General features: G+C 67.2%; 49 protein-coding genes (1 of these 49 only partly in view). 25 read left to right on the plus strand and 24 right to left on the minus strand.

The window, feature by feature from the left end; translation table 11 throughout:
- Positions 1-132: 132 nt before the first annotated feature.
- Complete coding sequence (locus ACREEF_RS03255; RefSeq protein ID WP_431564176.1) at positions 133-1,542, minus strand: short-chain fatty acyl-CoA regulator family protein; 1,410 nt, start codon at positions 1,540-1,542, stop codon at positions 133-135.
- 131 nt (positions 1,543-1,673) lie between these two features.
- Between ACREEF_RS03255 and ACREEF_RS03260 the strand changes: the two genes are divergently transcribed.
- From ACREEF_RS03260 to mce, 6 genes are read left to right on the plus strand one after another with little or no spacing between them, the layout of a single operon-like run.
- Positions 1,674-3,209 carry an acyl-CoA carboxylase subunit beta gene (locus tag ACREEF_RS03260; RefSeq protein WP_431564177.1) on the plus strand — a complete coding sequence of 512 codons (1,536 nt, stop codon included), beginning with the start codon at positions 1,674-1,676 and terminating at the stop codon, positions 3,207-3,209.
- 44 nt (positions 3,210-3,253) lie between these two features.
- Entirely contained in the window at positions 3,254-3,991 is a 738-nt protein-coding gene (locus ACREEF_RS03265) for a hypothetical protein (protein WP_431564178.1), read from the plus strand.
- A 38-nt stretch (positions 3,992-4,029) separates the two neighbouring features.
- Positions 4,030-6,018 (plus strand): biotin carboxylase N-terminal domain-containing protein, encoded by a 1,989-nt coding sequence (locus tag ACREEF_RS03270; RefSeq protein ID WP_431564179.1) that lies wholly within the window; start codon positions 4,030-4,032, stop codon positions 6,016-6,018.
- Positions 6,019-7,401 (plus strand): methylmalonyl-CoA mutase family protein, encoded by a 1,383-nt coding sequence (locus ACREEF_RS03275; RefSeq protein WP_431564180.1) that lies wholly within the window; start codon positions 6,019-6,021, stop codon positions 7,399-7,401.
- Positions 7,398-9,557, plus strand: a complete 2,160-nt coding sequence (scpA, locus tag ACREEF_RS03280; protein ID WP_431564181.1) for a methylmalonyl-CoA mutase — start codon at positions 7,398-7,400, stop codon at positions 9,555-9,557. Before ACREEF_RS03275 ends, scpA begins: the two co-directional genes overlap by 4 nt.
- Positions 9,557-9,979: a methylmalonyl-CoA epimerase gene (mce, locus tag ACREEF_RS03285; RefSeq protein WP_431564182.1), complete on the plus strand. Its 423-nt coding sequence runs from the start codon at positions 9,557-9,559 to the stop codon at positions 9,977-9,979. The genes scpA and mce overlap by 1 nt, the downstream gene beginning before the upstream one ends.
- Before the next feature lie 37 nt (positions 9,980-10,016).
- On the opposite strand, the gene ACREEF_RS03290 is transcribed toward mce, so the two are convergent.
- Both ACREEF_RS03290 and ACREEF_RS03295 read right to left on the minus strand, forming a co-directional pair.
- Positions 10,017-12,578 carry a TonB-dependent receptor gene (locus tag ACREEF_RS03290; protein ID WP_431564183.1) on the minus strand — a complete coding sequence of 854 codons (2,562 nt, stop codon included), beginning with the start codon at positions 12,576-12,578 and terminating at the stop codon, positions 10,017-10,019.
- 227 nt (positions 12,579-12,805) lie between these two features.
- On the minus strand, positions 12,806-14,863 hold the full coding sequence (locus ACREEF_RS03295; protein WP_431564184.1) for a TonB-dependent receptor: 2,058 nt from the start codon (positions 14,861-14,863) through the stop codon (positions 12,806-12,808).
- Positions 14,864-14,993: 130 nt separating this feature from the next.
- On the opposite strand from ACREEF_RS03295, the gene ACREEF_RS03300 reads away from it, so the two are divergent.
- The 4 genes from ACREEF_RS03300 to tdh are packed head-to-tail and all read left to right on the plus strand — an operon-like array spanning position 14,994 to position 18,484.
- A complete protein-coding gene (locus tag ACREEF_RS03300) occupies positions 14,994-15,848 on the plus strand; it encodes a DUF4232 domain-containing protein (RefSeq protein WP_431564185.1) in 855 nt (284 codons plus the stop codon).
- A gap of 45 nt (positions 15,849-15,893) precedes the next feature.
- Positions 15,894-17,096 (plus strand): glycine C-acetyltransferase, encoded by a 1,203-nt coding sequence (locus ACREEF_RS03305; protein WP_431564186.1) that lies wholly within the window; start codon positions 15,894-15,896, stop codon positions 17,094-17,096.
- Between the two features lie 14 nt (positions 17,097-17,110).
- Positions 17,111-17,410, plus strand: coding sequence for a barstar family protein (locus ACREEF_RS03310; protein WP_431564187.1), 300 nt, complete (start codon positions 17,111-17,113; stop codon positions 17,408-17,410).
- 27 nt (positions 17,411-17,437) lie between these two features.
- Positions 17,438-18,484, plus strand: coding sequence for an L-threonine 3-dehydrogenase (gene tdh, locus ACREEF_RS03315; RefSeq protein WP_431564188.1), 1,047 nt, complete (start codon positions 17,438-17,440; stop codon positions 18,482-18,484).
- Positions 18,485-18,543: 59 nt separating this feature from the next.
- On the opposite strand, the gene ACREEF_RS03320 is transcribed toward tdh, so the two are convergent.
- Complete coding sequence (locus tag ACREEF_RS03320) at positions 18,544-18,942, minus strand: hypothetical protein (protein WP_431564189.1); 399 nt, start codon at positions 18,940-18,942, stop codon at positions 18,544-18,546.
- A 198-nt stretch (positions 18,943-19,140) separates the two neighbouring features.
- On the opposite strand from ACREEF_RS03320, the gene rlmJ reads away from it, so the two are divergent.
- Entirely contained in the window at positions 19,141-19,962 is an 822-nt protein-coding gene (gene rlmJ, locus ACREEF_RS03325; protein ID WP_431564190.1) for a 23S rRNA (adenine(2030)-N(6))-methyltransferase RlmJ, read from the plus strand.
- On the opposite strand, the gene ACREEF_RS03330 is transcribed toward rlmJ, so the two are convergent.
- On the minus strand, positions 19,959-20,276 hold the full coding sequence (locus tag ACREEF_RS03330) for an antibiotic biosynthesis monooxygenase family protein (protein WP_431564191.1): 318 nt from the start codon (positions 20,274-20,276) through the stop codon (positions 19,959-19,961). The genes rlmJ and ACREEF_RS03330 overlap by 4 nt on opposite strands.
- Before the next feature lie 83 nt (positions 20,277-20,359).
- On the opposite strand from ACREEF_RS03330, the gene ACREEF_RS03335 reads away from it, so the two are divergent.
- Complete coding sequence (locus tag ACREEF_RS03335; RefSeq protein WP_431564192.1) at positions 20,360-21,091, plus strand: type 1 glutamine amidotransferase; 732 nt, start codon at positions 20,360-20,362, stop codon at positions 21,089-21,091.
- Positions 21,092-21,175: 84 nt separating this feature from the next.
- Entirely contained in the window at positions 21,176-23,674 is a 2,499-nt protein-coding gene (locus ACREEF_RS03340) for an ATP-binding protein (protein WP_431564193.1), read from the plus strand.
- Between the two features lie 15 nt (positions 23,675-23,689).
- Here ACREEF_RS03340 and hemF read toward each other — a convergent pair whose 3' ends face one another.
- Entirely contained in the window at positions 23,690-24,544 is an 855-nt protein-coding gene (hemF, locus tag ACREEF_RS03345) for an oxygen-dependent coproporphyrinogen oxidase (protein WP_431564232.1), read from the minus strand.
- Positions 24,545-24,825: 281 nt separating this feature from the next.
- On the opposite strand from hemF, the gene ACREEF_RS03350 reads away from it, so the two are divergent.
- On the plus strand, positions 24,826-26,001 hold the full coding sequence (locus tag ACREEF_RS03350; protein WP_431564194.1) for a dipeptidase: 1,176 nt from the start codon (positions 24,826-24,828) through the stop codon (positions 25,999-26,001).
- A 4-nt stretch (positions 26,002-26,005) separates the two neighbouring features.
- Here ACREEF_RS03350 and ACREEF_RS03355 read toward each other — a convergent pair whose 3' ends face one another.
- Both ACREEF_RS03355 and ACREEF_RS03360 read right to left on the minus strand, forming a co-directional pair.
- A complete protein-coding gene (locus ACREEF_RS03355; protein ID WP_431564195.1) occupies positions 26,006-26,641 on the minus strand; it encodes a DUF2726 domain-containing protein in 636 nt (211 codons plus the stop codon).
- Between the two features lie 84 nt (positions 26,642-26,725).
- Positions 26,726-27,184 (minus strand): tRNA (cytidine(34)-2'-O)-methyltransferase, encoded by a 459-nt coding sequence (locus ACREEF_RS03360; protein WP_431564196.1) that lies wholly within the window; start codon positions 27,182-27,184, stop codon positions 26,726-26,728.
- Between the two features lie 195 nt (positions 27,185-27,379).
- On the opposite strand from ACREEF_RS03360, the gene petA reads away from it, so the two are divergent.
- The 6 genes from petA to ACREEF_RS03390 all read left to right on the plus strand — a co-directional run bounded on the left by petA (position 27,380) and on the right by ACREEF_RS03390 (position 34,275).
- Entirely contained in the window at positions 27,380-27,940 is a 561-nt protein-coding gene (gene petA / locus ACREEF_RS03365) for a ubiquinol-cytochrome c reductase iron-sulfur subunit (RefSeq protein WP_431564197.1), read from the plus strand.
- A 17-nt stretch (positions 27,941-27,957) separates the two neighbouring features.
- On the plus strand, positions 27,958-29,256 hold the full coding sequence (locus ACREEF_RS03370) for a cytochrome b (RefSeq protein ID WP_431564198.1): 1,299 nt from the start codon (positions 27,958-27,960) through the stop codon (positions 29,254-29,256).
- A 5-nt stretch (positions 29,257-29,261) separates the two neighbouring features.
- The gene (locus tag ACREEF_RS03375) at positions 29,262-30,137 is read left to right on the plus strand and encodes a cytochrome c1 (protein ID WP_431564199.1); all 876 of its coding nucleotides are present in this window, start codon (positions 29,262-29,264) and stop codon (positions 30,135-30,137) included.
- Between the two features lie 116 nt (positions 30,138-30,253).
- Positions 30,254-30,829 carry a DUF1579 domain-containing protein gene (locus ACREEF_RS03380; RefSeq protein ID WP_431564200.1) on the plus strand — a complete coding sequence of 192 codons (576 nt, stop codon included), beginning with the start codon at positions 30,254-30,256 and terminating at the stop codon, positions 30,827-30,829.
- An 82-nt stretch (positions 30,830-30,911) separates the two neighbouring features.
- Positions 30,912-32,552 (plus strand): M28 family metallopeptidase, encoded by a 1,641-nt coding sequence (locus ACREEF_RS03385; protein WP_431564201.1) that lies wholly within the window; start codon positions 30,912-30,914, stop codon positions 32,550-32,552.
- Between the two features lie 112 nt (positions 32,553-32,664).
- Complete coding sequence (locus ACREEF_RS03390) at positions 32,665-34,275, plus strand: M28 family peptidase (protein ID WP_431564202.1); 1,611 nt, start codon at positions 32,665-32,667, stop codon at positions 34,273-34,275.
- A gap of 87 nt (positions 34,276-34,362) precedes the next feature.
- Here the strand turns inward: ACREEF_RS03390 and ACREEF_RS03395 are convergent, their stop codons facing one another.
- The 9 genes from ACREEF_RS03395 to ACREEF_RS03435 form a co-directional block, all read right to left on the minus strand.
- Complete coding sequence (locus tag ACREEF_RS03395; protein ID WP_431564203.1) at positions 34,363-35,346, minus strand: DUF6607 family protein; 984 nt, start codon at positions 35,344-35,346, stop codon at positions 34,363-34,365.
- 45 nt (positions 35,347-35,391) lie between these two features.
- A complete protein-coding gene (locus tag ACREEF_RS03400) occupies positions 35,392-37,608 on the minus strand; it encodes a TonB-dependent hemoglobin/transferrin/lactoferrin family receptor (RefSeq protein ID WP_431564204.1) in 2,217 nt (738 codons plus the stop codon).
- 93 nt (positions 37,609-37,701) lie between these two features.
- Positions 37,702-37,974, minus strand: coding sequence for a hypothetical protein (locus ACREEF_RS03405; RefSeq protein ID WP_431564205.1), 273 nt, complete (start codon positions 37,972-37,974; stop codon positions 37,702-37,704).
- Positions 37,975-38,087: 113 nt separating this feature from the next.
- Positions 38,088-39,602: a hypothetical protein gene (locus ACREEF_RS03410; protein WP_431564206.1), complete on the minus strand. Its 1,515-nt coding sequence runs from the start codon at positions 39,600-39,602 to the stop codon at positions 38,088-38,090.
- Positions 39,603-39,656: 54 nt separating this feature from the next.
- The gene (ychF, locus tag ACREEF_RS03415; protein WP_431564207.1) at positions 39,657-40,754 is read right to left on the minus strand and encodes a redox-regulated ATPase YchF; all 1,098 of its coding nucleotides are present in this window, start codon (positions 40,752-40,754) and stop codon (positions 39,657-39,659) included.
- Positions 40,755-41,036: 282 nt separating this feature from the next.
- Positions 41,037-41,507, minus strand: a complete 471-nt coding sequence (locus ACREEF_RS03420) for a copper chaperone PCu(A)C (RefSeq protein ID WP_431564208.1) — start codon at positions 41,505-41,507, stop codon at positions 41,037-41,039.
- Positions 41,508-41,522: 15 nt separating this feature from the next.
- Positions 41,523-42,863 carry a PepSY-associated TM helix domain-containing protein gene (locus ACREEF_RS03425; protein ID WP_431564209.1) on the minus strand — a complete coding sequence of 447 codons (1,341 nt, stop codon included), beginning with the start codon at positions 42,861-42,863 and terminating at the stop codon, positions 41,523-41,525.
- A 35-nt stretch (positions 42,864-42,898) separates the two neighbouring features.
- Positions 42,899-44,959 carry a TonB-dependent receptor family protein gene (locus tag ACREEF_RS03430; protein WP_431564210.1) on the minus strand — a complete coding sequence of 687 codons (2,061 nt, stop codon included), beginning with the start codon at positions 44,957-44,959 and terminating at the stop codon, positions 42,899-42,901.
- 80 nt (positions 44,960-45,039) lie between these two features.
- Entirely contained in the window at positions 45,040-45,426 is a 387-nt protein-coding gene (locus ACREEF_RS03435) for a hypothetical protein (protein ID WP_431564211.1), read from the minus strand.
- Positions 45,427-45,541: 115 nt separating this feature from the next.
- On the opposite strand from ACREEF_RS03435, the gene ACREEF_RS03440 reads away from it, so the two are divergent.
- Positions 45,542-46,954: a DUF4139 domain-containing protein gene (locus ACREEF_RS03440; RefSeq protein ID WP_431564212.1), complete on the plus strand. Its 1,413-nt coding sequence runs from the start codon at positions 45,542-45,544 to the stop codon at positions 46,952-46,954.
- 4 nt (positions 46,955-46,958) lie between these two features.
- Positions 46,959-48,563: a DUF4139 domain-containing protein gene (locus tag ACREEF_RS03445; protein ID WP_431564213.1), complete on the plus strand. Its 1,605-nt coding sequence runs from the start codon at positions 46,959-46,961 to the stop codon at positions 48,561-48,563.
- Positions 48,564-48,707: 144 nt separating this feature from the next.
- Here ACREEF_RS03445 and pth read toward each other — a convergent pair whose 3' ends face one another.
- The 4 genes from pth to ACREEF_RS03465 all read right to left on the minus strand — a co-directional run bounded on the left by pth (position 48,708) and on the right by ACREEF_RS03465 (position 52,261).
- Complete coding sequence (gene pth, locus ACREEF_RS03450; RefSeq protein WP_431564214.1) at positions 48,708-49,313, minus strand: aminoacyl-tRNA hydrolase; 606 nt, start codon at positions 49,311-49,313, stop codon at positions 48,708-48,710.
- Between the two features lie 129 nt (positions 49,314-49,442).
- Positions 49,443-50,051, minus strand: coding sequence for a 50S ribosomal protein L25/general stress protein Ctc (locus tag ACREEF_RS03455; RefSeq protein ID WP_431564215.1), 609 nt, complete (start codon positions 50,049-50,051; stop codon positions 49,443-49,445).
- A gap of 145 nt (positions 50,052-50,196) precedes the next feature.
- Positions 50,197-51,231 (minus strand): hypothetical protein, encoded by a 1,035-nt coding sequence (locus ACREEF_RS03460; RefSeq protein WP_431564216.1) that lies wholly within the window; start codon positions 51,229-51,231, stop codon positions 50,197-50,199.
- Between the two features lie 94 nt (positions 51,232-51,325).
- Positions 51,326-52,261 (minus strand): ribose-phosphate pyrophosphokinase, encoded by a 936-nt coding sequence (locus tag ACREEF_RS03465; RefSeq protein WP_431564217.1) that lies wholly within the window; start codon positions 52,259-52,261, stop codon positions 51,326-51,328.
- Positions 52,262-52,501: 240 nt separating this feature from the next.
- Between ACREEF_RS03465 and ACREEF_RS03470 the strand changes: the two genes are divergently transcribed.
- From ACREEF_RS03470 to ACREEF_RS03480, 3 genes are all read left to right on the plus strand, one after another.
- Positions 52,502-53,317, plus strand: a complete 816-nt coding sequence (locus ACREEF_RS03470) for an outer membrane protein assembly factor BamD (RefSeq protein WP_431564233.1) — start codon at positions 52,502-52,504, stop codon at positions 53,315-53,317.
- An 83-nt stretch (positions 53,318-53,400) separates the two neighbouring features.
- Positions 53,401-55,098 (plus strand): DNA repair protein RecN, encoded by a 1,698-nt coding sequence (gene recN, locus ACREEF_RS03475; RefSeq protein ID WP_431564218.1) that lies wholly within the window; start codon positions 53,401-53,403, stop codon positions 55,096-55,098.
- 7 nt (positions 55,099-55,105) lie between these two features.
- Entirely contained in the window at positions 55,106-55,411 is a 306-nt protein-coding gene (locus tag ACREEF_RS03480; protein ID WP_431564219.1) for a GIY-YIG nuclease family protein, read from the plus strand.
- A gap of 170 nt (positions 55,412-55,581) precedes the next feature.
- Here ACREEF_RS03480 and ACREEF_RS03485 read toward each other — a convergent pair whose 3' ends face one another.
- From ACREEF_RS03485 to ACREEF_RS03495, 3 genes are all read right to left on the minus strand, one after another.
- A complete protein-coding gene (locus ACREEF_RS03485; RefSeq protein WP_431564220.1) occupies positions 55,582-56,502 on the minus strand; it encodes a cobalamin biosynthesis protein CbiG in 921 nt (306 codons plus the stop codon).
- An 85-nt stretch (positions 56,503-56,587) separates the two neighbouring features.
- Positions 56,588-57,103, minus strand: coding sequence for a hypothetical protein (locus ACREEF_RS03490; protein ID WP_431564221.1), 516 nt, complete (start codon positions 57,101-57,103; stop codon positions 56,588-56,590).
- 3 nt (positions 57,104-57,106) lie between these two features.
- A protein-coding gene (locus ACREEF_RS03495) for an exodeoxyribonuclease III (protein ID WP_431564222.1) crosses the window boundary here: on the minus strand, positions 57,107-57,444 show its final stretch. The gene runs 448 nt beyond the window's last position; only the last 338 of its 786 coding nucleotides appear in the window; its start codon lies beyond the right edge, outside the window — the gene reads right to left on this strand; the stop codon is at positions 57,107-57,109.

Consider the following 57,444-nt stretch of genomic DNA (forward strand, 5'->3'; position numbering starts at 1 on the left):
GATCTGCTCTTCCGAGAATCTCGCTCGTTTCATTCCGTCCGTCCTTTCAAGGGCCGGACTCTAGCTCCGCGTGGAGGAAATTCTCAGGGGCACGTCACCGCCGGTCCGCCCGGCGGGGCTTTCTTTTGGGGATCAGCTCAGGGTGTAGGGGATGACGCCGCGCACATTGTCCGGCACCCGCAGGGTCCGGTCGATGGGCGGGAAGGCGCGCTGGGCGCAGTCGGTGCGCTCGCAGATCCGGCAGCTGACGCCCATGCGGGTCGGCGGGCCGTTCAGGTCCAGCCCGGCGGCGTAGACCAGCTGATCGGCATGTTCGATCTCGCAGCCGAGGCCCAGCGCATAGCGGCGGTCGGGTTCGAGGTAGGACCCGCCTGGCTTGGACACGCTCTTGGCGATGCAGATGTAGCGCGAGCCGTCGGGCATCTCCGACAGATTGACTAGGATGCGGTCCGGGGCGCCGAAGGCCTCGTGCACGTTCCACAGGGGGCAGGCGCCGCCGAAGCGGGCGAACTGGAAGCGCGTGGCGCTGTGCCGCTTGGTGATGTTCCCCGCCATGTCCACCCGCGCGAAATAGAAGGGCACGCCGCGCCAGCCGGGCCGTTGCAACGTCGAGAGTCGGTGGCAGACTTGCTCGAAGCTGACGTGGAAGCGGTTGCGTAAGCGGTCCACGTCGTGACGCAGCTCGCGTGCGGCCTCGAGGAAGCGACGATAGGGCAACAGCAGGGCCCCCGCCGCATAGTTGGCCAGCCCGACCCGGCAGACATCGCGCGCAGCGGGAATGTCGAAGGCGGCGCGGTCCAGCTCGTGCTCGATCAGGTCGTGGAAGCGCAGCAAGACCAGCTGATGCGCCATCAGGAAGGACCGCGTCGCGCCGGGCAGGCTGGCGTCGACATAGAGGATGCGCGCCGCCGGATCGAAGCGCCGCATGGCGCCGCGCCCTTCGCCGGTGGCCAGACGGACCCCGCACAGGTCGTTCAGCGCCGCCTCCAGATCGCGCTCGGGGTGGCCGCCCGCGCCCAGACCCAGCTGCTCCGCTAGCGCCTCCGCCGCCTGATCCAGCGCGTCGATGTAGTTGTCACGATAGTGGAAGAAGTCGCGCACGGCTTCATAGGGCAGGGCGGGGGAGCCTTGCGCCCGCTCGTCCCGGCCCAGGGTCTCGTTCAGGGTCTTCAGTCGCTCGTCCAGGCGGCGATAGTCCTGATGCAGGGCCAGGAACTGACGCGCCAGCCGGGGGGTGTTGGTCACCGCCTGCTTCAGCTCGACGGGCGAGGGGGCCTCGGCGTGACCGGCGACGTCGGTGACGGCCTCGCGCAGGTCGGCGATCAGTCGGGCGTCGCCGTCCAGATCGAACAGGCTGGCGTCCACGTCGAAGGCCCGCGTCAGGGCGATCAGAACCCGCGCCGTCGCCGGGCGTTGATTGGTCTCGATCTGCGACAGGTAGCTGGGCGACAGGGTCAGCCGCCCGGCGCAGGCTTCCAGCGTCCAGCCGCGCGCCTCGCGCAGCTTGCGCACCTTGGCCCCGAGATAGAGTTTTTCCGCCATCGCAACTTTGCAAAACAGTCCATCGACCTTGGCAGGCTTACGCACTTACGCCCCTTTTGCAAAGTTGCGATTGCCTTTTTGCAATGGAGCGTCTTGTTGATCCTCAAAGATTGCAGGGAGTCGCCCAAACCATGAGCCAGGCCATCCTCGAGGAGCTCGAGCGCCGTCGCGCCGCCGCCAAACTGGGCGGGGGCGTCAAGCGCATCGAGAGCCAGCACGCCAAGGGCAAGCTGACCGCGCGCGAACGCATCGAAGTCCTGCTGGACGAAGGCAGCTTCGAAGAGACCGACATGTTCGTGGAGCACCGCAGCCACGACTTCGGCATGGACCAGCAGCGCATCCCCGGCGACGGCGTCGTCACCGGGCGCGGCACCATCGGCGGTCGTCTGGTTTATGTCTTCTCCAAGGACTTCACCGTCTTCGGCGGCTCGCTGTCGGGCGCCCACGCGGCCAAGATCGTCAAGATCCAGAAGATGGCCCTGACGGCCGGCGCCCCGATCATTGGCCTGTTCGACGCCGGCGGCGCCCGTATTCAGGAAGGCGTGGAATCGCTGGCCGGTTACGCCGACATCTTCCTGCAGAACACCCTGGCCTCGGGCGTCATCCCGCAGATCTCGGTCATCATGGGCCCGTGCGCGGGCGGCGACGTCTATTCGCCCGCCATCACCGACTTCATCTTCATGGTGAAGGACACGTCCTACATGTACGTGACCGGCCCGGACGTGGTGAAGACCGTCACCAACGAGGTGGTTAGCCACGAGGACCTGGGCGGCGCCCGCGTCCATGCCGGCAAGTCGGGGGTCGCCGACGGCGCCTTCGAGAATGATCTGGAGGCCCTGTCCGAGGTCCGCCGCCTGATCGGTTTCCTGCCCCTGTCGAACCGCGAGAAGCCGCCGGTGCGCGACAGCTATGACGAGGCGGATCGCGACGAGGCGTCGCTGGACACCCTGGTCCCGACCAATCCGAACCAGCCCTACGACATGAAGGAACTGATCCTGAAGACGGTCGACGAGGCCGATTTCTTCGAGATCGGCGCCGACTTCGCCAAGAACATCATTTGCGGCTTCGGCCGTCTGGACGGCCAGTCGGTCGGCATCGTCGCCAACCAGCCGCAGGTGCTGGCGGGGGTTCTGGATATCGACAGCAGCCGCAAGGCCGCGCGCTTCGTCCGCTTCTGCGACGCCTTCCACATCCCGCTGGTGACGCTGGTGGACGTGCCGGGCTTCATGCCGGGGACCAAGCAGGAGTACGGCGCCCTGATCAAGCACGGCGCCAAGCTGCTGTTCGCCTATGCCGAGGCCACCGTGCCCAAGCTGACGCTGATCACGCGCAAGGCCTATGGCGGCGCCTATGACGTCATGAGCTCCAAGCACCTGCGCGGCGACGTCAACTACGCCTGGCCCACCGCCGAGATCGCGGTCATGGGCGCCAAGGGCGCGGTCGAGATCATCTTCCGCAAGGAGGCCGGCGACCCCGAGGCCCTGGCGGCGCGTGAGGCCGAATACAAGGAACGCTTCGCCAACCCCTTCGTGGCGGCGGGCCTCGGCTACATCGACGACGTCATCATGCCCCACGGCACGCGTCGTCGCCTGATCAAGGCGCTCAGGACGCTAAAGAACAAGGTCCAGGACAATCCCTGGAAGAAGCACGACAACATTCCGCTGTAGAGGGGGAGATCGTGAAAGTTGTTTCAATTCAGCAGTATATATACTTGGGTACCAACATTTGGTATCTGCAAAGTCTTTCTCCGCGCCAGGGTGTTGGCACTCCCGGCGGGGTAAGAAAAAACGTCAACTCGCTCCTAGAATCTCTTGAGAAATTTGGCCTCCCAGTTAGCCGGCGCGCCGCCAGAGATTTAGAGAAATACTGTAATGAAAATCTCGTGGAAGAGAATGAGGATGTTTCTTCGCTTATAGGACAAGAAAGAGCGGACGAGATAAAGAAACTGGCTAGCAGATTGCGTCCAACAATAAATGCGGAATCGCTGGGGCTTTTTGCCTATTTGACTACCGAAAAGAGATTCTCGACGGAGAATCTTATGACCGACCCTTGGAAGCTTTTTGCGGAGGGCATCAAGGGAAGGATCGACGATGTTCCGGTTAGGGATATTGAAGACGCCGCAAAATGTATTGTATTTGAAAGAGCGACGGCTGCGGCTTTTCACTTGCTTCGTGCGACAGAAGCGGTGCTAAAGCAGTTTTATTGCCACCATATTCGTCGAAATAGAGGTCAACTGATGTGGGGCCCGATGATTTCCGGGCTGCGGGCAAAGCGAAATCCACCAGATTCAGCCCTCCTCGATCATCTGGATAGTATCAGGCGCAATTTTAGAAACCCGACGCAGCATCCAGAAAAAATATACGATATGGTTGAGGCTCAAGACTTATTCGGGGTTTGCATAGATGTTCTGAATCGAATGTCTTCTGATCTTCCAGACCGTTCTCAATAGATAAAACGTCCTTAAATGACGATTGAAGGCTTAGCCTGATGTTCTCCAAAATCCTGATCGCCAACCGGGGCGAGATCGCGGTTCGCATCATCAAGACCTGCCGCAAGATGGGCATCAAGACGGTGCTCGTTTACTCGGACGCCGACGCCGGCTCGCTGGCCTGCGAGATGGCCGACGAGACCATCCACATCGGGCCGTCGCCCGCCGCCCAGTCCTATCTGATCCAGGACAAGATCGTGGACGCGGTGCGCCAGTCGGGCGCCGAGGCGGTCCACCCCGGCTTTGGCTTCCTGTCGGAGAACCCGGTCTTCGCGCGTCGTCTGGAGGCTGAGGGCATCACCTTCATCGGCCCCAACCCGCACGCCATCGAGGCCATGGGCGACAAGATCACGTCCAAGAAGTTCGCGGCCGAAGCGGGCGTCTCGACGGTGCCGGGCCACATGGGCCTGATCGAGTCGACCGAAGAGGCGGTGAAGATCGCCAACGAGATCGGCTATCCGGTCATGATCAAGGCCAGCGCCGGCGGCGGCGGCAAGGGCATCCGCGTCGCCCATTCCGACGCCGACATGGCCGAGGGCTTCGCCGCCGTGAAGGCCGAGGCCCTGACCGCCTTCGGCGACGACCGGGTCTTCCTCGAGAAGTTCATCGTCAATCCGCGCCACATCGAGATTCAGGTGCTGGGCGACAAGCACGGCAACATCGTCTCGCTGTTCGACCGCGAATGCTCGATCCAGCGCCGCAACCAGAAGGTCATCGAAGAGGCGCCGTCGCCGCTGCTGGACGACGCCACGCGCAAGGCCATGGGCGATCAGGCCGTGGCTCTGGCGCGGGCCGTCAACTACGACTCGGCCGGCACGGTCGAGTTCGTGGCAGGGCAAGACCGCAGCTTCTACTTCCTGGAAATGAACACCCGCCTGCAGGTCGAGCACCCGGTGACGGAGCTGATCACCGGCGTCGATCTGGTCGAACAGATGATCCGTTCGGCAGCTGGCGAGACCATGGGCTTCAAGCAGGAAGACCTGTCGATCAACGGCTGGGCCATCGAGAGCCGCATCTACGCCGAGGACCCCTATCGCGGCTTCCTGCCGTCGATCGGCCGTCTGGTGCGCTATGAGCAGCCCGAGGAAGGCGATCACTCCAGTGCTGGGGGCGACTACACGATCCGCAACGATTCCGGCGTCCGCGAGGGCGACGAGATCAGCATGTTCTACGACCCCATGATCGCCAAGCTGTGCGCCTGGGGCGAGACGCGCGACGCCGCCGTCGAGGGCATGGCCCGCGCGCTGGAGGACACCCACCTGTCGGGCGTCGGCCACAACGTGCCCTTCCTGTCGGCGGTGATGGATCAGGACCGCTTCAAGTCCGGCGAGCTGTCGACCAGCTACATCAAGGACGAGTTCCCCGAGGGCTTCCACGGCCTGGCCCCCAGCGAGGCGCAGAAGGACATCTTCATCACCGTGGCCGCGGCGATGAACGAGGTCCTGGCCGAGCAGGCGGGCGATCCGTCGGAACGCACCGACTGGACCGTGCTGATCGACCGCGAGGCCCACGACGTTTCGCTGTCCTATGACGAGGCCGAGGATCTGGTTATCTCGCTGGACGAGCGCGACCTGACCCTGTCGGAAATCGACTGGCGTCCGGGCATGGCCCAGTTCAAGGCCGTGCTGGACGACGAGCCCTTCACCGCCGAGGTGAAGCGCGCGCCGGACGGCTTTGACATCCGTCACCGGGCGGCCAAGGCCCGCGTTCGCGTCCTGACGCCCCGCGCCGCCGAGATGTATCAGCGCCTGCCTGAAAAGGTCGCCGCCGACACCTCGAAACTGGTGCTGTCGCCCATGCCGGGTCTGGTCGTCGACATCCCCGTGACTGTCGGCCAGGAGGTCAAGTCGGGCGAAACCGTCGCCATCATTGAAGCCATGAAGATGCAGAACATCCTCAAGGCCGAGCGTGACGGCGTGGTGAAGGCGGTCGGCGCCAAGGCCGGTGATCCGGTCGCCGCCGACGACGTGCTGGTGGAGTTTGCGTAAATGACGACCTTTCCCACGCCGAGCCCGCTGGAGTGGCGGGAACAGGCCGAGAAGGCGCTGAAGGGGCGGGCGATCGAAAGCCTGCTGCACCTCGACGCCGACGGCCTGATCATCCGGCCGCTCTATGCCGACGCAACCGGGGTGCAGGCGCTTCGCGCGCCGCGCACCACGGACGCCGAGGGGCGGGCGTGGGACCTGCGCACCCTGGTCGAGGGCGATGAGGCGGCGGCGATCAACGCCGCCGTCCTGACCGACCTTGAAAACGGCGCCGCCTCGGTGGTGCTGAAGGGCGCGTTCACGACCGACGAGGCGTTGCTGGCCGCCGCGCTCGACGGCGTGGCTCTGGAACTGGCGCCAGTGGCGCTGGACGCGGGCTTTGACGGGGTGAAAGCCGCCGAGGCCCTGTCGGCTGTGGCCAAGGGTTCGCCCCGCGCCCAGCTGCAATTCCATCTCGACCCGATTTCGGCCTATGCCGAGGCGGCTGAAGGCGACATCGACGCCGCCGTGACCGAGGCCGCCGAGGAGGCCGCGCGTCTGGCTCCGACCTATCCCGAGGCCAAACTCTTCCTCGCCTCGGGCCGCGTGGTGCACGAGGCGGGCGGCTCGGCGGGGCAGGAACTGGCCTTCGCCGCCGCCAGCGCCACAGCCTACGTCAAGGCCGCCGTTCTGGCGGGCCTGAGCACCGAACAGGCCTTGAAGGGCGTGGTGCTGGGCGTCTCGGTCGACGCCGAATATTTCGACGCCCTGGCCAAGGTGCGGGCCATGCGCCTGATCTGGGCCAGCGTCAGCAAGGCCTTTGGGCATGAGACCCCGGCCGTCATCGAGGCCCGTTCGTCGCGGCGGATGCTGTCGGCGCGCGATCCCTGGCCGAACCTGCTGCGTCTGACCGCCGCCGGTTTCGCCGGGGCCGTGGGCGGCGCCGACGTGGTGGTGCTGGACGGCTTCACCCGCGCCGAGGGCCGTCCTGACGCCTTCGCCCGCCGTCAGGCCCGCAACACCCAGCTGGTGCTGATGGAAGAAGCCAATCTGGGCCGGGTCGATGATCCCGCCGCCGGGTCCTGGTTCCTGGACAGCCGCACCCGCGATCTGGCCGAGGCCGGCTGGAAGGAGTTCCAGTCGATCGAAGCCGAAGGCGGCGTGGTCGACGCCCTGAAGCACCACCTGATCCAGCCGCGCGTCGAACGCGCGCGCGGTCAGCTGGAGGCGGCGCTGAAGGACGGCGCCCGCCACATGGTCGGCGTCACCAAATACGTCGATCCCGATCCGCGCCCGGCCCCGGTCGAGGCCGCCGATCCCGTCGATGCGCCCGTGCGCCACGGCGCCCTGACCCCGGTGCGCTTCGCCGCGCCCTTTGAAATCGCGTCCGAGGAGGCGAGCCAATGAGCTTCCCCGACTTCTCCAAGATCGACCTGGACCTGACCGCGACCGGCGCGGGTCCGACGCGCGATCCCTGGCTGACGCCCGAGGGCCTGACGGTCGAGACTTCCTATGGTCCCGATGCGCTGGAAGGCCTCGACGCCATCCACGGCCTGCCGGGTTTCGCCCCCTATATGCGCGGGCCGTACCCGACCATGTACGCTGGCAATCCGTGGACGATCCGCCAGTACGCGGGCTTCTCGACCGCCGAGGAATCCAACGCCTTCTATCGCCGCAACCTGGCGGCGGGTCAGAAGGGCCTGTCGATCGCCTTCGACCTGGCCACCCACCGCGGCTATGACAGCGATCACCCGCGGGTGAAGGGCGACGTCGGCATGGCCGGCGTGGCCATCGACAGCATTCTGGATATGCGGACCCTGTTCGACGGCATCCCGCTGGATCAGATGTCGGTGTCCATGACCATGAACGGCGCCGTCCTGCCGATCCTGGCCCTCTATGTCGTGGCGGCTGAAGAACAGGGCGTGCCGCACGCGGCCCTGACCGGAACCATTCAGAACGACATTCTGAAGGAGTTCATGGTCCGCAACACCTACATCTATCCGCCCGAACCCTCGATGCGGATCATCTCGGACATCTTTGCGTGGACCGCGCAGGAAACGCCGAAGTTCAACTCCATCTCCATCTCCGGCTATCACATGCAGGAGGCTGGGGCCTCGGCCGAGATCGAGCTGGCCTACACGCTGTCGGACGGTCTGGAGTACATCAAGGCCGGCGTCGATGCCGGCATGGACGTGGACCGGTTCGCGCCGCGCCTGTCCTTCTTCTGGGCCATCGGCATGAACTACTTCATGGAGGTGGCCAAGATGCGGGCCGGCCGCCTGCTGTGGGCGGAAAAGGTCGCCGAGAAGTTCTCGCCCAAGGACCAGCGCTCCCTGTCGCTGCGGACCCACTGCCAGACCTCGGGCTGGTCGCTGGCGGCGCAGGACGTGTTCAACAACGTCTCGCGCACCATGGTCGAGGCCATGGCGGCGGCGGGCGGTCAGACCCAGAGCCTGCACACCAACGCGCTCGACGAAGCCCTGGCCCTGCCGACCGACTTCTCGGCCCGGATCGCGCGCAACACCCAGATTCTGCTGCAGATGGAGACGGGGCTGACCCGCACCATCGACCCCTGGGGCGGCAGCTTCTACGTCGAGCGCCTGACCCACGATCTGGCCAATCGCGCCCGCGCCCTGATGGCCGAGGTCGAGGCGGCGGGCGGCATGGCCAAGGCCATCGAGGCCGGCATTCCCAAGCTGCGCATCGAAGAGGCGGCGGCCAAGACCCAGGCCCGCATCGACACCGGCAAGCAGACCGTGGTCGGCGTGAACCGCTATCTGAACGCTGCGCCCGACGACATTCCGATGCTGAAGGTCGACAACGCCGCTGTTCTGGCCGCCCAGATCGAGAAGCTGAAGAAGCTGCGCGCCGAGCGCGATCAGGCCGCGACCGACGCCGCTCTGGAAGCTCTGACGGCCGGGGCGCGCGGAAACGCCAACCTGCTGGAGCTGGCGGTTCAGGCCGCTCGCGCCAAGGCCACGGTGGGCGAGATTTCCGATGCGCTGGAGGCCGCCTTCGGCCGCCACATCGCCACGGTGAAGACCGTCTCGGGCGTCTATGGCAAGGAGGCGGGCAATGATCCCAAGGTCGCCCGCGCTCGCGATATGGTCGCGACCTTTGTCGAGAATGACGGCGGTCCGCCGCGCATCCTGATCGCCAAGCTGGGTCAGGACGGTCACGATCGGGGCCAGAAGGTGGTCGCCACCGGCTACGGCGACCTGGGCCTCGACGTCACGGCCGGCGCCCTGTTTCAGACGCCCGCCGAGGCGGCCAAGGACGCGGTCGAGAAGAACGTCCACGCGGTCGGCGCCTCGTCGCTGGCGGCCGGACACCTGACGCTGGTCCCGGAACTGCGCGCCGAACTGGCCAAGCTGGGCCGCGAGGACATCATGATCGTGGTCGGCGGCGTCATTCCGCCCTCGGACGTGCAACCCCTGCTGGATATGGGCGCGGCCGCGGTCTATCCGCCCGGCTCGGTGATCGCCGACACGGCGGCGGACCTGATTGAAAAGCTGAACCTGCGTCTGGGCTATGCCCAGCCCGCGCCCGCGGAGACCAAGTGATGATCGGCGCTCTGAACCACGTCGGCGTCGCCACGCCCTCGATCGCGGACTCAATCAAGCTGTATCGCGACATCCTTGGCGCGACCAAGATCGGCGAACCGTTCGACCTGCCAGCCCAAGGCGTGAAGGTCTGCTTCATCGACACGCCCACGGCCCAGATCGAACTGATCGAGCCCTATGACGAGACCAGCCCCATCACCGGCTTCCTGGCCAAGAACCCCAAGGGCGGCCAGCACCACGTCTGCTTCGAGGTCGCCGACATCCACGACGCCATCGCCCAGATGCGCGCCAAGGGCGTGACCATCCTGGGAACCGGCGAGCCGCGCATCGGCGCCCACGGCACCCCGGTCGTCTTCCTGCACCCCAAGGAGATGGGAGGCGTCCTGATCGAACTGATGGAAACGCCGAAAGAGGCGCACTGACAGTCAAAAGGCCCGGTCGATGACCGGGCCTTTTTTATCAGAACAGAATCTTGCGGAAGCTGACCCGGAAGGTCCGGCCCAGCGGGTCCAGATAGTCGGGCTGATAGGCGAGGGGCGTCTCGCCCGTTCCGTCCCGCACGTCCAGCTTCTGATCGAAGATGTTGTCGATGCCGAAGCTGACGCGGGCGCCCTTCAGCCACGGATACCTGGCCACCCAGGTCTGACGCGACGACAGGTCGGCGAACAGGTTCAGGTTGACCGTCGTCAGGTCCGAGAAGGTCAGGTCGTCGTCCGGCGTGGAGCCCCCGTTGATCCGCGTGGACTCCTTCCAGTTGGCGTTCAGGAAGCCGCCCATGCCGCTCTTGAACAGGCCCATCTGGAACTGGACCTCGTTGCGCGACTGGCCGCCGCGCGACCCGATGGCGGCGCCGTCCAGCAGGTCCAGAACCGGCAGGCCGTCGCGGATCGTGATCTCATCCTGGATGCGATAGGTGTGATACAGCGAGACGTTGAAGCGGCCCTGGCCGGGTTGCATGGTCGGGCCGCGCCCGCCGCCCATCTGCATCCGCATACCGCCGCCCGGAGGAGGACCGGCGCCGCCGCCCGGCGGCGGGCCGCCTTCCATTCGCATCACGACCGGACCGCCGCCAGGGGCAGGGGAGGCGCCGGCTGGACGGGCGCCGCCCGGACCGCCGCCGCCTGGACCGCGTTGGCCCATCCGTGCCGCAGCCGCCGGATCAGGCTTGCCGAACGGGGTCGAGAAGTTGAGGCCCCAGCGGATTTCCTGTTGCTCGGCCTTCTGGAAATTCAGCGGACGGGCGTCGATCGAGATCAGGTTGTCGTCCAGGTCGCGTTCGAAGCGCTCGGGCAGGGCGGCTTCCAGTTCCGGCGTGATGGTCGGGAAGGCGGCGATGGAGCCCTCGATCTCGGTGCGGCTGTAGTTGGCCGTCAGCCGCAGGTCCTTGTCCTTCAGCGGCGTCAGGTTGAAGCCCAGCTTCAGGATGCGCTTGGTCTCTTCGGACAGGCCGGAGTTGCCGCCCTCGATGCGGGTGATGTTGACCGACTGCCCGGTGGCGAAGTCATAGACCGGCACGTTTGGGGTCGAGATGGTCGGGTCGTTCAGCTGCGACATCGACGGGGCGTTCTGCTCGTCCGACCAGCTGGCGGTGAAGCTGACCGGGCTCCACGGCGACCAGTTCAGGCCAACGGTGTAGGCGCTCAGGCCGCCGAAGTCGGACAGGTCCTGATAGGCCAGGTTCAGGTTGGCCGACAGGTCGCCCAGCACGCCCAGGACCTCGCGGTCGCGGCTGGCGATGGGCAGGTTGAAATTGCCTGAGGCGCTGGTCCGGTCGCGCGACAGCGAACGTTCGGAGAAGACGCTGGTCTGCAGCTGCCCATCATATCGCAGGCTCTCGGAATCCAGCGTCTGGGTGTTGAAGCCGACCTTGAAGGTCGAGGTCAGGGCGCCCGCCGGCCCTTCCCAGGCGGTTCCGTTGATGACGCCCTCAAGGTTGCCGCTGCTGGACACGGATCGGGCGGTGTCGAAGGGCAGGCGCGGCAGTAGGTTCGCATCGCCGAACGGATCGATCGCGCCCGCCGTCACCCCGGCCTGCAGCGCGTCCTCGTCTAGCCCGCGTCCGGTGCGGGTCTTGGTCTCGGTGCGGTCGTAGCCACCGGTCAGCGTCCAGCGCCAGTCGCCCAGATAGCCGTCCACCAGGGCCCCGACCTTGCCCGCCAGGGTGTCGGTGGTGCGCGACAGGGCGTCGGGCGCGTTCAGATGGAGGCCTTCAGCGACGGTGGACGGCGGCACGACCAGCTGGACGCCCGGCAGGCCCTGATAGGCCAGCCGCGACGTGTCCTCCAGGCTGGCGCTCAGCGTCAGGGCGGTGGTGTCGTCGAGATCGCGCACCAGAGACCCGGCGACCGACGCCTGTTCCTGCTTGGGCAGGAGGGTCCGGTAGGCGGTCGGGTCGCCGTCGTTACGGCGGATGTCACGCTCGGTCTCGTAGAGGGGGGTGTCGTTCTGGTACTCGAGATCCAGGGTCGCGCGCTGCTTGCCCGCGATGCGCAGGATGTTGCTTTCCAGATCGCTGACCGTGCGGCCGCCCTCGCCCGGGCGGCGGGCGCTGGCCTGCATGGTCAGCGAGCGGAAGTTGGCCTTCAGCACGAAGTTCACGACCCGCTGGTCGGCGCTGTAGCCGTAGGAGAGGGCGGTTTCTTCCGGCAGAATCTCGGTGCGTTCGATGGCTTCGGGCGGGATGCCGCGGATTTCCTGGAAGCCCGAGATGCGTCGTCCGTTGACCAGATAGACCGGCGCGCCGCCGCGGGAGCTGCGCGTCACCGGCTCCAGCAGGGTCATCAGCTCCTGAATGCTGCTGGCGCCGTAGGCCTTGATCTGTTCCTCGTCGAGAACCAGCTCGGGTTCGAAATCGCCTATGGCCGCGCCGCGCTTGGCGGTGCTGGCGGTGATTTCGCCCAGGTCGTAGGGCTCTTCCTCGTCCACCGGCCGCGGGCGAGTCTGCGGGACCGGCGCGGGATCGGTCGCCGCGACCGTGGGATCGAGCGAGGCGAGGGCGAGCATCATCACAACAGGGGACATGCGGAGTCCTGGGCAAACAAAGGCGCGGGGGCAGTGACGCCGCCCCCTGTTGGCGTCTGTCAGCTCGCTTAGAGACCGATGTGCGCCGAACGATGGCGGTTCAGGGTCTTCAAGATTAAAGCTCTGTAATGACGCGCAAAGTCACGCGGAACTGACAGCCCCCTTCAAACGTGAAAGGGGACGAAGTCCGTCGGACCTCGCCCCCTCTTTTTCGACAGGCGTGATTTCTAGAAGCGGGCGCGGACCCCCACCACCAGGTTGCGGCCCCGCTGCGGCGCGACTTCGGCCAGGAAGGAGGCGTGGTTGAACGCCAGTTCGTCCAGCAGGTTGGTCCCGCGCAGGAAGACCTGCGACTTCACGCCCGCCAGTTCAACGTCATAGGCCACGGTGGCGTTGACCATGTTGTAGCCCGGCGTCTCGCTTTCGAAGGCGGCGATATCGTTCTGCTTGAAGGTGCGGCTGTACTCGACGTCGCCCGACCACGGCCCGGCGAAGGCCTCGGCGCGGACGCCGACGCGGGCGGCCGGGATACGGGGCAGGTTTCCACCGTCACCCTTCAGCTCGCCGCGCACATAGTCGCCGAACACCGTGGCCGACAGCCAGGGGGTCAGCTGCTGGCGCACCTCGCCTTCGATGCCGGTGAAGGTCGCGTCGGCCTGGCTGTAGCGGATCAGGCGGAAGTCCTCGAACTGATCCAGCGTTCGGGCGAAGATGTAGTCGTCATAGATGTAGTGATAGGCGCTGACCGAGGCGGTGGTGGCGCCTGCCGTCTTGCGCAGGGTCAGTTCCAGGGCGTCGGCCGTTTCGACGTCGAGGCCCGCGTCGCCCATCTCGAACGTGTTGGTCGCCAGGTGGACGCCGTCGGCATAGAGCTCCTGCGCCGAGGGGGCGCGTTGCGAACGCGACAGCGACACCGCGCCGGTCCAGCCGGGCATGAAGTGCCAGACCGCCGAACCCGAGATCGAGAAGGGCTTGTGCTCGGCGTCGGGCAGGCCGACGGCCGAGGCCTCCTGCCATTCCTGACGCAGGGCGCCCTCGAGGTGCCAGTCGCCCAGTTCGTATTCCTCCATCACGAACAGGCCGGTGTTCTTGGTCGTGCTGGGGGCCAGGAAGCTCTCTTCGCCGATAGCGGCGAAGTCGCTCTTGCTCAGTTGCAGGCCGATCACCCCCTTGAAGCCGGCGATCTCGCGATGCTGGGCCTCGATGCGGCCGTCATAACCCTCGTTGGTGAAGGTGGTCGTGACGACGCCCTCGTCGCGTTCGTCGTGGCGATAGTCGGTATAGCCGGCGCGCAGACGGACGTTCTCGATGCCGGGCAGGGGATCGCTCAGTTCGCCGCGGACATCGACGCGACGGCTCTTCAGCCGCACCTCGGGGACGCCGTGTTCGCCTTCATGGTCGTGATCGTGGTCGTCCCCGCCGTCATGCGCGCCGCAATGCAGCGTGTCGCCGTGGGGGTGGCAGCCCTCGAATTCGTGCTCATGTCCGGCCAGTCCATAGCGGCTGGTCTGTTCGGTATAGGCCGCGCCCAGATAGCCGCGCGCGCCGATGTAGGAGGCGCCCAGGGTCGCTGTCGAGGTCTCGTTGTAGGAGCCGTCCAGGCGCGGTTCGTCCCGGTCGGGCACCTTGTAGTCGTCGGTCTTGCGGGCAGCGGCTTCGACGCGGACGGCGAAGTTTCCGGCGCCGACGGTCATGCCGACCACGCCCGCTTCCTCGTTGTCGACCGAGCCGAGTCGGAACTCGGCCACGCCCTCGCCGCCGTTCGCCGGAACGCGGGTGGGGATCTTCTTGTCCAGCAGGTTGACCGCCCCGCCGATGGCGCCGCCGCCGTAGAGCAGGGCCGAGGGGCCGCGCAGGATCTCGATGCCTTCCAGCAGCAGGGGCTCGCCGGAAATGGCGTGGTCGGGCGAGACTTCGGAGGCGTCCATAAGGCCGGCGCCTTCGCTCAGCACCTTGACGCGCGGGGCGGCCTGACCGCGCACCACCGGACGGCTGGCGCCGCCGCCAAAGGTGTCGGAGTTGACGCCGGGAATGCCGCTGAGGGTGTCGCCCAGGGTCGACTGGCGGCGATGAACCAGGTCGTCGCCGCTCAGCAGGGCGACGTGCGAGCCCACGTCGTCGCCGGCGCGGCCCAGCGGCAGGGCGCGCACTACGACCTCCGCGATCTCGGTCGGTTCGTCCTGCTGCGCCGTCTGGATGACGTCGTCAGCCGCGAAGGCAGAGGTCGAGAGGGCGGCGGCCCCGGCGGCGGTCAGCAGGAAGGTTTGAAGTCGCAAGGCACGCATCCCCGTTACAATGTCGCGGACTTGATATGTTATAGTGTATCACTACGCAACCGCCTCGCTGCATTTCCTTGCAAGCGGAGCCTTTGGCGCAGAGCGGCGTTCGGACGGGACGCTGTCAGAGAGGCCGCCCGTGAGCCGGTTCGCCGTTGCGTTGATGTCTTGTCTCGGGGTGACCGTGGCCGCCTGTTCGCAAGAGCCGACGCCCACGCCTTCGGCCCCGGTCGAGGCGCCGGGCAGTCCGCCCGCCGCCGTCGGCTACGCCTGTGAGAGCGGCAAGGTCGTCACCGTGACCTACCCGGATACGGAGACGGCGCGGGTTTCCTACGACGGGCGTGACTACTTCCTGACCAGTTCGGTCTCGGCCAGCGGCGCCCGCTACGCCGGGCAGGGGCTGGAATGGTGGACCGCCAGCCGCAACGGGCAAGAGAGCGGAACCCTCAGCCGACTGGGCGCGAACCCCCAGGCCGCCGCGACGGTGATCGAGCGCTGCAGCCGTCCTGTCCCGGTCCTGGCCCCGGCGCCGGTCGCCCCTTGTGTCGGCGCCGACCTGAAGCTGTCGGTCGAGGGCGGGGATGCGGGCATGGGTAATCGCGTCACCACCCTGGGTCTTCAGAACGTCGGGACAGGCGTCTGCACCCTGACCGGCTATCCGACCGTGACCCTGGCCAACGCACATGGCGGCGCCCTGACGGCAGTTAAGGCGGTGCAGGAGCCGGGCAATTACTTCACGCAAGGAACGGCCCCGACGTCGGTCCTGTTGAAACCACAAGCCAAGGCTTATTTCGATGTGGCCTGGAACGTCGTGCCGCATGAATCCGAGGGCGAGAAGGCCTGCCCCGAGGTCAAGGCCCTGCGTCTGGCCCCGCCCGGTGACACGGCTCTGGTCAGCCTGCCGCTGGCCCTGACCCCGTGCGGGCGGCAAATTCGTGTCGGCCCGTTTCGTCCGGTCGTCGACGCTTCGGCCGGACCTGCCCCTGCGGCCTGAAATCAGGGGTTCAAACCTGCCTGAATTCAGCGTAGCGGAGAAATCATGACCCAGAGCACCAATACGGCCTTCTACGACCGCATCTCCGCCGAACTGGCTGACATCGACGCCCAGGGCCTGACCAAGCCCGAGCGCGTCATCGCCTCGCGTCAGGGGCCGGTGATCTCAGTGAACGGCCGCGACGTCCTGAACTTCTGCGCCAACAACTACCTCGGCCTGGCCGGCGACGAGCGCGTCACCCAGGCGGGCATCAAGGCGATGGAGAAGTGGGGCGCGGGCACGGCCTCGGTCCGCTTCATCTGCGGCACTCTGGAGATCCACAAGGAGCTGGAACGCGCCATCGCCGACTATCTCGGCTTTGAAGACACGATCCTGTTCGCCGCCGCCTTCGACGCCAACGGCGGCATCTTCGAGCCCCTGTTCACCGAGGCCGACGCCATCGTCTCGGACAGCCTGAACCACGCCTCGATCATCGACGGCGTGCGCCTGTGCAAGGCCAAGCGCTATCGTTTCGCCACCTCGGACATGGCTGATCTGGAGGCCCAGCTGAAGCAGGCCCGGGCCGACGGCGCGCGCGAGATCATCATCGCCACCGACGGCGCCTTCTCGATGGACGGCTATGTCGCCAAGCTGAAGGACATCCGCGCCCTGGCCGACCAGTACGGCGCCCTGATCATGGTCGACGACTGCCACGCCACCGGCTTCATGGGCGACAAGGGGCGCGGCTCCTACGCCCATTGCGGCGTCGAGGTGGACTTCGTCACCGGCACCTTTGGCAAGGCCCTGGGCGGCGCCATGGGCGGCTTCATCTGCGCCAAGGCTAATGTCGTGGCCCTGCTGAAGCAGCGCGCGCGGCCCTACCTCTTCTCCAACGCCCTGGCGCCCGCCGTCTGCGGCTCGTCGCTGGAAGCCATCCGCATCGCCGCCGGCGAAGAGGGCGACGCCCTGCGCGCCCAGCTGTTCGCCAACGCCGCGCGCTTCCGCTCGGCCATGACGGCGGCGGGCTTTACGCTTCAGCCGGGCGAGCACCCGATCATCCCGGTCATGCTGGGCGACGCCAAGCTGGCGCAGGACATGGCGGCGCGGATGCTGGAGCTGGGCGTCTATGTCATCGGCTTCTCGTTCCCGGTGGTGCCGCGCGGCCAGGCCCGCATCCGCACGCAGATGTCGGCGGCGCACACCTTTGAACAGATCGACGCCGCCGTGGCGGCGTTCACCCAGGCGGGCAAGGAACTGGGCGTCATCTGACGCGGGATCTGGAAATGGAAGCGCATATCGACGGGCGGACAATCAAAACCACCGACGATTTCTATGAGGCTTTTGCCAGGATCGAAGGGGTGCCGAATTGGTTCGGTCGAAACCTCGACGCCCTGTGGGACACGGTGACAGGTCTGCTGGAAAAGCCGGTCACCCTAGACTGGCGGAATTTCCAAGCTTCCAGAGATGCAATGGGGCCTGACTTCGAGACGCTCATTGAGCTTCTCCTTCAGGCTCAGGCAGAGACGGCCTCAGCCCCCGACCGTGTAAGATTTGAACTGAAGCTCGACGGCCAGCCCGGCTAGGGCTGCGCGAGTGGGAGAAATGAACTGATGACCCAATCCATGAAGGCCCTGGCCAAGACCAAGCCGGGCGTGGGCCTCGAGATGATCGACGCCCCCATCCCCGTCGCTGGCGACGAGGACGTGCTGATCAAGGTGCACCGCACCGCCGTCTGCGGCACCGACATCCACATCTGGAACTGGGACGAGTGGTCCCAGAAGAACGTCCCGGTGCCGATGATCACCGGGCATGAGTTCGCCGGCGAGATCGTCGCCATCGGCAAGGACGTGGATCGCCGTCTCAAGGTCGGCCAGCGCGTCTCGGCCGAGGGTCACGTCATCGACCTGAACTCCGAAGCGGCCCGCGCCGGTCACTTCCACCTGGACCCCGACACGCGCGGCATCGGCGTGAACCGTCAGGGCGCCTTCGCCGAGTTCGTCGTGGCCCCGGCCTTCAACGTCATCGAGCTGCCCGACGACGTCCCCTATGAGATCGGCTCGATCCTGGACCCGTTCGGCAACGCCGTGCACACGGCGCAGCAGTTCGACCTGCTGGGCGAGGACGTGCTGGTCACCGGCGCCGGCCCCATCGGCATGATGGCCGCCGCCGTGGCGCGCCACGCGGGCGCCCGCACTGTGGTCCTGACCGATATCAACGACTTCCGCCTGGAACTTGCGCAAAAGGTTGCGCCGGGCGTACGCACGGTCAACACCACCAAGGAAGACCTGCGCGACGTCATGCACGAGCTGGGCCTGAAGGTCGGCTTCGACGTGGCGCTGGAGATGTCGGGTTCGCCCATCGCCTTCAAGCAGTGCGTCGACACCCTGATCATGGGCGGCGGCATGGCCATGCTGGGCATTCCGTCCAAGCCCATGGAAACCGATTGGGGCACGATCATCCTGAAGGCCCTGACCATCAAGGGCGTCTATGGGCGTGAGATGTTCACCACCTGGCGCAAGATGCTGGGCCTGCTGAAGGCCGGTCTAGACCTGACGCCGCTGATCACTCACCAGATGCCCTATCAGGACTTCGAGGCGGGCTTCGAGGCCATGAAGTCCGGCCAGTCCGGCAAGGTCGTCCTGAACTGGGCCGACTGATCGTGTTCTGAGGCGTGAAGCCGAGGCCCCCTGACCGCAAGGCAGGGGGCCTTATGGTATCAGGCCTGGGCCGAGCGCGGGCCGGTGGCGCGGAAGACGATGATCGCGAACAACACCATGCCCAGCAGGATCACCAGGCCCGACAGGGCCACCACGGGCTGGGCCAGGGCCAGGGCCGGTTGATACTGGATCAGCACGATGGGAAGGCTGGGGACCATCATCACCACGCCCGTCACGGCGACCCAGAAATGCGCCCAGGCCAGCCTGCCCCGTCCGGCCTGCGGCACGATGCGATAGAACAGGCCGTAGATCGACATCGACACCCAGCCCAGCAGGTTCAGGTGGGCGTGGGCGCTCTCGGTCGAATGATCATGGGTCGCGCCCATGACGTTGCCCCAGATCATGCCGATCAGGGCGGCCACGACGGCAAGGCGCAAGAAGAGGTTCGACAGGGTCATGCGATCGCTCCAGTTTCGGGCGCTGCTTGCTCCATGGATAACACTGGTCGATCATTTTATCCAATCTGTCGTGCCGCAAGGGTCCGCATCAGCGGGCAGGGCGGCATGATCTCTGGTCTCGAACATCGCGAACATGCGGCGGCCGAGGGTTCCGCTATTCGACTTGACCGCGCGGGCTGGGCGGGGGACGGAGCGGGCATGAACTATCGTCACAGCTTTCACGCCGGAAATTTCGCCGACCTGGTCAAGCACACCCTGGTGCTCTGGCTGCTGAAGGAGCGGCAGGCCAAAGGGCCGGTCACAGTCATCGACACCCATGCGGGTGCGGGCGTCTATGACCTGTCGGGCGACGGCGCGCGGTCGCGAGAGGCCGAGGCGGGCGTGGCGCGGCTGATGACCGCCGAGGACCGTCCGCCGCTGATCGAGGCCCTGGCGGCTGAGGTCGCGGCGCTGAACCCTGACGGCGGCGCGCGCTTCTATCCCGGCTCGCCGCTGTTGATCGCACGGGCGCTGCGTGACGGCGACCGCTACCTGGGGTTCGAGTTCAACCCGCCGGTCCAGGAAATGCTGGCCGAGGCCCTGGCCGACCAGCCGGCCGCTGAGGGGCATCAGGGCGACGGCTATGTCGAGGCGCTGAAGGCGGCGCGGACGATCAAGGGGCCGCTGGTCCTGATCGATCCGCCGTTCGAACGGCCCGACGACTATGTGCGCTCGGCCGAGACCGCCGCGGCCATCCTGCGCCATGACCACACGGCGACAGTGGCGATCTGGACCCCGCTGAAGGACATGGAGACCTTCGACGGCTTCATCCGCCGACTGGAAGAGGCCAGGGTCGGCCGGGTGCTGGTGGCCGAGGCGCGCCTGCGGCCGCTGAACAATCCGATGAAGATGAACGGCTGCACGATGACGGTGGTCAATCCGCCGCCGGGCGCCGAGGCCGCGGCGGCGGAGATCTGCGGCTGGGTGGCGACGACGCTGGGCGAAGCGGGCACCAAGGCCGAGGTCTGGACCGCAGGTTAGGCCTCGACCACCTCGCCCGGCTCATAGAGGTGAGGCTCGAAGGTGGCGATGGCCAGGATCGGTTCCATGGCCGCCACCACGTCGGGATGGCGGGTCATGGCCTTCCATTCCGGGGCGCTGGACCAGACGGCGTGATTGGCGACGACCCGCCCGTTCAGGCCGCGATGCAGGGTCGCCGAGACGAAGCCGGGCAGGAGCCGCTGCACCTGCGCCAATGTCGCCAGATGCTCGATCAGATCGTTCTGACGGCGCGCGTCGCACTTGAAGATATTGATCAGGATGATCGGGGAATCGGCGTGCGCGTCGGCGGTCATGAAGGGCGGCCTCGTTGCAATCGCCTGACTTCTACCCCAATCCAGAGACAGACGCTTCCTTCTCCCCGCTGGAAAACGCCGAAATGACCCGTATCGCCATTCTGGAAACCGGCCACCCGCCCGAGCATCTGCGGGACGCCTTCGACGACTATCCCGCGCGCTTTCGCGCCCTGCTGGGCGAGAACGTGCCGACGGTGCGGTTCGACGTGCAGTCGGGGCATCTGCCGGAAGATCCGTCGATCTTTACCGGGGCCATCGTCACGGGGTCGGCGGCGGGGGTCTATGACGACCTGCCGTGGATTTCGCCCCTGGTGGACTGGCTGCGGGCGGCGCGGGGCCAGACGCGGCTGTTGGGCATCTGCTTCGGCCATCAGGTTCTGGCCCACGCGTTCGGCGGCAGGGTCGAGAAGTCGCACAAGGGCTGGGGCGTCGGCCTGCACCGCTACGACGTGATGTCGCATGAGCCGTGGATGCATCCGCGCGCGCCCTCCATCGCCATTCCGGTGTCGCATCAGGATCAGGTGGTCGAGGCGCCGAGCGACGCGCGGGTGATCGCCTCCAGCCCCTTCACCCCCTACGCCGGTCTGGCCTGGGGCGAGGAGGCGGTCAGCTTCCAGTGCCACCCCGAGTTCCAGCCCGCCTACGCCGCCGCCCTGATCGAGGGGCGGCGCGGGCATCGCATCCCGCATGACCTGGCGGACGAGGCCCTGCTGAGCCTGGAAGGCGCCAATGACCGCGCCGTGCTGACGGCCTGGATCAGGGCCTATCTGCTGCTGACCCCGCCGCCGGTCGAGGCCGACGGCAGCGGCATCTGAGCGGCGGACTTCACCTCGTTCGTTGAACGCTAAACCTTGCTCAACTTCTGTCGTGCCAATCTGAAACGTCAGTTTGGAAACACCATGTCTTCACCGAGTGCCGCGTGGGTCGCGATCGTCGTCCTGTTGTCGTTCGCCGCCTTTCCGGCGAAGAGCGCCGCGCCGACTCGGTCCGAGATTGATCTCGCCGAGGCCGTTGAGGAGCGCGCCGCCCGGACGAATTTCGCCGCCCTGGAGCGTTTCGGCGAGGCGGCGTTGAAGCGCCCCGGTCGCGAAGGCCTGAACCGCCTCTATCATGTCGCCTGGACCCTGATGAATCAGGGCGAGTTCGAGAAGGCGGGGATGTGGAACCGGCGTCTGGCCGATCGGGCGCGGGCCCAGGGCGATGTTCGATATGTCCAGATCGCCCGGCTGAACGACCTGACCGCCCGCTACGACCAGGGCGACCTGAGCGCCGCGGACGAGATGAATCGTGTCGCCGAAACCACGACCGACTGGTTCGTAAAGGCCCATGCGACCCGACTGGCCGCCCTGGCCCTGATGGATCAGGACCGCGTCGGCGACGGATTGCGGCTGCTCAGCACGGCCGAGGCCGAGGTGCCTGAAGAGGATCCTTTCGCCGCCACCGCCCACGCCGGTCTGTGGGAAGTCACCGGCATGGGGTTGATGAAGCTCAACGACGTCGTGGGCGCGGCGACGGCGTTTCGCCGCTTCGAGATCGACTATTCCGACCCGGCCTATCCGCGCCCGGACTTCGACAGCCTGTACAACCTCACCAAGATGGCGGTGCAGGTGGGCGACCAGGCGACGGCCGAACGCTACTACGCCGCGCACCATCGTCTGACCCGAAAGGCCGGGCTGGAAAGCCTGGCGGTCTATGACGCCGGCCTGTGCGCCCTTGTCGCCGACGCCCGCCGCGCGTCGCGCGATGTTCTGGCCTGTCTGGCGCCCTATGGCGAGGATCTGGCGGACGCCGCCTTCCTGGCGCTGGATGTCCTGCCGCTGCGCGCCGTCGCGCGGGCGCGGACGGGACAGCTGGCCGGCGCGCGGCGCGATCTGGAGACCCTGCGTCGTCTGGATATCGAAGGCGGCGTCGATTCCCATGTGGCTCTGGTCGACGCTGAAATCCTGTTCGCCTCGGGACAGCCGGTCGAGGCCTATGCGGTGCTGCGCGACTATGAACGAGTCCGCGAGGTTCGAGCCGCGCAGCGGTTCAGTTCGGGCATCCGGCAGGTCACGGGCGACATTCAGGAACAGCTGGACCGCCGTCGCCAGCAGCTGGAGACCGTGCGCGCCAACACCGAGCTGCAGCGGACGGTCATTCGCTGGCAAAACTGGATTGTCGGCATTGGCGTGGTCTTCATGCTGTCGGCGCTGCTGACTCTCTTGTGGCAAAGGCGGCAGGCGGCGGAACTGCGTCGCGCCCGCCGCCGGGCCGAGGACGCCAACCGGTCCAAGAGCGAATTCCTGGCCAATATGAGCCACGAGATCCGCACCCCCCTGAACGGGGTGGTGGCCATGGCCGACGCCCTGGCCCAGCGCGATCTGAACGCTGACGAGCATGACATGGTCGAGGTCATCCGTTCGTCAGGGGCGACGCTGGAGCGTTTGCTCTCCGACATTCTGGACAGCGCCCGGATCGAATCCGGCCAGGTGACGATCGAAACCGCCCCCTTCCATCTGGGGCGGGCGGTGCACGACGTGGCCGCCCTGTGGCGCATTCCGGCCGAGGCCAAGGGGGTGGCGGTGGTCGCCCATGTCGATCCGAGGCTGGACCGGCTGGTCGAAGGCGACGCGGTGCGGGTGCGCCAGGTCCTGACCAATCTGGTCAGCAACGCCCTGAAATTCACCGCCGAGGGCGAGGTCTCGCTGACGGTCGAGCGGGGGGCCGAAGGCGACATACGTTTCACCGTCGCCGACACGGGCGTGGGCTTCGACGACGAGCAGAAGGCGCGGATTTTCGGCCGCTTCCAGCAGGCGGACGGCTCGATCACCCGGCGCTTCGGCGGCACGGGGCTGGGGCTGGCGATCTCGCGCGAACTGGTCGAGCTGATGGGCGGGCGGCTGGAGTGCTACAGCATGCCGGGCGAGGGCTCGCGCTTCTGGTTCGAGATTCCGTTGCCGCCGGTCGAGGCGGCGAACGAGGCCGCCGAGGTGGTGGAACCGCTAGGCGACGTGCGCGAACAGCCGCTGCGGGTGCTGCTGGCCGACGACCACCCGGCCAACCGCAAGGTCATCGAGATCATGCTGGGCGCGACGGCGATGGAGCTGGTCGCGGTCGAGGACGGGGCCCAGGCGCTGGAGACCTTCAAACGCGAGACGTTCGACCTGGTGCTGATGGACATGCAGATGCCGGTGATGGACGGCTTGACCGCCACCGCCGCCATCCGCGCCTTCGAGGCCGAGGACGGCCGCGCGCGGACGCCGATCCTGATGCTGACCGCAAACGCCATGACCGAGCATGTCGAGGCGGGACGCGCGGCGGGCGCCGACGGCCACCTGACCAAGCCGTTGACCATGGCCGCCCTGTTCGACGGCATGGCGCGCGCCGTGGCGTTCACCGAGCGCGCCAAGGTCGCCTGACGTCGGCTCAGGCCGCTACGGCCACTTCACCACCGGCGGCATGGAGCTGAGGATCGACTCGACGTTGCCGCCGGTCTTCAGCCCGAACATGGTGCCGCGGTCGTAGAGCAGGTTGAACTCGACGTAGCGGCCGCGCCGGATCAGCTGTTCCTCGCGTTCTTCCGGCGTCCAGGCCTCGGTCATACGGCCCGAAACGATCCTTGAATAGACCTCGAGGAAGGCCTTGCCGACATCCTGGGTGAAGGCGAAGTCGCGTTCCCAGTCGCCGCTGTCGTGGTGGTCGTAGAAGATGCCGCCGGTGCCGCGCGGCTCGTTGCGGTGGGGCAGGAAGAAGTATTCGTCGCACCACTGCTTGTACTTGGCGTGCCACGCCGGGTCGTAGGCGTCGCAGGCGCCCTTCATGGCGGCATGGAAGGCGAGGGTGTCCGGGTGGTCCTGACGGCGATCCGAGTCCAGCACCGGCGTCAGGTCGCCGCCGCCGCCGAACCAGGTCTTGGTGGTCGAAATCAGGCGGGTGTTCATGTGCACGGCTGGCACGCGCGGGCTGACCGGGTGGCAGATCAGGCTGATGCCGGTGGCGTAGAAGCGCGGGTCTTCCTCGGCGCCGGGCACATTCTTCGCATAGTCGGCGGGGAAGGTTCCGTGAACCGTCGAGCAGTGAACGCCGACCTTCTCAAACAGACGCCCGTGCATCATGCCCATGACGCCGCCGCCGCCTTCCTTGCGGTCCCAGGGCGTGCGCACGAACCGGCCGGCCTCGCCGGGGAAGAGGTCGGCGGGGGCGGCGTCCTCCAGGGCCTCGAAACCGGCGTGAATCTGATCGCGCAGGGTCTCGAACCAGACGCGGGCGCGCTCGCGATGCTCGACCATCAGGGTGGGGGTCTCTTGGATCATCAGGGCTTCAACCATGACGGACGGCCTTTGTGAACAGTGTGCGGTGCGCGCTTCATGCGCCCCGGCTCAAAAGAGGGCCTTGATCCAGATCAGCCCCGGTTTCCATGCCGCGCCGCCTGTGCCAGCGTGGCCGTATCAGTATTGAGGGGACCCCCATGATCCGCACCGCCTTGCTCGCCGCCGTTTCGCTCGCCGTCCTGGCGGGACCCGCTTTGGCTCAATCGCAGGGGAGCGCCGACACCGCGGGGCAGGAGAGGATGCTCCAGATTCTGCATCGCACGCCGCTGATCGACGGCCACAACGACCTGCCCTGGGCCCTGCGTCAGGGCTTTGGGAATGATCCTTATCGTGTTGATTTGACGACAAATCTTGAGGCGACGACCCGGCTCCACACCGACATTCCTCGCCTGCGCGCCGGGGGCGTCGGCGGTCAGTTCTGGTCGGTCTATGTCCCCGCCAGCCTGGAGCCGGTCGAGGCGGCCAAGGCCACCTTCGAGCAAATCGACACGGTCAAGCGCATCGTCGCCGCCCATCCCTCGGTGTTCGAGATCGCTGTGACCGCCGACGACATCACCCGCATCCACAAGGCCGGAAAAATCGCCAGCCTGATCGGCATGGAAGGCGGCTATTCCATCGACGATTCGCTGGGCCTGCTGCGCGAGTTCTATGATTCGGGCGCGCGCTACATGACGCTGACCCACTCCAAGACCACGACCTGGGCCGACAGCGCCACGGACGCGCCCAAGTGGGGCGGCCTGTCGCCCTTCGGCGAGCAGGTGGTCAAGGAGATGAACCGCCTCGGCATGATGGTCGACCTGAGCCACGTCTCCGAGGAGACGATGACCGACGCCATCCGCATCTCGACAGCCCCGGTCATCTTCTCGCACTCGTCGGCGCGGGCCGTCACGGGCCATCCGCGCAACGTGCCCGACGCCGTTCTGCGGCTGATGCCGGCCAACGGCGGCATCGTCATGGTGACCTTCGTCCCGGGCTTCATCAGCGAGCCGGTGCGGGCCTGGGGCGCGGCTCGCTCGGCCGAGGATGCCCGTCTCAAGAGCCTGAACCCCGGCGCACCCGACGCGGTGAAGACCGGTCTCGAAGCCTGGACCGCCGCCAATCCGGCGCCGCGCGCCTCGCTGGACGACGTCGTGGCCCATATCCAGCACGTCCGCGAGGTGGCGGGGATCGACCATGTCGGCCTGGGCGGCGATTTCGACGGCGTCGACAGCCTGCCTGAGGGCGTCGAGAGCGTGGAGGCCTATCCGCGCATCCTGGCCGAGCTGATGCGTCGCGGCTGGAGCGAGGCCGACATCCGCAAGCTGGCGGGCGAGAACCTGCTACGGACCATGCGCGGGGTGGAGCGGGCGGCGACGGCCCGGCGCGGCGAACGGCCGAATCTGGCGCAACTGCCGAACGACGGCGCGCCGGAGTAGGGGGTTAGACGGGCTGCGGCGCTGGCGGGGCTTTCAAGCGAACCAGACGGGCGATCTCGAATGCGAGATCCTCGTCTGAGTGGTCGGGCTTCACTTCGATGAAGTCGACGCCGGCGCGTCGCAGCGCCTCTCGCTTGACCGCGTCGCGCGCAGCGGCCGTGCCTAGGTAGTGGCCGGAGCCCTGGAACTCCACGGCCGCCAGCGGATGACCGTCTCTGGCGATGACCAGCATATCCACGCGCTTGCTGTTGATGGCGGCGAAGGCCTTGGCGTCGGCCGAGGTCAGCACCTCGCCGAGCGATACCTGAGCCATCACGCGCCAGCCGGTCTGATGGCCGCGCAGGATGCGTTCGATCTGCAGGAAGGTGCGCGCCTCGTTTTTCGACATCAGCCGCTTGGGCCGAAACTCGGCGTTCATGACGGTGTCGAGTTGTGCGGCGGGATCGGTTCGGTCGTTGCGGACGTCTGACTTCACGAGTTTCAACCCGTTGCGCCAGCGCGTGTTTCGTGGCGGCGGGCGCCGCGCCTTGCGGCTACGAGCGCCGACGCCCAGTCCCGCCAGGAACCCGATCAGCGCGACGAAAGCCAGCAACAACGACAGGTTATCGGCTGACGTCAGTTCTCGCAGGAAGGCTTCCAAGGCAGTTGCTCCGCTCGTTCGGGAAACGGAGTTTGCCGTTCAGAATTTTGCGCTCGATGAATCGGCGTGGTTAAGCGCCTTGCCTCAGGGGCGCACCGGCAACTCCCCCAACTGCCTCAAGCCTTCCCACAGGGCGATGCCGGCGCTGACCGACAGGTTCAGCGAGCGGGTTTCCGGGCGGATGGGGATGAAGACGCGGGCGTCGGCGGCGGCGTGGACGTAATCGGGGGCGCCGGCGCTCTCGCGACCGAACAGAAGAATATCGTCAGGCTGAAATTCGAAGGCGGTCAGGGGCGTCGCTCCCCTTGTCGTGAACAGGACCAGCCGTCCGGGCGCGCGGTCGCGCTGGAAGGCGTCCCAGTCGGGATGGCGGGTCATATGGCTGAGCGGGCCGTAGTCCAGCGCAGCACGCTTCATGGCGCTGTCGTCGAAACGGAAGCCGACGGGCTCGATCACGTGCAATTCGACGCCGAAACAGGCGCTCTGACGGATGCAGGCGCCCACATTCTGCGGGATGTCAGGTTGAAAAAGGGCGAGACGCATTCTAAGGCCCTCATACGCGCGGGCCGGGGCCTTGTCGCGGTCTTTGTTGCGACTGTTTCGCAAGGTGCGTCAGCGTCTTGCAGGAGCGGCCCGCAAACCGAGGACCGACCGACATCGCCTCCGTTCCGCTAGACGATCATGCCGACGGCCATCCCACTCCCGGGGCGGACGTTCGGGACTGCAGAGGTGAGACGCGTGGCCGAATCGGTCGTGACTGCTGAAGGGCCTGAGGGCCAACACGGGGGCGGCGACGCCACCCGCCGCGACTTCATCCACATCGCCGCCGGCGCCGCCGCGGTCGGTGCGGGCGTGATGGTGGCCTGGCCGCTGATCAACCAGATGAACCCCGCCGCCGACACCCTGGCCCTGGCGTCGATCGAATTCGATCTGACCAAGGTTCAGGAAGGCCAGCAGGTCGTCATCAAATGGCAGGGCAAGCCGGTCTTCGTGCGCTATCGCACCCCGGCCGAGCTGAAGCGCGTCATCGCCGACGACAACTCTTCGGATCTGAAGGATCCGCAGACGGACGCCGAGCGGACCAAGCCGGGCCATGAGAAGTATCTGGTCGTCATCGGTTCGTGCACCCACCTGGGCTGCGTCCCGACCTTCGGTTCGGGCGACTACGGCGGCTGGTTCTGCCCCTGCCACGGTTCGCACTATGACGCCTCGGGCCGTATTCGTAAGGGACCGGCGCCGATCAACCTGGTGGTGCCGAACTACGAATATATGTCCGACACCCGCGTCAAAATCGGCTGAGGACGGACCGAGGAACCATGAGCGATCACGAATCCACCTACGTCCCGAAGACCGCTTTCGAGCGGTGGATGGACACCCGCCTGCCGATCATCCGCTTCGGCATGGACTACGCCAACCTGCCGACCCCCCGGAACCTGAACTACTGGTGGACCTTCGGCGGCATCCTGGCCCTGTGCCTGATGACGCAGATCATCACCGGCATCGTTCTGGCCATGCACTATACGCCGAACACGGCCCTGGCCTTTGAGTCGGTCGAGCGCATCATGCGCGACGTCAACGGCGGCTGGCTGATCCGCTATGTGCACGCCAACGGCGCGTCGATGTTCTTCATCGCCGTCTACCTGCACATGCTTCGCGGCCTCTACTACGGCTCCTACAAGGCGCCGCGCGAGATGATCTGGATCGTCGGCTGCCTGATCTTCTTCCTGATGATCGCCACCGCCTTCCTGGGCTACGTCCTGCCCTGGGGCCAGATGTCCTTCTGGGGCGCTGAGGTCATCACCAACCTGATCGGCGCCATTCCGGTCGTCGGCGAGCCGATCCTGATCTGGCTGCGCGGCGGCCCGGCCATCGACAACGCCACCCTGAACCGCTTCTTCTCGCTGCACTACCTGCTGCCGTTCGTCATCGCCGGCTGCGTGGTGCTGCACCTGTGGGCCCTGCACGCCGCCGGTCAGAACAACCCGGTCGGCATCCTGATCCCGAAGGACCGCGAGAAGAAGGACATGCTGCCCTTCCACCCGTACTTCACGGTCAAGGACGGCTTCGCGATCATCCTGTTCCTGATCCTGTTCTCGGTCTTCGTCTTCTATCAGCCGAACGCCCTGGGCCACGCCGACAACTACATCCCGGCCAACCCGCTGCAGACCCCGGCCCACATCGTTCCCGAATGGTATATGCTGCCGTTCTACGCGATCCTGCGCGCCATCCCCGACAAGTTCGGCGGCGTGGTGGCCATGTTCGGCGCCATCGGCGTGCTGTTCGTCCTGCCGTGGCTGGACACGTCCAAGGTGCGCTCGATGCGCTACCGCCCGACGATGCGCACCTGCTTCATCATCTTCCTGTTCGTGTGCTTCGGCCTCGGCTGGTGCGGTGGTCAGCTGCCGGACGCTCCGGTCATCCCGGGTATGCCCAGCTTCACCCTGTTTGACGGCCAGCTGAACTCCTACCTGTGGCTGACGCGTCTGCTGACGGCCTACTACTTCATCTTCTTCCTGGTGCTGATGCCGTTCCTCGGCCTGCGCGAGAAGCCGCTGCCGGTCCCGGCGACGATTTCCGAGCCGGTCCTGTCGGGCGACGCCGAGCAGAAGGGCTGAACGCGATGATTTCCAACGAGAAGAAAACCGTGTCCTTCCGCAAGATCCTGGTTTCCCTGACGGCCGCTATCGGTCTGGTCGCCTTCGCCGCTCCGGCGATGGCCTCCGGGGGCGCCAAGCACCCGCGCAGCGGCGGCTTCAGCTTCGAGGGGCCGTTCGGCACCTACGACCAGGGCCAGCTGCAGCGCGGCTACAAGGTCTACAAGGAAGTCTGCGCCTCGTGCCACAGCATGAACCTGGTGCACTTCCGCAACCTGGGCGACAAGCACGGGCCGTTCTGGAACCCCGAGTACCCGAACCCGAACGACAACCCCGTCGTGAAGGCTCTGGCCAAGGAAGTTCAGGTCCCGGACATCGACAGCGAGACGGGCGAGGCGCTGATGCGCGACGCCACCACCGCCGACAAGTTCCCGTCGCCCTATCCGAATGCCACGGCCGCCGCCGCGGCCAACGGCGGCGCGGCTCCGCCCGACCTGTCGGTGATGGCCAAGGCCCGCCACGACGGCGCCAACTACATCTACTCGCTGCTGTCGGGCTATGGGACCCCGCCCGCCGGCCTGAAGATGACCTCGGCCCAGCACTACAACCCTTATATGGCGGGCGACCTGACCCCGTTCTGGGAAGGCGAGGGACACGTTCCCCCGGGCGGCTTCATCGCCATGCCCGCGCCGCTCCGCGACGGTCAGGTCACCTATGACGACGGCACCAAGGCCAGCGTCGACCAGATGGCCAAGGACGTCGCCGCCTTCATCGCCTGGACCTCCGAGCCCAAGGCGACCGAGCGCAAGCAGATGGGCTTTGGCGTGATCATCTTCCTGCTGCTGTTCGCAGGGATCACCTACGCCAGCTACCGCCGCATCTGGAGGGGCGTCGCCCACTAAGGCGATACCCGTTCGAGACGAGATGACCCGCCGGAGCGATCCGGCGGGTTTTTTCATGTCCGGTTGCCTCGTTTTAAAAAGTGCTTTATATCGCAAAGTTGTAGGGAGATTCACTGATGAAGCCGTTCGTCTGCCTGGCGCTTGCCGCCGTCCTCGTGACCGCTCCTGTAGCGGCAGATGCCCAGACGCCCTCGCCCAATGGGACTGAGGCCCAGCGCGCGGCCATAGATCGGCTGGCCTTCCTGGACGGGGAATGGCGCGGCGAGGCGACCATCCATGGACCCGCCGGTCCCATGACCCTGACCCAGACGGAACGTGTCGGTTCGATGTTGGGCGGCTCGATCAAGGTCATCGAAGGTCGCGGCTACGCTGCTGACGGCTCGACCCAGTTCAACGCCATGGCCCTGGTGTCGTGGGACGCCCGCGCTGGCCGCTACGGGTTCCGCTCCTACGCTCAGGGCTATTCGGGCGATTACGCCTTTGAAGTCACCGATGACGGTTTCCGCTGGGAGACGCCGGCCGGGCCGAACGCGAAGATGCAGTACGTGGCCGTGGTGCGCGATGGGACCTGGCACGAGGTCGGCGTCATTGTCGCCGAGGGCCAGCCGCCGCGCCAGGTGATCGAGATGCGGCTGACCCGGATCGGCGACACGGATTGGCCGGCGGGCGGGGCGGTCGGTCCGACCCCCTGATCGTTCCGAATCCACCGCATCGACTCCGCCGATTTCGACCGATAGGGTCCCGGCCATTGTTTTGGTTGAGGGGTCTGTTCCCATGCGTCTGATGTCGTCCGCCGCCGTCCTGTTGTTCGCCGCCGCCCTGGCCTCTGGCGCCGCCGCCCAGGCTCCCGTCTTCGATGCGGCGCGCATTTCCAACGACATCAAGGTTCTGTCCGACGACAGCTTCGAGGGGCGCGGCATCGCCACCCCGGCCGAGCAGAAGGTCATCGACTATCTGAGCCGTCAGTATGAGGCGGCCGGCTTCGCCCCCGGCGGCGAGAACGGCGGCTGGACCCAGGCGGTCGGCCTGAACCGCTTCACCGTCTCCAACGTCAGCGGCCAGATCAAGGTCGGCGACTGGACCCAGGCTCTGGCCCAGGGCCAGCAGGCCACGATCACCACCCGCCTGCCCGGCGAAGGCGTGGACCTGCGCGCCAAGCCGCTGGTCTTCGTCGGCTACGGCACCACCGCCCCCGAGCGCGACTGGAACGACTTCAAGACCGACGTGCGCGGCAAGGTCATCGTGGTCCTGGTCAACGACGCGGACTTTGAAGACCCGTCGCTGAACACCTTCGGCGGCGTGGCCATGACCTACTACGGTCGCTGGACCTACAAGTACGAAGAGGCGGCGCGTCAGGGCGCGGCAGGCGTTCTGATCGTCCATGAGACCAAGCCCGCCTCCTATGGCTGGACCACGGTGGCCAACTCCTGGTCCGTGCCCCAGTTCGACATCGTGCGTCAGAATCCTTCGGCCGAGCGGGTGCCGATGGAGGCCTGGATCCAGCGCGACGTGGCCGTCGAGATGTTCCGCCAGGCCGGGCTCGACTTCGAGCAGGAGAAGATCAAGGCTCGCAGCCGCGACTTCCAGCCGGTCGAACTGGCCGGCGCGACCATCGACGCCAGGTTCGACGTGAAGACCGACCGGATCGTCACCCACAACGTCGTGGCCAAGCTGGAAGGCTCGACCCATCCCGACGAGACCATCCTCTACACCGGCCACTGGGACCATATCGGCATGGGCGAGCCGGACGCCAGCGGCGACCGCATCTTCAACGGCGCCGTGGACAACGCCTCGGGCACGGCGGGCCTGCTGGAGCTGGCGCGTCAGTGGGCGGCGGGGCCGAAGCCCGAGCGCACCATCGTCATGATCAGCTTCACCGGCGAGGAAAGCGGCCTGCTGGGGTCGGAGTTCTACGCCGCCAATCCGCTCTATCCGCTGGAAACGACGGTGGCGGGCTTCAACCTGGACGCCTCCAGCGTGCTGGGCCGGATGAGCAAGCTGGGCGTCACCGGCTACGGCCAGTCCAACCTGGATGAGCGCGTCATCGCCCTGGCCGCCGCGCAAGGGCGGGGCTTCGAGGGCGACGCGGGCGCGGGCGCGGGCATCTATTTCCGTTCGGACCACTTCCCGCTGGCCAAGCGCGGCGTGCCGATGGGCTATCTGTCCTCGACCGGCGACTACGTCGACGAACCGATCGCCCCGCGTCAGGCGGCTGCCGCCGAATACCGCGCCAACCGTTATCACCAGGCCGCCGACGAGTGGGAGCCGAACTGGGACTATCGCGGCATGATTCAGGATCTGGAGGTCGTCTTCCAGGCCGGTCAGGCCCTGGCCAACAGCCGCGACTGGCCGCAGTGGAAATCCGGTTCGGAGTTTGGCCCGGCCCGCACGGTCAGCGACGCCCAGCGCAAGTAGGTCGCGGCCGATCCGCCTTCGCGGAATATGACAAAAAAGTAAGGGGCGACCTCGCAGGAGGTCGCCCTATTACTTTGCGCGAAGGCCCCGTGGGGAGGGCTCGGGAGTTTCCATGCATCGTCGGTTCATCAGCGGCGTCGCCGCAACCGCTCTTCTGCTCGTCGCCGGTGCGGCGGCGGCTCAGGACTTTTCGGCTCAGCGCCTGTCGGATGAAATCCGCACCATCAGCGCCGACGACTTCCAGGGCCGCTATCCCGGAACGGACGGCGAGAAGAAGACGCTGGACTGGCTGCAAGCCCAGTATGAGGCCATGGGCATGGCCCCCGGCGGCCCGAACGGCCAATGGCTGCAGGTCATCGACCTGAAGCGGTTCACGCCTGTCGCTGACGCCGCCAAGGCCAGTTGGACCGGCGCGGACGGTCAGGTCCACGCCCTGACGCCGGGAAGCGACATCACCCTGCGGGCGGTCAGCAACGACGGCAAGGCGGCCATCACCGGCGCCGGCCTGGTCTTCGCCGGCTACGGCATCCATGCGCCCGAACGCGGCTGGGACGACTACGGCGGCCTCGACGTGGCGGGCAAGGTCGTCCTCGTCGTCAGCGGAGAGCCCGACGGCGACCTGTTCAACGGCCCCTACACGACCAACTACCAGTCCGGCGCCTACAAGGCGGACGAGGCCAAGCGCCGGGGCGCGGTCGGCGTCATCACCGTCGTCAACGTCGCCGCCTCGGAGGCAGGCTGGACTCGCCAGACCCAGGGCGCAGGCCGCGTCCGCACCATGACGCCGGGTGCGGCTGACCTGGAGTTCTCGGGCGCGATCAACGCCGATACGGCCAAAGCCCTGGGGCTGGACATGGCCGCCCTGACGCCGCGCCTCGCGACGGGCGATTTCCGCGCCGTCGACCTGCCCGGCGTGACCCTGTCGGTCGAGACGGCCGAGACCATCGACACCCTGCGCACCCACAACCTGCTGGCCAAAATTCCGGGCGCCGAGCGTCCGAACGAGACCATCATCTATTCGGCCCACTGGGACCACGTCGGGGTCAACAACCATGCGGCCGGCGACGACAAGATTTTCAACGGCGCCTGGGACAACGCTTCGGGCACCATCGGCGTGCTGGAAATGGCGCGTCAACTGAAGGCCGCGCCTGCGCCGGACCGCACCATCGTCTTCGCCCACATGGCCGCCGAGGAAATGGGCCTGCTGGGCGCCTACGCCTATGCCGCCGATCCGGTCTATCCGCTGGAAACGACCGTGGCTGACATCAATATCGACATGCTGCCCCTCAGCGGCCCGACGCGCGACGTGCCGATCTTCGGCAAGGGCCAGAACACGCTGGAAGACGACCTGCAGGCCCTGGCGGCCAAGGAAGGCCGCTATGTCTCCGACGACGGCCAGCCGGAGCAGGGCTTCTACTACCGCTCCGACCACTTCCCCTTCGCCCGCGCGGGCGTGCCGGCCCTGATGCCCTGGCACGGCGTGGACTGGGTGGACGGCGGGCGTGAGGCCGGTCTGGCGGCGTGGAAAGCCAAGTTCGGCGCCGATTACCATAGGCCTAGCGACGAATGGTCCGCCGATTGGGACCTGCGCTCGGCGGTCGAGAACCTGACCCTGCTGTACCAACTGGGTCTGCAACTGGCGAACAGCGACGAATGGCCGAGCTGGAAACCGACGTCGGAATTCGGCCAGGTCCGCTCGGCTTCGGACAGTGCGCGCCGCTAGAAGGCGACGCGGCCGCTGAAGAACAAGGCCCTCCGTCCGTTTCCGGGCGGAGGGCCTTCTGCTGAACGCGCGGGAGGAGGGCGCGCGTCAGCGTTTCGTGGCGGCGTCGATCGTGGCGCGGGCCTGTGCGATGGCGGCTTCGGTCGTGATTTCGCCGTCCTGGATCTTCTGGGCCAGCTCCATCAGCGGCGGGCCGGTGACGACGCCGGTCTGGGCTTCTTCCTCGACATAGACGCCGTTGCCCTTGGCGATGGCGGCGTCCCAGGCGTCGCGGACGGCGGCCCAATAGGCCTGCGTTGCCGCCCAGTAGTCGTCGCCGGCCTTGGGCGAGTAGCTGGTGGAGCGGTCGTAGGTGTTGACCACGTCTTCCTGAACGATGGCGACGGGCTCGCCGCCGGCCCGGCCGTTCATCTTCATATTGTCCTGGATGTGGACCCAGCCGTTGGGCGTCAGGGCGTGGCGGTTGCTGCCCAGATAGCGGTCATAGACGGGGTTCAGCACCGCATCGCGACGCGCCAGCGGCCGCCAGGTCGGCTCGGAGGTCCAGACCTTCATGCCGTTGACGTAGGTCCAGCGTCCCACGCCGCCGTAACGGGGCGAGTCGTCCGTCTGCCACACCGTCTGGGACCAGGCGCCCGCGCGCTGATCGGCGGAAACCGGAACCAGCGTCCACTGGTTCGGACCGGTGTAGGTCAGGACCGATTCCGGCTGATAGACCCAGTCCTGACGCCAGTGCTTGATGACGATGGCCTTGCCGTCGTGCTCCATGACCAGGATGTGCTGCAGGCTGATCCGGTCGCCCTTGTCATAGACGACGCGCACGATCTCGCTGCCGCCCGACAGCTTGCCCTCCATCGGGTCGTAGTCGGCGTTGAAGCTGACGTTCTCGCGCATGTCGAAGTGGACGCGGAACTGGCCCGCCTGGGCCAGGATGGACTGGCGGTCACGCTCGAACGGGCTGGCGGGCGTGGCGGCGGCCAAGGCAGGTGTCTGAGCGGGCGTCTGGGCGGCGGCGATCGCGGCGGGGGCCGCGCCGGCCAGCAGGGCGGCGGCGAAAAGGATGGCGCGCATCGAGGTTTCCTTGGTGATGTTCGTTTTCATGTTCGGGCCGGGGTCTCAGTAGCGGAGGTTGACGGAGACGCCGAAGTTGCGGCCGGGTTGGGTGAATGCGGGCAGGGTGGCCGGATCGGTCGGCGCAGCGACCGTGCCGCCGCGCGACAGGCCGCGCACGTCGCTCCACCAGGCGTAGGTCTCGTCGAGGGCGTTGAAGACCCCGGCGCGCAGGGTGGCCTTTTCCGTCACGTTCCAGAAGGCGGTCAGGTCCAGGATGGCGAACTCTTCGCCCTGCCAGCAGTTGCCGCCGCCGCAGCCGGCGCGGTCCTTCTTGTCCGACCAGGTGACGGTGGCCGAACCACCCCAGACGCCCGACGGCGCGGCGTAGTTCAGGCCGCCGACGACCTTGACTGGATCAATGCTGGTCAGCTTGCCGCGCGCGCCGTCCGTCTCCTGATCGCCGTCGGCGAAGGAGGCGGCGACGATGGCCGAGACGCCGTTGTCCCAATGGATATCGCCGCGCGCTTCCAGACCCCAGATCTTCACTTCGGTCAGGTTGACGTATTGGTAGATCAGCGGGTCGACGCCCGGCACGCCGGTTCCGCGCACCACCACCTGATTGATGAAGTCGTCATAGTCGGTGTGGAAGGCCGTGGTCGACAGCGACAGGGCGCCGCCGAACGCCTTCAGATTGCGGAAGCGCACGCCCGCCTCGATGCTCTCGCTGGTTTCGGGCGTCAGGTCCGGGTTCGGGATGGACTCATAGCCGAACACCGGGTTGGCGAAGAAGTTGTTCACCTGCATCGGCGAGGGCGCCTTGAAGCCCTGTGCATAGTTGGCGAAGACGCCGAAGTGGTCGTCGGCCCAGAACATCACGCCGATCTTGGGCGACAGGTGGCTGTCGCTCTGGCCCGCCGAAGGGGCGGGGAACAGGGCGTCGGCCTTGGGTGTCAGCTCATACCAGTCGTAGCGCAGCGCCGGGATGATGCTGAGACGGCCGCCCAGCAGTTCGATCTCGTCCTGAATGAACAGGCCGGCCAGGTCGTATTCCGTCCTGGGGAAGGGGCGGGCGGGGAAGGGCTCGCCCATCGGCGGGACCGTGCCGTTGCGGATGCCTTCCTGGGTGGTGCGCGACCAGTCGCCGCCGACGGTGACGCGGTGCTGTATCGCCTCGCCGCCAAAGGTCTTCGATCCTTGCGCCGCCATGCCCCAGACCGTGTTGTCGAAGGTGACGTCGCGGGTGCGATCGACGGCGGGCGTGCGGTCCTCATAGGTGAACTGGCGCGTGGTCGCGTCCTGCCAGTAGGCGGCGACCGAGCCGTCATCCAGGCCGAAGACGTCGTCGAAGCGCCAGTCCAGGCTGACGCGGTCGCGCCGGGTCTCGTCGTGCGCCGTCAGGCCGATGACGGTGGCCGAATAGCTGCTCAGCGCCTCGCCATCCATCTCCTGATCGAAGTGGTCGTAGGTCAGGCGGACGGCGTGGTTGTCGTTGGCGTCCCAGACCAGCTTGCCCAGGATGGCGTTTGAGGCGATTTCCTGCGGGTTCGGCTGGGTCCGGGCCGAGCCCGTGCCGCCGACCTCGGCCATGTTCTCGGTCTCATGGGCGTCGCGGCGGGTGTAGGCCAGCAGCCCGGACAACGAGCCGGCGCGGCCCGCGAGCGCCAGACCCTCGGTCCAGCCGTCGTCGGCCGAGTTGTAGCCGACCCGGGCGCGGGCGCCGAAGCTGCGGCCGCTGTCGATGAAGTCGGCCGGGTCCTTGGAGGTGAAGCTGACCGCGCCGGCGATGCCGTCCGAGCCATAGAGGGCCGAGGCGGGGCCGCGCAGGATCTCGACCGACTTGACCAGATCCAGGTCGTTGTAGCCGCCGCGCCCCACGCTCTGGGCGCCGAAGGCGAAGCCGTCGGGCACCCGAACGCCGTCCTGGATGATCAGCACCCGGTTGCCGCCCATGCCGCGAATGGTGAAGCCCGAGTTGCCGTCGCGGCCCGCGCCCGACAGGGCGGCCGAGAAGCGGGCGGGGCTGGTGGGGACGCTGACGCCCGGCTCGAACCGGATCAGGTCCTTGATATCGGTGACCAGATTGTTCTCGATGGTCTCGGCGGTGATGACGCTGACGGTGGCGGGCACATCGTCCACGCGGCGCTGGGTGCGGGTGCCGACGACAGTGATCGGCGCGACCGGCACGGCCTTCTGCAGATCGACGACTTCCTCGGCCAAGGCAGGGAAGGCGGCGGCTGAAAGGGCGGTCAGCCCGGCGGAGAACATCAGAAACGAGCGCATGGTTACAGCCCCGGTTGGAGAGAGTTGCGCAATTACTGCGAACGATTATCAGAATCAACCGCAATTTCGACGTCATCTTGAAACCGGCGCCGGCTATGAGGCGCGCTGAAGTGCGACGCCGAGGGCGAGGGCTCGCAATGAGCGGGTGCGGATGACAGCCACGGCGCCGCAGCGATCGCCCGGTGCGGCTGCTGCGGCGCATGACCCCGAGGGACCGACGGTCAGAAACTCGTCCGGCGACAGCTGGCGGTGGGTGGTCGAGGCCGGGTGGCAGACCAGGGACCTGGCGTCGCCGATGTTGACAAGGCGGGTGAACAGCTTGACCGCGTCCTGGAAGCGCCCGCCAGCCTCGCGGCCTCCGTCCACGCCCCCATTAGGTCATGGCCCATAAAATAACAGGGTCACCCGACGGGCGACCCTGCAGAAAAAACTTATTCAACAATCAGCTAAGCTAAAGATTGCCGAGCGCGGTATGCAGATCAGGCAGGGTAGTAACCGATTAGAACGGGGCTGCTGCCGTCGCGATCGTAGGTAAACTCTAGGCTGACGCCTTCACCGCTTCGGATCAAGTTCAGTCTGTGTGACCAGAGCGGGATCGTGGCCGTGCCATTGTTAAATGGAGCGTTGATCTGAAGAACAACAACTTCTTCGCCGTCCTTGCTGGCCATCACCCGCACAATGGCCTCATTGGCATTGATGCGATGCAGTTGGAAATGAACATCGACTGGGGCCAGCATGGGCGTTTGCGAGACTTCAACATCGAAATCGATCGCTTCGGTACCGACTATTGCCGCGAAGCGGTCAGTGGTAGCCAGCCAAGCCGCACTGCCGTTTGGCCAGTTCGCTTCCAGCACTCCGGTTCGCATGCTCATGGCGAGGCATTTAATCGTGGGTTTACGCGTCCAGATCGTTCCCGAGCCTATCGCACCGCACCACACACGGTTGGACGTCAGTGTGCCAAGCTCGGTAGAGCGAATGATCTCCAGCTGATGCATGATCGTGCCAGCTTCAGCAGTTTCGTGGATCAGGGGTGCCGTCATCTGCAGTTGTTTGGTCAAACGGCCTGTTACCGCATAGGAGGCCTTCCCCGTCAGCATAGTGCCGCCACGGATAATGATGCCGTTCTGTGCCGTCATCTGGGTCGGATCAAAGCGCAGGGCGCCGATCACATAAGGTGTGGGCGCGATACCGGCGGCCTGTTCCGGCTGTTCTGTCTCTTCGCCGGTCATGTCGATGGGCTCTTCCTCGAAGAGCGACAGGTCCAGCGCAGGGGCGACACGCTCGGAGACGATGCCGAGGCTGGCGCCTTCAGCGGAAGGGCTGAGGGTTAAGCTTAAACCGTCGTAGGGCAGGCTGTAGCCGGTATCTGAGGCTGGCATGACGCGATCGTGGCTCAGGCCACGCGCGGTCTTGTCCGATTGAACAGCGGGACCGATAATCTGGCTGCGAATGGCCAGCCCATTATCACGCTGGCGTTGATAGCTGATGACCAGTTCGAACTCGGACGCCGTTTCGGCGGGTAGCACCTCGACGCGATCAACATGGTCCTCGCGGCGCGTAGTGTTCAGGCTGCTTACCGCCCACCATGACGCGGCGTAAAATGCAGGGGTCACAAGGGCGGCCTTGCCGTCTGCGGCTTCGACCATGCAAACGATCTGGGCCGACCATGAGAACATGGCCTTGACTTCGCCGGGACCACACCAGGCGCGGATCGGTTCGTATTGCTGGGCGCCAAACGGACGGAAGGACAGGAACGCGACAGGTGCGCCCTGTTTCATACGCACGGTCGAGGTCGCTATATCTGCTGCCAGACGGCCTTCGCGACGAAGACGGTAGGGAGCGGTCAGGATGGCTTCGCCACGCTGGGCGTTCTCGCTGACAACGGGTTCGCCGACAGGGATGAAGCCTCTGCTGGCGGCCCGCAAACGATCAATGCCGATTTGCTGGGGAAATGATCTGTGCGCTAGCGGGCTTTTCGTTAGCGTCTTGAGCAAAGGCGGGTCCACCGACCAGCAATGCTAAGATTACCAGCCGATGGACCTTGCGCATCAGTTGTTGAACAGGAAGTGCATCACGTCGCCGTCCTTGACGACATAGGCCTTGCCTTCGGCGCGCATCTTGCCGGCTTCCTTGGCGCCCGCTTCGCCCTTCAGCGCGACATAGTCGTCGAAGGCGATGGTCTCGCCGCGGATGAAGCCCTTTTCGAAGTCGGTGTGGATGACGCCGGCGGCTTGCGGGGCGGTGGCACCGACGGGGATGGTCCAGGCGCGGGCTTCCTTGGGACCGACGGTGAAGTAGGTCTGCAGGCCCAGCAACTTGTAGGCCTCGCGGATCAGGCGGTTCAGGCCGGGCTCTTCCAGACCCAGGGTCTCGAGGAACTCCTTCTGCTCCTCGTCGTCCAGGACGGCGATTTCCGACTCGATCTGGGCCGAGATGACCACCGAGTTGGCGTGGTCCTCGGCGGCGCGCTTGGCGACCAGGTCGGACAGCTCATTGCCCTTGTCGGCCGAGGCTTCTTCCACGTTGGCGACATAGAGGGCGGGCAGGGCGGTCAGCAGCTGCAGCATGTCCCAGGCCTTCTTGTCCTCCTTGGACACCTCGGCCAGACGTGCGGGCTTGCCGTCGCGCAGCTTCTCGAGCGCGGCGTCGATCAGCTTCAGCGTCAGCTGGGATTCCTTGTCGCCGCCCTTGGCGCGCTTCTCGACCTGAACGCGACGGCGCTCCAGGCTCTCGAGATCGGCCAGCATCAGTTCGGTCTCGATGATCTCGAGGTCCGAGATCGGGTCGATGCGGTTCTCGACGTGGGTGATGTCGTCATCGACGAAGCAGCGCGCGACGAAGGCCACGGCGTCGCAGTCGCGGATGTTGGCCAGGAACTGGTTGCCCAGACCCTCGCCCTTGGACGCGCCGCGCACCAGACCGGCCACGTCGACGAAGGTGATCCGCGCGGGGATGATTTCCTTCGACCCGGCGATCTCCGCCAGGGTGTTCAGGCGGGCTTCCGGCACGGCCACGTCGCCGGTGTTCGGCTCGATGGTGCAGAACGGATAGTTGGCGGCCTGAGCCGCCGCCGTCTTGGTCAGGGCGTTGAACAGGGTGGACTTGCCGACGTTGGGCAGGCCGACGATCGCGACTTTAAGGGCCATGGGATTCCTCGTGAGCGCGAGCCTTTAGCGGGTTCGAGCCTGTTTGTCAGGTGCGGGGACGAGCAACAGACCCTCTCCTTTTGGGAGAGGGCTTGAGCGCACGAGAGCGAAGCGATCGTTCTTGCGCGAAAGGGTGAGGGTTCCGCGCTGTAAATCGGCGTGAGCCGTGGCGCGGCGGCTTGCGCCGACGGAGGGCTGCGACCCTCACCCTTTCGCTTGGCGGATCGCCTTCGGCTCTCCGAAGCTCAAGCCCTCTCCCATCGGGAGAGGGAAGGCCGCTGCCTACTCCTCCGAATCCACCACCGGCGGCTGCTTCACCGCAGCGTGGACGCCGATGGCCGGGGCCTTCTCGAAGGTCAGGGTGAAGGAGGCGACGCCGCCGTCGACCAGAGGATCGCGCAGGCCCATCAGCATGAGGTGCGTGGAGCCCGGCTTCAGCTCGACCTTCTGACCGGCGGGCAGGGGCAGGCCGTCCTTCAGCTCGCCCATGCTCATGACGCCGTTCTCCATCTTCATCTCGTGGATCTGGGCGCTTTCGGCCAGGGCCGTCGAGACGCTGAGCAGGCGGTCGTCGGAACCGGCCGTCAGGGTGACGTAGCAGCCGCCGACCTTGGCGCCGTTGGGCGTCGGGCGGCACCAGGCGTCGGCGACCGTGACGGTTCCGGGCGCGGCGGCGGTCTCGGCCGTCTTTTCAGCGGGCTGGCCGCAGGCGGCGAGGCCGAGGAAGGCGGTGAGGGCGAGGATGCGTTTCATGGCGGGTCTTTCTCTTCAGGAAACGGCGGGCCGGCGCCGCATGAGGCGTCGCGCGGCGAAATCGAGCAGCAGAACGGTCACGAGGCTCAGTCCCGTCAGGGGATAAAGGATGCATAGCGGGATGACGATCCCCAGCACGGCCGCCCGCACGCGGGGACCGGGCGGGGCCGTCGGCGCGCCTAGGCTAACGCCGGGGCGGGCGCGAGACAGGCTGGGCGGGCGGCGTTTCCACCACATCATCAGGCCGCTGACGCCCAGCAGCCAGACGCCGAGGCAGCCGGCCAGCATGATCAGGCGATTGATCTGTCCGAACTGCGTGCCCTGGTGAGTGTAGATGCCCCACTCGATCGCCTTGGCGCCGGGGCCGAAACGCTCGAAGCCGATGTCGGCCAGAACAGCGCCCCTCGCGGGGTCGATGTAGAGGGTGCGGCTGTCCTGCACCCGACGGACCTGGGCGGTGACGGTATAGGCCGTGCCGGGCTGGGCCGGGATCGACACCGTATAGGGACGGGGCAGGTCATGGGCCGCCGCCGCCGCGACCACGCCTGTCAGGTCCAGTCGGCCATGAGACGGCGACGGCAGGACGACGCCCTCCATGGTCCAGCCGGCCCCGGCGGGATGATCGTGATGCTCGGCTTTTTGCCAGGCGCCGGCGACGGGCGCGGGCGGACGGCCCCAGCCGCTGGCCTTGACCACGCCCATGACCTGATCGCCCCAGACGGCGGACCAGGGCATCCCCGTCACGGCCAGGAACAGGACGACCCCGCCGACATAGAGGCCGACCAAGGCGTGCAGGTCGCGCCAGAAGGGGCGGCGGCGCGCATCGGTTTCCCGAGGGATCAGCACCGCGCCCTGACGCCGTCGCGGCCACCACAGGTGAAGCCCGGTGGCGCACAGGACGATGGTCCAGCCGGCGACGATCTCGATCAGGATGTTCAGGGTCGTGCCGGTCGTCCCGCCGAGCAGGCTGAGGGAGTGCAGCTTCTTGATGGTCTCGGTGACGCCGCCATCGTCGATGACGCCGGTCACGCGGGCCGTATGCGGATCGACGAAGACCATCTTCTGGGCGCCGTCGGGCCGGTCGACGCGCACCTTCACCGCCTGATCGGGGGCGGCGGGCAGCAGGAGGTTGGCCGCGCGTCCGCCGCCGGCCTTGGCCGCGCTGGCGATCCAGGCCTCGGGCGCGGCTCGGGCGGCGGAGGGCGCGATCTGGATCATGCGTCGGTGGGCGAGCTGATCGATCTCGTCCTTGAACAGATAGAGGCCGCCGGTCAGGGCCAGCAGCATCAGGAAGGGCATGACGATCACGCCGGCATAGAAATGCCAGCGCCAGACGGCGCGGTAGGCGCCGGACATCACGTCCGGCGCCTTTCCCTTGATTGCTGCAGGCATCAGTAGGCCAGCCGCAGGCCGACGAAGACGGAGCGTCCCTCGCCGGGGAAGAAGCTGGCGGTGGAAGCGGTGGCGATCGTCGCGGCCGAGAACTCCCCGACGTAGCGTTCGTTCGTCAGATTGCGCGCATCGACATAGACCGAGGTGTTCGTTCCGATGTTGAACCCGCCTGCCAGGCCCAGAACGGCATAGTCCGGGGCCTTCGTCGTGTTGGCGTAGTCGACGTAGGGGCTGCTGATCCGCCATTCGACCGAGGGGGTGACGAAGACGCCCGACGGATGGCGCCAGGTCAGCTCGGTCCGGTACTGATGCTCAGGCACGACCGGCAGGCGATTGTCGCCCCAGCGCGCGTCGCCGTCGAAGCGGAAGTCGCTCCAGTTGTAGGTCTGGCGCAGCATCAGCGAGCCGTCCGCCAACTCGATCGGCAGGGTCCAGTCCAGCCCGGCCTCGATGCCTTGGTGGATCGTCCAGTCGGCGTTGAAGGTCGCCGCCGGAATGTCCGGCCCGACGATGAAGTTGAGGATCTCGCCGTCGATCTGGCTGCGATAGGCCGTCAGGTCCCAGGCGAAGGGGCCATGCCGCCCGCGCGTGCCGATCTCGGCGGTCCAGGCGTCCTGAACCTGAACGGGGGTGAAGCCGGTCAGCGGCGCCTGCACCAGAGCGCCATAGGTCGGAGGTTCGACCGAGCGGGTGACGTTGGCGAAGACCTGAGCCCCGCTCTGGGCCTCCCACAGCAGGCCCAGACGCGGCGAGAACCAGTCGTAGTCGATGCTGTCGTCATTGGCCGGGTTCAGCCGGTCGGCATAGTCGCGCGTGGCCCGGCCCCATGACCCGCCCGCGACCAACGCCAGCCGGTCGGTGACGAACAACCGCCCCTCGGCGAAGACGTCGAGGCCCGAGGCCTGCTGTCGGGCGTCCGCCGTCCTGGCCCCCGGCAAGCCGCTCAGGTTGAGGTAGCGCAGGGCCTCGACCTCTCCGTCCCGCCACGAAAGGCCGTAGAAGGCGTCGGCGCGCAGGCCCGCGACCTGACCGGTCCAGTCAATGCGGCCAAAGGCGCCGCGCGTGGCGCTGTCCTGATCCATGACCTGAAAGATCGGGTGATAGAGGGACTTCTCCCAGCCCCAGACGGCGCCCTCGAACAGGGTGGCCTCGTTGAAGCGCCAGCGGGTCTGCAGCGTCAGCCGCTTCACCGTCAGGTCGCGGGCCTGATCGCCGGACAGAGCCGAGGCGGAGGCCATGCGTGGGGTCTCCAGCGCCTGTTTCAGCGTCAGCGAGCCGGGCAGGTCCTGCTTGATGTCCGCCGCCTGGGCGATCAGGCGCACCTCGCGATCCTGACCGAATGAGCGCCCGGCGTTGACGGTCAGGCGGCCCTGCGACTGCTGGCTATGATCGCGCCAACCGTCGCTCTGCATTCCCGTGACAGCGGCATAGACGTCCCAGTCGCCGTGGGTTCGCGCCACGGCGGCGTGGCCGCGCACGGAGCCGAAACTGCCCCCCTCCAGCTGCCACAGGTTCTCCTGCCGGGCCGTGCGGCCGGTCGGCGTCACCAGATTGATCGCCCCGCCCAGCTGGGCCTCGCCAAAGCGCAGGGTGTTCGACCCCTTCCACACTTCGATGTAGCGGGCGCTCAGGGCGTCCACGCCCTGAAAGTCGGAAAAGCCGTCGGCGTCGGCGAAGGGCACGCCGTCCTGAGCCAGCAGGACGCCGCGCTGGTGGAAGCCTTGGGCGATGCCCGAGCCGCGAATGGAGAGGCGGCTTTCCTCGCCGTAGCGCTTTTGGGCCAGAACGCCGGGGACGTTCCTCAGGGTGTCGGAAAAGCCCTGGGCGAAGCGGTCGGCATAGCTCTCGGCCGAGACGACGGCGACGGCGCCCGGGGTGCGGCTGAGACGGTCGCGCGCCTCGGCCACGACGGCGGGGTCCTCGGCGTTGCGGCGGCCGGTGACGATGATGCTGTCGACGACGGCGGTCGGGCCGTAAGCTTCGGAAGCAAGGGCGAAGGTCGGCGCCAGGCAGGCGCCGATGAGCAGCGCGCACGGCGCCGCGGTGGTCTTGAAAGACATGGAAAGCAGTCCTGAAAAACAGAGGTGCGGTCGCGGGCGTCGTCATTCGACGCGCGCGAGGGGGCAGAGGGGTCTGGTTTTCAGGCTTGAGGCGGGGCGGTGGACGGCGGGCGCGGCGGGGCGCGGGCCGGCGGCGGGGGGCTGACGCGGAAGGGCGTATAGGCGACCGGCGCGACCATGCGGACGGCCGGGGCGGGCGTCGGCGCGGGCGGTTCCGGCAGGGCGGCCAGCAGGGGCATGACGCAGGCCGCGCACCTGGCCCCGACGTGCGTGTTGACGGGGCCGTCGACGCCGCCGGACTGGATCGTCTGCGGCCCTTCGGCCGAGCAGATGACGATAGGCTGGCCGGGGACCGAGGCCGCCAGGGCCGCGAACGGCAGCAGGGTTCCGATCACGATGGCGAACGTCGCGGCCAGGAAGGCCAGCGAGCGCGTCATCGACCAGTTTTCACTTTGGGACCGGGTCACGGCCGCGCTTTAGCCGCTTCGGCCGGGCGTCGCCAGCGTGACCGTGCGCCGCAAGGCTCGACAGACGCCTGAATCCCGTGCGAGCGTCGCCGTAGGACAACCTCGGGGCAGACTCATGATCCGCGCACTCGGACCCTTCGCCGTCGCCATGCTGCTGGCCGCGCCCGTCTTGCCTTCACAAGCGATGGCGCAACAGGTGGAGGAGGGGCCGGGCGGTCCCGACCGCGTCTCCCTGACCGTCTATAATCAGAACATCGCCCTGGTGGAGGACGTGCGGAACCTGAACGTGCCCGCCGGTCGCTCGCGTCAGGAGTTTCCGGGCGTATCCGCCAGCATCCGGCCCGAGACGGTCGGCCTGTCGGGGCGCGGCCTGTCGGTGGTCGAGCAGAACTTCGACTACGACCTGCTGACGCCCGGCAAGCTGATGGAAAGCGCCGTGGGCGGCGACATCGGCATCGTTCGCACCAATCCCGGCTCGGGCGCCCAGACCACCGAGCGCGCCCGTGTCCTGGCGGCGAATCAGGGCGTGGTGCTGCAGATCGGAAACCGCATCGAGGTTCTGCGCGACGACGGCGTGCCGACCCGCGTCATCTTCGACCGGGTGCCCCAGAATCTGCGCCCGCGCCCGACGCTCAGCGTCACTCTGGACGCCCAGGGCGGCGGCCGCCGCGAGACGACGCTTTCCTATCTGACCACCGGCCTGGCGTGGAAAGCCGACTATGTCGCCCGCTTCGACGAGAAGGCGGGCAAGCTGGACCTGACCGGCTGGGTGACGATCACCAACGACTCGGGCGCGACCTTCTCCAACGCCCAGACGCGGGTGGTGGCGGGCGACATCAACCTGCTCAATCAGGGCTACAATTCCTACAGCCGCCCGACGCGCGGCAACGGCACCCAGACCGGCGGCGAGGGCGCCCTGGCCGACGTCTATGTCTATCCGCTGCCTGAGGCTGTCACCGTCGCCAACAACCAGACCAAGCAGGTCGGCTTGATCGACGCGGCGGGCGTGCCCGCAAGCAAGCGCTATCTGAACGTCTTCAACGGCTTCTCCACCGCCGAGGAACCGATCGCGGCCGAGGTGGGCGTCATCTTCGCCAACGGCTCGGGCAGCGCCGCCCGCGCCCTGCCGGCGGGCGTCATGCGCGTCTATGTGAAGGACGAGGCGGGGGAGCCGCGCTTCATCGGCGAGGATCAGGTCGATCACTCGCCCGCCGGGTCCGAGATCGTGGTCACGACCGGCGACGCCTTTGACGTGACGGTGCAGCCGCGTCTGGTCTCGTCCGAGCGGGTGTCGAAGCGACTCGTGGACTATTTCCGTACCCGCTATGCGATGGAATACACCGTCCGCAACGCCCGGCCCGAGCCGGTGACGGTCGAGGTGCGCCAACGCGGTCTGGGCCGGGACACCGAACTGAGCGAGCAGAGCATCGAGGGCGAGATGCGCGACGCCCGCACCGTCGTCTGGCGCGTGCCTGTGCCCGCCAACGGCGAGACCAAGCTGACCGCGACCATCACCACGGGCGGCTGATCCCATGCGCCGCCTGTTGGCGATCACCACGGCCCTCAGCCTCGTCGCGCCCACCGCCTGGGCGCAGTCCGAGAGCGTTTCCGCGCGCCCTAACACGGCGACCGTGGTCATCTATCGCGACCAGCCGGTCGATACCGTGCAACTGATGGAGCAGTCGCGTCAGTCGTGGAACCGGCTGGACCGCGAGGGTCTGGCCCTTATCGTCGAGACGCGCACGGTCGACCTGCCAGCGGGCGAGGGGATCATCCGCTTTCGCGGCCTGGCCACCGGCGTGGTGCCGCAGAGCGCGGTGCTGGAGGGCCTGCCCGCCCATGTGGTCGAGCGCAACGCCGACTTCGACCTGCTGTCGCCCGCCAGCCTGATGGAGAAGTCGGTGGGCGAGGTGGTGCGCGTCGTCCGCACCAACCCGGCGACCGGCGAACAGGTCGAGAAAGCCGCTGTCATCCGCGCGGGGGCGCGAGGCACGGTGCTGGAGATCGACGGCCGGTTCGAGGCTCTGGACTGCTCGGGCCAGACCGAGCGCGTCATCTTCGACCGCGTGCCCGAGGGGCTGGGCGATCAGCCGGTGCTGTCGGTCCGCACGCGGGCCGGGCGGGCCGGGCGCCACACCGTCACCCTGGCCTATCTGGCGACGGGGCTGCAGTGGTCGGCCGACTATGTGGCGCGGCTGGATCCGTCGGACGGGACGCTGGACCTGACCGGCTGGCTGACCCTGGCCAATTTCGGCGGCACGGGCTTCCCCGACGCTCCGGTTCAGGTGGTCGCGGGGACGCTGAGGAAGGAGGCGGGCACCGTGCCGGTCGAGCCGCTGGTCCGCTATCAGCAAAACGGCTGCTGGCCGCAGGGGACGACGACCTTCGGCTCCGAAGAGCATGAGACCTATGGAGGGCCGCCCCCACCGCCGCCTCCGCCTCCGCCTCCGCCGCCCGCCCCCATGGCCATGGCGCGCTCCGAGGTTCAGGACATTGTCGTCACCGGCAGCCGCATCGCCCGGCAGGGCGAGCTGGGCGACTACAAGATCTACACCCTGCCGGGACCGACGACGGTCGCCGCGCGTCAGACCAAGCAGGTGCGCTTCCTGGAGCGCGAGGGCGTGGCCTATGAGCGGGTCTATCGGGCGAACGTGCTCGATCAGGACGATGAGTCGCGGCCGACGGTGATCGTTCTCAAGCTGAAGAATGAGGAAGCCGCCGGTCTCGGCGTCGCCCTGCCGGGCGGTTCGGTGGCGGTGATGCAGCCGGACGGATCGGGCGGCGTCATGTTGGCCGGTCAGGACCGGTTTGTGGACAAGGGCGTCGGCCTGTCGGTGCGTCTCGGCTTTGGCGAATCGCCGGACGTTCGGGTGCAGACGCGGCTGGTGAAGTCGGGCCGCACGACGCGCGGCGCGGTGACGACGGAACGCACCGAGATCGAGACCACGGTCACCAACGCCCGGTCGGAGCCCGTGACGGTGGAACTGGGCGCCAGCGCCGCCATGCAGCGTGGCTTCCGCATCCGCAGCCAGTCGGCGCGCAGTCGCATCGACGACACGGGCTACCCGGTCTGGACCCTGACGGTCCCAGCGAACGGGGCGACGACCTTGAACGCGGTGTGGACGACGACGGATTGAAGCGGCTTCTTTCCTCCCCATTCCATGGGGAGGTGGCGCGGAGCCGAAGGCGACGTAAGGAGGGGGCGACTCGACGGCGGACGTTTGCGCTGCCCTCCACCGCTACGCGGTCCCCCTCCCCACAAGTGGTTAGGAAAGCAGGAGTTACTCCCCCCGCGCCGCCTGCCTGGGGCTGAATTTCGGCGCCGGGGCCAGGCGCATGACCTCGCCCTGATAGCGTTCGTCGTCGCCGGAAACCGCGAAGGGCAGGGCGTCGGCGCAGGCCTGCAGCATGGCGTCCAGCCAGGGCTTGTCGGCCTTGTGGAAATCGCCCAGGACGTGGGCGTGGACCAACTGCGGCTCGCCAGGGTGGCCGATGCCCATACGGGCGCGGCGGAAGTCGGCGCCGATATGGCTGATCAGGCTGCGGACGCCGTTCTGGCCCGCGGCGCCGCCGCCGGTCTTCATGCGGAAACGACCGGGGGCCAGGTCGATCTCGTCGTGGAACACGATGATCTCGCTGGGTTTGATCTTGTAGAAGCGCGCCGCCTCGCCGACGGCTCGACCGCTGTCGTTCATATAGGTCTGGGGCTTCATCAGCAGGACCTTGGTCCCCTCGACCTCGCCTTCGCTGACGACGGACTGGAACTTGGCCCGCGCGGGGCCGAAGCGCCAGCGGCTGGCGATCTCGTCTACGGCCATGAAACCGATGTTGTGGCGGTTCTTTTCGTATTTGGCGCCCGGATTGCCGAGCCCTGCGATGATGATCATGCGGCTCTCATGCCCTGTGCCTCGGGCAAAGAAAAGCCCCGCGCCGGCGAACCGGGCGGGGCTGAAATCTTGGCGTCTTCCCTCAAGTAGCTTCGCGCCGAGCGCGAAGCGATAGGGAAAGAATGCCTCTTAGGCTTCGGCTTCAGCGGTGGTGTCACCGGCGTCCGACTGCGAGGCAGCCGAGTTCTTGATCGTGGCGATCACGAAGTCGCGGTCGGTGATGGTCGCCGAGGCGCCCTTCGGCAGGGCGATGTCCGACATGCGGATGGTTTCGCCGATTTCGCGGCCCTTCAGGTCCACGACCAGCTCTTCGGGGATCTGGTCGGCGGCGACCAGGATCTCGACCGAGTGACGGACGACTTCCAGCATGCCGCCGGCGCGCGTGAAGGGGGCTTCGTCAGCGTTCTTGAAGTGAACGGCGATCTCGATCTTGATCGGAGCCTTGGCGTCGACGCGCATCAGGTCGAAGTGCAGCGGACGGTCCGAAACCGGGTCGAACTGAACGGTCTTGGCGATGACCGGCTGGGTCTCTTCGCCGTACTTCAGGGTCACCAGGTGGCCCAGCAGCTTGCCGGTGTAGAGGGACTTGCGGAAGTCCTTCTCGTTCACCGAGATCGCGACGGGGGCCTTGTCGCCGCCGTACAGGATGCCAGGCACGGCGCCCGAGCGACGAACAGCACGTGCGCTGCCGGTGCCCACGCCTTCACGGACGTCAACGTTCAGAATGATCTCGGCCATCGGGCTCGCCTCAATAACAACAGTAACGCCGCGCCAACCAGGGCCCGCGCAGCGGGGTCATGAACCCTCGAATTCAAGAGCGCGGGCTATTACACGGATCAGGGGGAGGACGCAACCGCCCCGGTCGTTTCAGCCCGCCTCGGCGTCAGTTCATGCCGCTTCCCGGAGTGGGATTGGTCTCGGCGATGGCCACGACCGGCGTCGCCGGGGGCGCTATGGGCCCGGTGTACTGGGCCGTGCAGGTCGCCAGATCGCGCACGATGTGACGGCCGGCGCAGAACATGTCCTCATAGCTGGGACGCGACGCCGCCAGGCACTGGAACAGCATCAGCCTGGACATATTGGTGCAGAACTCGTTGTTCGATTCGGTCGACAGGGCGTCGGTGTTCGTCTTGGCGTCCTCGCCAGCGGCGCCCAGGGCGGCCAGGGCCGCGATGGCCAACGAGTTGACGACGGCGGGGGTGAAGGGCGCGCCGCGCTGCGCCGGCGTCAGATTCAGTCCCGAGCCGCTGTGGGCGGCGGCGAACAGGCGGGCGCTTTCCTCGGCCGAGGGCAGTTGCGCCACCGACCGGGTCTTGGCCCCTTCCAGTCGACCTGCGCGGTCGGCCACGGGCTGGACGGCCCAGCGGCGACGCGGGTCGCGGCGTTCCTGAATCGTATAGGCGTCGCCTTCCACCGCCTCGGCGATGGCGGTCAGGGCCTCGATGTCCTTGCCCATGGTCGAGACGATCAGTCCGGCCGCGGCCTCGGCGCCGGGCAGGGTGGCGGCGTAGGCCGGGTCGGCGATGATGCTGGCGATCATGCGCTGACGCTGGGCCGGGTCCGCGCCGAACTGGCGCACGCCGGCGACATACTCGGGCGATTGCAGGGCCAGGATCGAGCCGTAGGCGATCATGCCCCGCGACAGCTGCGCCGCATCGGAAGCGGACCCGGTCCGCAGGGCCGCCTGGATCGATTCCGCGTCGGGGAAGCCGGCCTTGATGGAGCCGACCTGGCGCACATAGGCCACATAGACCGACGCCGCATGGGCCACGCTTTCGTTCAGGCTGACCGCCGGGGGCGGCGAGACGACCGGGGGCGGCGCGGGCGGCGCCGGTTCCGGCGTCGAACAGCCGGCCAGAACGGCGGCGGCGGCGATGGCGGTGACGGACAGGCCGCGGCGCATTGAGGCCAGGGACATCGGCGAGCTTCCCTCGTATCGGACGCGGGACGCACTGAAGCGCGTCCCTGGAACTGAAGCGACTTATATCGCCGAGGGAATGGTTATTCGAAGATTAATCGAACAGCTTCGAGACCGATTCCTCATTGGCGATGCGGCGGATAGCTTCGCCGATCAGAGGGGCCACGGAAACCGCGCGGATCTTCCCGCACTTCAAAACTTCGTCAGGCTGCTCGATGGAATCGGTGATGACCAGTTCCTTCAGCGGGCCGTTGGCGACGCGCTGGACCGCCGGACCCGACAGGACGCCGTGGCTGATATAGGCCGAGACCTCGGTGGCACCGCGGTCGATCAGGGCCTGGGCGGCGTTCACCAGGGTGCCGCCCGAATCGACGATGTCGTCGAACAGGATGCAGCGGCGCCCTTCAACGTCGCCGATGATGTTCATGACCTCGCTCTCGCCCGCCTTGGGGCGGCGCTTGTCGACGATGGCCAGGTCCGCATCCAGCCGCTTGGCCAGCGAACGGGCGCGCACCACGCCGCCGACGTCGGGCGAGACGATCATCAGGTCGTCGCCGCGCGGATAGTGGTCCTTGATGTCCTGGGCCAGGACCGGCGTGGCCACCAGATTGTCGGTGGGAATGTCGAAGAAGCCCTGAATCTGGCCGGCGTGCAGGTCCATGGTCAGGACCCGGTCGGCGCCCGCGCGGGTGATCAGGTTGGCGACCAGCTTGGCCGAGATGGGGGTGCGGCCGCCGGTCTTCCGGTCCTGACGGGCGTAGCCGAAGTAGGGCATGACGGCCGTGATCCGCTTGGCCGAGGCGCGCACCAGCGCATCGGTCATGATCAGTAGCTCCATCAGGTTGTCGTTGGCCGGATAGGAGGTCGACTGGATGATGAAGACGTCCTCGCCGCGGACGTTCTCCTCGATGACGGCGAAAACCTCGTTGTCGGCGAATCGTTTCACCTGGGCCTTGGTCAGCGGCATGTCGAGGTGGGTGGCGATGGCCTGGGACAGAGTCCGGTTCGAATTGCCAGAGAGCAGCTTCATTACCGGTCATCCTTTTGCCGTCATCGCTGCGCCAATGAGCGCAGTCGTTTCTGGACGCGCTCTTTAGCAGCGGATCGCCTCGCATCAACCCGTCATGACGGATTTCGCTGCATTGGCATGGTCGCCGTCGCTGCTATAGAGATCGCAACACGACAGCGGCGCACCGGGGGTGCGCTGTGACCAAGGCATCTTGAGAGGTCGCCCTTGCCCGCTTCGAAGTCCCGTTCCGGCCTGATCCTGATGACGGTCGCCGTCGCCGCCCTGACGGTTTCCGCCTGCTCGGGGACCAAGCCGCGTCAGCGACTGGCCTATGAGGAACGCCCGGTCGAGCTGCTCTACAACACGGGCTATCAGCGCCTGCAGTCCAAGCGCTGGACCGACGCCGTCGACTATTTCCAGGAAGTGGAGCGTCAGCACCCCTATTCGGAATGGTCGCGTCGCGCGATCCTGATGCAGGTCTACGCCTACTATCAGAACAATAACTATCAGGACGCCATCGCGGCGGCCGACCGCTTCATCGCCCTGTTCCCCGGCAATCCGTCGGCGGCCTACGCCTTCTACATGCGCGCCATCTGCAACTTCGAGCAGATCGTCGATGTGGGCCGGGACCAGGCCTTTGCCGAGGCCGCCCTGGTCGGCCTGCGCGACGTGGCGCGTCGCTATCCCAATACGCCTTACGCCACCGACGCCCGCGTCAAGATCGACATGGTCAACGACCAGCTGGCCGGCAAGGAAATGGCCGTGGGCCGCTTCTATCAGCGCGCCAACCAGCCGCTGGCCGCGATCAACCGCTACAAGGCCGTGATCAACAACGAAGCCTTCCAGCGCAGCTCGCACACGCCTGAGGCCCTCTATCGTCTGGTCGAGGTCAACGTGTCGCTGGGTCTGAACGAGGAGGCGACGCGCAACGCCGCCGTCCTGGGCCACAACTATCCGGGCAGCCCCTGGTACGCCGAGGCCTACGCCCTGCTGACCGAGCGCGGCCAGCGCCCGGACGTCCAGCCGGAAGCCAAGCGCGAAAGCTGGCTGCAGCGTATCATCCCCGGCGGGGCCTGATCTGAGGGGGAACTGCGGAAAGACGCTGCGTTCCCTTTCTGTTTCCGGCTACAGTGGGCTGTAAAGTCGAATCAAGCTGGCCCATGCTGACCACACTCTCGATCCGTGACGTCGTTCTCGTCGACGCCCTCGACCTGGAGGTCGGCGAAGGCCTGACCGTGCTGACCGGCGAGACCGGGGCCGGCAAGTCCATCATTCTCGACGCCTTGGGCCTGGCCCTCGGCGCGCGCAGCGATGCGGGGCTGGTGCGTTCCGGCGCCAAACAGGCGATCGCCACCGCCGTCTTCACCGCCCCCGACGACGCCGCTGTCATCGACCTGCTGACCGAGCGCGGTTTCGAGGTCGCGCCGGGCGAAGAGCTGATCCTGCGCCGCGTCGTCTCGGCTGACGGCCGCAGCCGGGCCTACGTCAACGACCAGCCGGCGGGCGTCACCGCCCTGCGCGAGATCGGCGCCTTGCTGGTCGAGGTGCACGGCCAGCACGAGACCGTCGGCCTGCTGGACTGGAAGACCCACCGCGCCCTGCTGGACAACTACGGCGGCCTGCAACCCCAGCTGTCGGGCGTCGCCGCCGCCGCCGACCGGCTGAAGGCCGCGCAGGGACGTCTGGACGAGCTCGAGGCCTCCGCCGCCGAAGCCGCCGCCAAGGCCGAGGAGATCGCGCTCAATCTGGCCGACCTCGACGCCCTGGACCCGCAGCCGGACGAAGAGACCGAACTGGCGGGCGAGCGCGCTATCCTGGGGGCCTCGGAAAAGGCCGTGGCCGATCTGGCCGACGCCCGCAACCTGCTGGGCGGCGACAAGCTGAGCCAGCGTCTGGCCTCGGCCTTGCGCGCCGTCGAACACGCGCGCCAGCGCGCGGTTCAGGCGGGGGCCGAGGGCGACAACCTCATCATCGTCAAGCTGGGCCTGGCCGCCGAAGCCGTGGACCGCGCCCTGGTCGAGGCGACCGAGGCCGTCGCCGCCGTCGACGCCGCCGCCGACGCCTTCGACTTCGAACCGGGCCGCCTGGACAAGGCCGAGGAGCGTCTGTTCGCCCTGCGCGCCGCCGCCCGCAAGCTGAACACCACGGTCGACGCCCTGCCGGCGCTGCGGGTGCGTCTGCGCGAGCAACTGCGCCTGATCGAGGACGGGGCCGAGGCCCTGACCAACGCCCGCCGTGACGTGGCCGTGGCGATCGAGGCCTATGACGTGGCCGCCATGCTGCTGAGCTCGGCGCGTGAAGCGGCGGGGGATCGTCTGGTCGCCGCCGTCATGGCCGAGCTGGGCCCGCTCAAGCTGGAGCGCGCCCGTTTCCGCGTCACCCTGGATCCCGTCGAGAACCGCCGCGGGCCTCTGGGCGTCGAGACGGTGCGCTTCGAGGTCGCCACCAACGCCGGCACGCCCTTCGGCCCGCTGGACACCGTGGCCTCGGGCGGCGAACTGGCCCGCTTTGCGCTGGCCATGAAGGCGGCCCTGGCCAGCCGCGAGGACCAGCGTCAGCCGGTCATGATCTTCGACGAGGTCGATCAGGGCGTCGGCGGCGCCGTGGCCGAGGCCGTCGGCGGTCGCCTGCAACGCCTGTCCAAGGGCGCCCAGGTCCTGGTCGTCACCCACAGCCCCCAGGTCGCCTCGCGCGGCCACGCCCACTGGAAGGTCCGCAAGGCCGACCACGACGGCCACACCCGCACCTCCATCGACGTGCTGGACCCGCATCCCCGCCAGGAAGAAATCGCCCGGATGCTGTCCGGCGCCGAGATCACCGACGAGGCGCGGGCGGCGGCGCGGGTGCTGATCGGGTAGGCGCGCGATGCGCGACGACGGCACGGAAGGGTTCTGGGGCTGTATCGTCGCCAACCGCCGCAATGGCGTCATCTACACTGGCCACACGGACAACCTCGGGCGACGCGTCCATGAGCATGCCCAGGGCCTGATGCCCCGCTTCACTCGTGCTCACGGCTGCAAGACCCTTGTCTGGGCCGAATGGCATGAAACCCGCGAAAGCGCCTTCCGTCGCGAGCGGGCCATCAAGGAGTGGCGACGCTCTTGGAAGCTGCGGCTGATCGAGGAACGCAATCCGACGTGGCACGACATGCTGGCGGACTATGTGACGTAGCCCGTTCCCTTACTCGCTCATCCCGGCGAAGGCCAGGATCCAGATTGTAAGGCTCGCCGCCTGGTTCAGAAGGCGCACCTCAGTCCTCAATGCTGACCAACCCGCCATATGATCTGGATCCCGGCCTTCGCCGGGATGAGCGGGGAGGGGGAGTGACGGCTGGGGAGGTGTTACACCCCCAGGATCCAGCCTTCTTCGCCCTCGATCTGGCCGATCAGGGCTTCGTCCGCGGTCTTCGGCGGCGCAAACGCCTTTTGCAACGTGCCCGCGTCGTCCATCTGGGCGAAGGCTTCGGCGGCGGTGCGGACCTGGGCCTGGGTCTTGTATTCCTTGACGCCCTCGGCGTTGACCTGACGCTTGGCGTCGAACAGGGCGGGCCAGACTTCGACCACGACGGCCGACAGGGGCTCGACGTCGGCTTCGGTCAGTTCACGCCAGCCGGTGTTGAAGGGCCAGACGGCGGCCGAGGCGCCCAGCTTGTCCAGCAGACGGCGCAGCATGGGCACGCCGACCAGGGTCAGGCCGCCGACGGCGCCCGCGCCGTGCATCTGCCAGACGCTCTTGGGCGGCAGCTTGTCCTTGCGCGCAGCCAGTTCGGTGGCGCGGAACTCGGGGATGTCGGCGCCGGCGCCTTCGGGCGGCTTGGTCGTGGTCAGCCAGCGCTGGGCCTGGCTGGCGGGCGCGCCCCAGAAGGGCCAGGCCTGGTCCGTCATCAGCCGGTTCATCTTGGCCGCGACCTGATAGCGGTTGTTGGTGTTGTCGGCCTTGTCGACGATGTTGACGGCCAGGAACTTGCCCATGGCCTCCCACGGACGACCCTCGAGCTTGAGCCGCTCAGCCGTCCCGGCGGGGAAGCCGAAATCGAAGTCGAAACCGACCAGAACGCGGTCGCCGCGCTTGCGGTGCTCAGCCAGCAGGTCGGCGATCAGGGCCTCGCCCTCGGCGCGCGTGGCGACGTTGTGGGTCTCGGTATAGAGGCGGAAACGCACGTCGCGCTTGGCCACGCCGACCCACAGGGTCTGCTCGCCCAGCTTCTTGCCTTCGGCGGCGGTCCAGTCGGCGATGATGTAGGCGTCGAAGAGACGGGCCACGGCGGGCTCCTGAAAACGCGGTAAACAGTAGAGGCGGGGGTTCTAGCCTTCCGCGGCGAGGCCGGGAAGGGGGCGGGAAGGGCGATCAGCGCTTCATCAGGGCTTCGACGTGCGACAACCAGCGGCGCCCCAGCCGCAGCGCCTCGGACGGCGAACCGGTGGAGGCCGGAAGGTCGGCGTTCCACAGGGCCAGTTCGAACTCGGGACTGCGGGTGTCGCTGAACATCAGGCGCAGCACGACCTGCTCGGCCTCGGGCACGACGACGTCCAGATCCTTGCGCAGAGCGCCGCGCCGGGCGCGGGCCACGACGTGGCCGTCGACGATGATCTCGCCGCCCTCGACCTCGTCAAAGGCGTAGACCAGGCCCTGGGACCCGCGTTTCCACAGGACCACCACCTGGCCGCCGTCGAAATCCAGCCCGGCGGCGCGGCCCTCGGCGGGGGACAGGGCCTCAGTGTCGGCCTTGACCCCCAGCGTCTTCATCAGCGCCCGCTTCAGGCGCCGCTCGGGCTCCATCCACCAGGACAGCATCAGGGCGCCCGTCGTCAGGAAGGCGGCGGTCAGGGCGATCAGCAGGATGACCCTGAACGCCTCGCTCATGCGTCAGGCCTCCAGATCGAGGTCGACCACCACGGGAACGTGGTCGCTGGGCTTGTCCATGTCGCGAGCCTCGCGGTGGGTCTCGATGCCGCGGAAACGGTCGGCGGCCTGGGGGGACAGCAGGGCGTAGTCGATGCGGATGCCGTTGTTCCTCTGCCAGGCGCCGGCCTGATAGTCCCAGAAGGTGTAGGTTCCCTTGCGCTCGCCGCCCAGGTCGTGGGCGTCCGCCAGGCCCAGCCACTTCATGGCGTTCAGCGCCGCGCGCGTTTCCGGCTGGAACAGGGCGTCGTTGATCCAGTCGTCGGGCTTGGCCGCGTCGTCGGGCGTCAGGATGCAGTTGT

It is taken from the genome of Brevundimonas sp. (genome assembly GCF_050729455.1).
In the GTDB taxonomy this organism is placed as follows: Bacteria; Pseudomonadota; Alphaproteobacteria; order Caulobacterales; family Caulobacteraceae; genus Brevundimonas.

Coding starts and splice junctions, on each gene's coding strand:
- ACREEF_RS03295 (WP_431564184.1), bottom strand. CDS start 14,863: ATGCGTGCCTTGCGACTTCAAACCTTCCTGCTGACCGCCGCCGGGGCC.
- ACREEF_RS03270 (WP_431564179.1), top strand. CDS start 4,030: ATGTTCTCCAAAATCCTGATCGCCAACCGGGGCGAGATCGCGGTTCGC.
- ychF (WP_431564207.1), bottom strand. CDS start 40,754: ATGGCCCTTAAAGTCGCGATCGTCGGCCTGCCCAACGTCGGCAAGTCC.
- ACREEF_RS03330 (WP_431564191.1), bottom strand. CDS start 20,276: ATGACCGCCGACGCGCACGCCGATTCCCCGATCATCCTGATCAATATC.
- tdh (WP_431564188.1), top strand. CDS start 17,438: ATGACCCAATCCATGAAGGCCCTGGCCAAGACCAAGCCGGGCGTGGGC.
- ACREEF_RS03470 (WP_431564233.1), top strand. CDS start 52,502: ATGACGGTCGCCGTCGCCGCCCTGACGGTTTCCGCCTGCTCGGGGACC.
- ACREEF_RS03340 (WP_431564193.1), top strand. CDS start 21,176: ATGTCTTCACCGAGTGCCGCGTGGGTCGCGATCGTCGTCCTGTTGTCG.
- ACREEF_RS03425 (WP_431564209.1), bottom strand. CDS start 42,863: ATGTCCGGCGCCTACCGCGCCGTCTGGCGCTGGCATTTCTATGCCGGC.
- recN (WP_431564218.1), top strand. CDS start 53,401: ATGCTGACCACACTCTCGATCCGTGACGTCGTTCTCGTCGACGCCCTC.
- ACREEF_RS03490 (WP_431564221.1), bottom strand. CDS start 57,103: ATGAGCGAGGCGTTCAGGGTCATCCTGCTGATCGCCCTGACCGCCGCC.
- pth (WP_431564214.1), bottom strand. CDS start 49,313: ATGATCATCATCGCAGGGCTCGGCAATCCGGGCGCCAAATACGAAAAG.
- mce (WP_431564182.1), top strand. CDS start 9,557: ATGATCGGCGCTCTGAACCACGTCGGCGTCGCCACGCCCTCGATCGCG.
- ACREEF_RS03360 (WP_431564196.1), bottom strand. CDS start 27,184: ATGCGTCTCGCCCTTTTTCAACCTGACATCCCGCAGAATGTGGGCGCC.
- scpA (WP_431564181.1), top strand. CDS start 7,398: ATGAGCTTCCCCGACTTCTCCAAGATCGACCTGGACCTGACCGCGACC.
- ACREEF_RS03350 (WP_431564194.1), top strand. CDS start 24,826: ATGCTCCAGATTCTGCATCGCACGCCGCTGATCGACGGCCACAACGAC.
- ACREEF_RS03335 (WP_431564192.1), top strand. CDS start 20,360: ATGACCCGTATCGCCATTCTGGAAACCGGCCACCCGCCCGAGCATCTG.
- ACREEF_RS03380 (WP_431564200.1), top strand. CDS start 30,254: ATGAAGCCGTTCGTCTGCCTGGCGCTTGCCGCCGTCCTCGTGACCGCT.
- ACREEF_RS03310 (WP_431564187.1), top strand. CDS start 17,111: ATGGAAGCGCATATCGACGGGCGGACAATCAAAACCACCGACGATTTC.
- ACREEF_RS03465 (WP_431564217.1), bottom strand. CDS start 52,261: ATGAAGCTGCTCTCTGGCAATTCGAACCGGACTCTGTCCCAGGCCATC.
- rlmJ (WP_431564190.1), top strand. CDS start 19,141: ATGAACTATCGTCACAGCTTTCACGCCGGAAATTTCGCCGACCTGGTC.
- ACREEF_RS03320 (WP_431564189.1), bottom strand. CDS start 18,942: ATGACCCTGTCGAACCTCTTCTTGCGCCTTGCCGTCGTGGCCGCCCTG.
- ACREEF_RS03390 (WP_431564202.1), top strand. CDS start 32,665: ATGCATCGTCGGTTCATCAGCGGCGTCGCCGCAACCGCTCTTCTGCTC.
- ACREEF_RS03370 (WP_431564198.1), top strand. CDS start 27,958: ATGAGCGATCACGAATCCACCTACGTCCCGAAGACCGCTTTCGAGCGG.
- hemF (WP_431564232.1), bottom strand. CDS start 24,544: ATGGTCGAGCATCGCGAGCGCGCCCGCGTCTGGTTCGAGACCCTGCGC.
- ACREEF_RS03375 (WP_431564199.1), top strand. CDS start 29,262: ATGATTTCCAACGAGAAGAAAACCGTGTCCTTCCGCAAGATCCTGGTT.
- ACREEF_RS03420 (WP_431564208.1), bottom strand. CDS start 41,507: ATGAAACGCATCCTCGCCCTCACCGCCTTCCTCGGCCTCGCCGCCTGC.
- ACREEF_RS03480 (WP_431564219.1), top strand. CDS start 55,106: ATGCGCGACGACGGCACGGAAGGGTTCTGGGGCTGTATCGTCGCCAAC.
- ACREEF_RS03430 (WP_431564210.1), bottom strand. CDS start 44,959: ATGTCTTTCAAGACCACCGCGGCGCCGTGCGCGCTGCTCATCGGCGCC.
- ACREEF_RS03255 (WP_431564176.1), bottom strand. CDS start 1,542: ATGGCGGAAAAACTCTATCTCGGGGCCAAGGTGCGCAAGCTGCGCGAG.
- ACREEF_RS03460 (WP_431564216.1), bottom strand. CDS start 51,231: ATGTCCCTGGCCTCAATGCGCCGCGGCCTGTCCGTCACCGCCATCGCC.
- ACREEF_RS03385 (WP_431564201.1), top strand. CDS start 30,912: ATGCGTCTGATGTCGTCCGCCGCCGTCCTGTTGTTCGCCGCCGCCCTG.
- ACREEF_RS03290 (WP_431564183.1), bottom strand. CDS start 12,578: ATGTCCCCTGTTGTGATGATGCTCGCCCTCGCCTCGCTCGATCCCACG.
- ACREEF_RS03455 (WP_431564215.1), bottom strand. CDS start 50,051: ATGGCCGAGATCATTCTGAACGTTGACGTCCGTGAAGGCGTGGGCACC.
- ACREEF_RS03395 (WP_431564203.1), bottom strand. CDS start 35,346: ATGCGCGCCATCCTTTTCGCCGCCGCCCTGCTGGCCGGCGCGGCCCCC.
- ACREEF_RS03445 (WP_431564213.1), top strand. CDS start 46,959: ATGCGCCGCCTGTTGGCGATCACCACGGCCCTCAGCCTCGTCGCGCCC.
- ACREEF_RS03305 (WP_431564186.1), top strand. CDS start 15,894: ATGACCCAGAGCACCAATACGGCCTTCTACGACCGCATCTCCGCCGAA.
- ACREEF_RS03440 (WP_431564212.1), top strand. CDS start 45,542: ATGATCCGCGCACTCGGACCCTTCGCCGTCGCCATGCTGCTGGCCGCG.
- ACREEF_RS03260 (WP_431564177.1), top strand. CDS start 1,674: ATGAGCCAGGCCATCCTCGAGGAGCTCGAGCGCCGTCGCGCCGCCGCC.
- ACREEF_RS03275 (WP_431564180.1), top strand. CDS start 6,019: ATGACGACCTTTCCCACGCCGAGCCCGCTGGAGTGGCGGGAACAGGCC.
- ACREEF_RS03400 (WP_431564204.1), bottom strand. CDS start 37,608: ATGCGCTCGTTTCTGATGTTCTCCGCCGGGCTGACCGCCCTTTCAGCC.